This is a genomic window from Roseovarius salincola (assembly GCF_026891095.1).
In the GTDB taxonomy this organism is placed as follows: Bacteria; Pseudomonadota; Alphaproteobacteria; order Rhodobacterales; family Rhodobacteraceae; genus Roseovarius; species Roseovarius salincola.
Genome location: NZ_JAPTNL010000006.1, coordinates 1 through 55,672, shown reverse-complemented (window position 1 = coordinate 55,672; position 55,672 = coordinate 1). Strand labels below are relative to the sequence as shown.

At 64.1% G+C, this 55,672-nt stretch carries 54 protein-coding genes and 3 tRNA genes (1 of these 57 cut by a window edge); 19 read left to right on the top strand and 38 right to left on the bottom strand.

The annotated features are described in order from the left end of the window. A protein-coding gene (locus tag N5A93_RS08895) for a BCCT family transporter (RefSeq protein ID WP_268954732.1) crosses the window boundary here: on the bottom strand, positions 1-1,559 show its 5' portion. The gene continues 121 nt to the left of window position 1, outside the view; only the first 1,559 of its 1,680 coding nucleotides appear in the window; its start codon is at positions 1,557-1,559; its stop codon lies beyond the left edge, outside the window. Positions 1,560-1,929: 370 nt separating this feature from the next. Further along, on the bottom strand, positions 1,930-2,247 hold the full coding sequence (locus N5A93_RS08890) for an HPF/RaiA family ribosome-associated protein (protein WP_268954731.1): 318 nt from the start codon (positions 2,245-2,247) through the stop codon (positions 1,930-1,932). Between the two features lie 1,331 nt (positions 2,248-3,578). Between N5A93_RS08890 and N5A93_RS08885 the strand changes: the two genes are divergently transcribed. The 6 genes from N5A93_RS08885 (at position 3,579) to N5A93_RS08860 (ending at position 6,683) form a co-directional block, all read left to right on the top strand. Then, on the top strand, positions 3,579-3,818 hold the full coding sequence (locus tag N5A93_RS08885) for a helix-turn-helix transcriptional regulator (RefSeq protein ID WP_268954730.1): 240 nt from the start codon (positions 3,579-3,581) through the stop codon (positions 3,816-3,818). A 25-nt stretch (positions 3,819-3,843) separates the two neighbouring features. Then, a complete protein-coding gene (locus N5A93_RS08880) occupies positions 3,844-4,956 on the top strand; it encodes a tyrosine-type recombinase/integrase (protein ID WP_268954729.1) in 1,113 nt (370 codons plus the stop codon). Between the two features lie 58 nt (positions 4,957-5,014). Next, complete coding sequence (locus tag N5A93_RS08875) at positions 5,015-5,179, top strand: hypothetical protein (RefSeq protein ID WP_268954728.1); 165 nt, start codon at positions 5,015-5,017, stop codon at positions 5,177-5,179. A gap of 100 nt (positions 5,180-5,279) precedes the next feature. Continuing rightward, entirely contained in the window at positions 5,280-5,633 is a 354-nt protein-coding gene (locus N5A93_RS08870) for a type II toxin-antitoxin system RelE/ParE family toxin (protein ID WP_268954727.1), read from the top strand. Between the two features lie 5 nt (positions 5,634-5,638). Further along, positions 5,639-6,016: a helix-turn-helix domain-containing protein gene (locus N5A93_RS08865; RefSeq protein ID WP_268954726.1), complete on the top strand. Its 378-nt coding sequence runs from the start codon at positions 5,639-5,641 to the stop codon at positions 6,014-6,016. Between the two features lie 10 nt (positions 6,017-6,026). Continuing rightward, positions 6,027-6,683, top strand: coding sequence for a DUF6946 family protein (locus tag N5A93_RS08860; protein WP_268954725.1), 657 nt, complete (start codon positions 6,027-6,029; stop codon positions 6,681-6,683). A 172-nt stretch (positions 6,684-6,855) separates the two neighbouring features. Here the strand turns inward: N5A93_RS08860 and N5A93_RS08855 are convergent. The 9 genes from N5A93_RS08855 to N5A93_RS08815 all read right to left on the bottom strand — a co-directional run bounded on the left by N5A93_RS08855 (position 6,856) and on the right by N5A93_RS08815 (position 12,677). Further along, a tRNA-Phe gene (locus tag N5A93_RS08855) sits at positions 6,856-6,930 on the bottom strand. Between the two features lie 79 nt (positions 6,931-7,009). Further along, complete coding sequence (locus N5A93_RS08850; protein ID WP_268954724.1) at positions 7,010-7,192, bottom strand: DNA gyrase inhibitor YacG; 183 nt, start codon at positions 7,190-7,192, stop codon at positions 7,010-7,012. Continuing rightward, positions 7,189-8,214, bottom strand: coding sequence for a ribonuclease E/G (locus N5A93_RS08845; protein ID WP_268954723.1), 1,026 nt, complete (start codon positions 8,212-8,214; stop codon positions 7,189-7,191). Before N5A93_RS08845 ends, N5A93_RS08850 begins: the two co-directional genes overlap by 4 nt. Continuing rightward, the gene (locus N5A93_RS08840; RefSeq protein ID WP_268954722.1) at positions 8,211-8,798 is read right to left on the bottom strand and encodes a Maf family protein; all 588 of its coding nucleotides are present in this window, start codon (positions 8,796-8,798) and stop codon (positions 8,211-8,213) included. The genes N5A93_RS08845 and N5A93_RS08840 overlap by 4 nt, the downstream gene beginning before the upstream one ends. A 58-nt stretch (positions 8,799-8,856) precedes the next feature. Continuing rightward, positions 8,857-9,075 carry a translation initiation factor IF-1 gene (gene infA / locus N5A93_RS08835; protein WP_005978431.1) on the bottom strand — a complete coding sequence of 73 codons (219 nt, stop codon included), beginning with the start codon at positions 9,073-9,075 and terminating at the stop codon, positions 8,857-8,859. A gap of 82 nt (positions 9,076-9,157) precedes the next feature. After that, positions 9,158-10,042 carry a carbon-nitrogen hydrolase family protein gene (locus tag N5A93_RS08830; RefSeq protein ID WP_268954721.1) on the bottom strand — a complete coding sequence of 295 codons (885 nt, stop codon included), beginning with the start codon at positions 10,040-10,042 and terminating at the stop codon, positions 9,158-9,160. Positions 10,043-10,179: 137 nt separating this feature from the next. Continuing rightward, positions 10,180-10,608 carry a peptidoglycan-binding protein LysM gene (gene lysM, locus N5A93_RS08825; RefSeq protein ID WP_268954720.1) on the bottom strand — a complete coding sequence of 143 codons (429 nt, stop codon included), beginning with the start codon at positions 10,606-10,608 and terminating at the stop codon, positions 10,180-10,182. Between the two features lie 71 nt (positions 10,609-10,679). Next, a complete protein-coding gene (locus N5A93_RS08820) occupies positions 10,680-12,476 on the bottom strand; it encodes an ABC transporter transmembrane domain-containing protein (RefSeq protein ID WP_268954719.1) in 1,797 nt (598 codons plus the stop codon). A 127-nt stretch (positions 12,477-12,603) separates the two neighbouring features. Then, positions 12,604-12,677, bottom strand: a tRNA-Gly gene (locus N5A93_RS08815). Between the two features lie 155 nt (positions 12,678-12,832). On the opposite strand from N5A93_RS08815, the gene N5A93_RS08810 reads away from it, so the two are divergent. The 5 genes from N5A93_RS08810 to N5A93_RS08790 are packed head-to-tail and all read left to right on the top strand — an operon-like array spanning position 12,833 to position 17,165. Then, complete coding sequence (locus N5A93_RS08810; RefSeq protein WP_268954718.1) at positions 12,833-13,699, top strand: FAD binding domain-containing protein; 867 nt, start codon at positions 12,833-12,835, stop codon at positions 13,697-13,699. Beyond that, positions 13,696-14,175: a (2Fe-2S)-binding protein gene (locus tag N5A93_RS08805; protein WP_268954717.1), complete on the top strand. Its 480-nt coding sequence runs from the start codon at positions 13,696-13,698 to the stop codon at positions 14,173-14,175. Before N5A93_RS08810 ends, N5A93_RS08805 begins: the two co-directional genes overlap by 4 nt. Then, positions 14,175-16,421: a xanthine dehydrogenase family protein molybdopterin-binding subunit gene (locus tag N5A93_RS08800; protein ID WP_268954716.1), complete on the top strand. Its 2,247-nt coding sequence runs from the start codon at positions 14,175-14,177 to the stop codon at positions 16,419-16,421. Before N5A93_RS08805 ends, N5A93_RS08800 begins: the two co-directional genes overlap by 1 nt. A 20-nt stretch (positions 16,422-16,441) precedes the next feature. Beyond that, entirely contained in the window at positions 16,442-16,687 is a 246-nt protein-coding gene (locus tag N5A93_RS08795; RefSeq protein ID WP_268954715.1) for a MoaD/ThiS family protein, read from the top strand. 25 nt (positions 16,688-16,712) lie between these two features. After that, complete coding sequence (locus N5A93_RS08790) at positions 16,713-17,165, top strand: NUDIX hydrolase (RefSeq protein WP_268954714.1); 453 nt, start codon at positions 16,713-16,715, stop codon at positions 17,163-17,165. A 7-nt stretch (positions 17,166-17,172) separates the two neighbouring features. On the opposite strand, the gene N5A93_RS08785 is transcribed toward N5A93_RS08790, so the two are convergent. Next, the gene (locus tag N5A93_RS08785) at positions 17,173-17,973 is read right to left on the bottom strand and encodes a carbon-nitrogen hydrolase family protein (RefSeq protein WP_268954713.1); all 801 of its coding nucleotides are present in this window, start codon (positions 17,971-17,973) and stop codon (positions 17,173-17,175) included. A 4-nt stretch (positions 17,974-17,977) separates the two neighbouring features. After that, positions 17,978-19,150, bottom strand: coding sequence for a M24 family metallopeptidase (locus tag N5A93_RS08780; RefSeq protein ID WP_268954712.1), 1,173 nt, complete (start codon positions 19,148-19,150; stop codon positions 17,978-17,980). A 117-nt stretch (positions 19,151-19,267) separates the two neighbouring features. Between N5A93_RS08780 and N5A93_RS08775 the strand changes: the two genes are divergently transcribed. Beyond that, positions 19,268-20,026, top strand: coding sequence for a maleate cis-trans isomerase family protein (locus N5A93_RS08775; protein ID WP_268954711.1), 759 nt, complete (start codon positions 19,268-19,270; stop codon positions 20,024-20,026). Between the two features lie 19 nt (positions 20,027-20,045). Continuing rightward, entirely contained in the window at positions 20,046-20,702 is a 657-nt protein-coding gene (locus N5A93_RS08770) for a GntR family transcriptional regulator (RefSeq protein ID WP_268954710.1), read from the top strand. A 13-nt stretch (positions 20,703-20,715) separates the two neighbouring features. Here the strand turns inward: N5A93_RS08770 and N5A93_RS08765 are convergent, their stop codons facing one another. The 24 genes from N5A93_RS08765 to N5A93_RS08650 all read right to left on the bottom strand — a co-directional run bounded on the left by N5A93_RS08765 (position 20,716) and on the right by N5A93_RS08650 (position 46,981). Continuing rightward, a complete protein-coding gene (locus tag N5A93_RS08765; protein WP_268954709.1) occupies positions 20,716-22,116 on the bottom strand; it encodes a TRAP transporter large permease in 1,401 nt (466 codons plus the stop codon). Continuing rightward, positions 22,116-22,775 (bottom strand): TRAP transporter small permease subunit, encoded by a 660-nt coding sequence (locus N5A93_RS08760; RefSeq protein WP_268954708.1) that lies wholly within the window; start codon positions 22,773-22,775, stop codon positions 22,116-22,118. Before N5A93_RS08760 ends, N5A93_RS08765 begins: the two co-directional genes overlap by 1 nt. A 93-nt stretch (positions 22,776-22,868) precedes the next feature. Beyond that, entirely contained in the window at positions 22,869-23,885 is a 1,017-nt protein-coding gene (gene dctP, locus N5A93_RS08755) for a TRAP transporter substrate-binding protein DctP (RefSeq protein ID WP_268954707.1), read from the bottom strand. 117 nt (positions 23,886-24,002) lie between these two features. Further along, positions 24,003-25,343: a sigma-54-dependent transcriptional regulator gene (locus N5A93_RS08750; protein ID WP_268954706.1), complete on the bottom strand. Its 1,341-nt coding sequence runs from the start codon at positions 25,341-25,343 to the stop codon at positions 24,003-24,005. Next, positions 25,340-27,031 carry a sensor histidine kinase gene (locus N5A93_RS08745; protein ID WP_268954829.1) on the bottom strand — a complete coding sequence of 564 codons (1,692 nt, stop codon included), beginning with the start codon at positions 27,029-27,031 and terminating at the stop codon, positions 25,340-25,342. The genes N5A93_RS08750 and N5A93_RS08745 overlap by 4 nt, the downstream gene beginning before the upstream one ends. Before the next feature lie 172 nt (positions 27,032-27,203). After that, complete coding sequence (rpoC, locus tag N5A93_RS08740; RefSeq protein ID WP_268954705.1) at positions 27,204-31,448, bottom strand: DNA-directed RNA polymerase subunit beta'; 4,245 nt, start codon at positions 31,446-31,448, stop codon at positions 27,204-27,206. A gap of 54 nt (positions 31,449-31,502) precedes the next feature. Next, on the bottom strand, positions 31,503-35,642 hold the full coding sequence (gene rpoB, locus N5A93_RS08735) for a DNA-directed RNA polymerase subunit beta (protein WP_268954704.1): 4,140 nt from the start codon (positions 35,640-35,642) through the stop codon (positions 31,503-31,505). 241 nt (positions 35,643-35,883) lie between these two features. After that, on the bottom strand, positions 35,884-36,264 hold the full coding sequence (rplL, locus tag N5A93_RS08730; RefSeq protein WP_085815772.1) for a 50S ribosomal protein L7/L12: 381 nt from the start codon (positions 36,262-36,264) through the stop codon (positions 35,884-35,886). 75 nt (positions 36,265-36,339) lie between these two features. Then, complete coding sequence (rplJ, locus tag N5A93_RS08725; RefSeq protein ID WP_085815771.1) at positions 36,340-36,858, bottom strand: 50S ribosomal protein L10; 519 nt, start codon at positions 36,856-36,858, stop codon at positions 36,340-36,342. A gap of 250 nt (positions 36,859-37,108) precedes the next feature. Further along, a complete protein-coding gene (gene rplA, locus N5A93_RS08720) occupies positions 37,109-37,807 on the bottom strand; it encodes a 50S ribosomal protein L1 (protein ID WP_268954703.1) in 699 nt (232 codons plus the stop codon). A gap of 1 nt (position 37,808) precedes the next feature. Continuing rightward, a complete protein-coding gene (gene rplK, locus N5A93_RS08715) occupies positions 37,809-38,234 on the bottom strand; it encodes a 50S ribosomal protein L11 (RefSeq protein ID WP_268954702.1) in 426 nt (141 codons plus the stop codon). A 106-nt stretch (positions 38,235-38,340) separates the two neighbouring features. Continuing rightward, complete coding sequence (gene nusG, locus N5A93_RS08710) at positions 38,341-38,874, bottom strand: transcription termination/antitermination protein NusG (protein WP_268954701.1); 534 nt, start codon at positions 38,872-38,874, stop codon at positions 38,341-38,343. Positions 38,875-39,065: 191 nt separating this feature from the next. Continuing rightward, the gene (gene secE, locus N5A93_RS08705; protein ID WP_268954700.1) at positions 39,066-39,263 is read right to left on the bottom strand and encodes a preprotein translocase subunit SecE; all 198 of its coding nucleotides are present in this window, start codon (positions 39,261-39,263) and stop codon (positions 39,066-39,068) included. Between the two features lie 93 nt (positions 39,264-39,356). Continuing rightward, on the bottom strand, positions 39,357-39,686 hold the full coding sequence (locus N5A93_RS08700; protein WP_268954699.1) for a hypothetical protein: 330 nt from the start codon (positions 39,684-39,686) through the stop codon (positions 39,357-39,359). Positions 39,687-39,731: 45 nt separating this feature from the next. Next, positions 39,732-39,980, bottom strand: a complete 249-nt coding sequence (locus N5A93_RS08695) for a hypothetical protein (RefSeq protein WP_268954698.1) — start codon at positions 39,978-39,980, stop codon at positions 39,732-39,734. Positions 39,981-40,189: 209 nt separating this feature from the next. Next, positions 40,190-40,265: transfer RNA gene (locus tag N5A93_RS08690), tRNA-Trp, on the bottom strand. A 96-nt stretch (positions 40,266-40,361) separates the two neighbouring features. Then, a complete protein-coding gene (locus tag N5A93_RS08685; RefSeq protein WP_268954697.1) occupies positions 40,362-41,600 on the bottom strand; it encodes a CoA transferase in 1,239 nt (412 codons plus the stop codon). After that, the gene (locus N5A93_RS08680) at positions 41,597-42,457 is read right to left on the bottom strand and encodes an HTD2 family dehydratase (RefSeq protein ID WP_268954696.1); all 861 of its coding nucleotides are present in this window, start codon (positions 42,455-42,457) and stop codon (positions 41,597-41,599) included. The genes N5A93_RS08685 and N5A93_RS08680 overlap by 4 nt, the downstream gene beginning before the upstream one ends. A 347-nt stretch (positions 42,458-42,804) precedes the next feature. Further along, the gene (locus tag N5A93_RS08675; protein ID WP_268954695.1) at positions 42,805-43,731 is read right to left on the bottom strand and encodes an electron transfer flavoprotein subunit alpha/FixB family protein; all 927 of its coding nucleotides are present in this window, start codon (positions 43,729-43,731) and stop codon (positions 42,805-42,807) included. Continuing rightward, entirely contained in the window at positions 43,731-44,489 is a 759-nt protein-coding gene (locus N5A93_RS08670) for an electron transfer flavoprotein subunit beta/FixA family protein (RefSeq protein ID WP_085817063.1), read from the bottom strand. The genes N5A93_RS08675 and N5A93_RS08670 overlap by 1 nt, the downstream gene beginning before the upstream one ends. 200 nt (positions 44,490-44,689) lie before the next feature. Next, positions 44,690-45,262, bottom strand: coding sequence for a cob(I)yrinic acid a,c-diamide adenosyltransferase (locus N5A93_RS08665; RefSeq protein WP_268954694.1), 573 nt, complete (start codon positions 45,260-45,262; stop codon positions 44,690-44,692). Between the two features lies 1 nt (position 45,263). After that, positions 45,264-45,473, bottom strand: coding sequence for a twin transmembrane helix small protein (locus N5A93_RS08660; protein WP_268954693.1), 210 nt, complete (start codon positions 45,471-45,473; stop codon positions 45,264-45,266). Positions 45,474-45,564: 91 nt separating this feature from the next. Then, complete coding sequence (locus tag N5A93_RS08655; RefSeq protein WP_268954692.1) at positions 45,565-46,398, bottom strand: SDR family NAD(P)-dependent oxidoreductase; 834 nt, start codon at positions 46,396-46,398, stop codon at positions 45,565-45,567. Between the two features lie 37 nt (positions 46,399-46,435). After that, positions 46,436-46,981, bottom strand: a complete 546-nt coding sequence (locus N5A93_RS08650) for an SH3 domain-containing protein (protein ID WP_268954691.1) — start codon at positions 46,979-46,981, stop codon at positions 46,436-46,438. A 287-nt stretch (positions 46,982-47,268) separates the two neighbouring features. Between N5A93_RS08650 and N5A93_RS08645 the strand changes: the two genes are divergently transcribed. The 4 genes from N5A93_RS08645 (at position 47,269) to N5A93_RS08630 (ending at position 53,240) form a co-directional block, all read left to right on the top strand. Further along, a complete protein-coding gene (locus tag N5A93_RS08645) occupies positions 47,269-49,719 on the top strand; it encodes a DNA topoisomerase IV subunit A (protein WP_268954690.1) in 2,451 nt (816 codons plus the stop codon). Between the two features lie 102 nt (positions 49,720-49,821). Then, positions 49,822-51,015, top strand: coding sequence for a DUF898 family protein (locus N5A93_RS08640; RefSeq protein ID WP_268954689.1), 1,194 nt, complete (start codon positions 49,822-49,824; stop codon positions 51,013-51,015). Then, positions 51,015-52,142 (top strand): M48 family metallopeptidase, encoded by a 1,128-nt coding sequence (locus N5A93_RS08635; protein WP_268954688.1) that lies wholly within the window; start codon positions 51,015-51,017, stop codon positions 52,140-52,142. Before N5A93_RS08640 ends, N5A93_RS08635 begins: the two co-directional genes overlap by 1 nt. Before the next feature lie 27 nt (positions 52,143-52,169). Then, positions 52,170-53,240 (top strand): acyltransferase family protein, encoded by a 1,071-nt coding sequence (locus N5A93_RS08630; protein ID WP_268954687.1) that lies wholly within the window; start codon positions 52,170-52,172, stop codon positions 53,238-53,240. 71 nt (positions 53,241-53,311) lie between these two features. Here N5A93_RS08630 and N5A93_RS08625 read toward each other — a convergent pair whose 3' ends face one another. Further along, complete coding sequence (locus N5A93_RS08625; RefSeq protein WP_268954686.1) at positions 53,312-54,667, bottom strand: cytochrome P450; 1,356 nt, start codon at positions 54,665-54,667, stop codon at positions 53,312-53,314. Positions 54,668-54,801: 134 nt separating this feature from the next. Between N5A93_RS08625 and N5A93_RS08620 the strand changes: the two genes are divergently transcribed. Further along, positions 54,802-55,464, top strand: a complete 663-nt coding sequence (locus N5A93_RS08620; protein WP_268954685.1) for a hypothetical protein — start codon at positions 54,802-54,804, stop codon at positions 55,462-55,464. A gap of 110 nt (positions 55,465-55,574) precedes the next feature. After that, on the top strand, positions 55,575-55,672 hold a 98-nt coding region (locus N5A93_RS08615), incomplete at its 3' end, for a GTP-binding protein (RefSeq protein ID WP_268954828.1).

Genomic DNA, 55,672 nt, shown 5'->3' with positions numbered 1-55,672 from the left:
AGCAGGCGTTCGATCCGCTGCTCTAGAAGGCGCGCTTTTTCATCGCGGGCCGCGATCTCCTGCGACAGGTCACGGTAAAGCGAGACCGCGAGCAGGATCATTAAAAGCATGAACGGGAACGCTGCGATGATTGAAACCGTCCGCAAGCTCTCCAGCCCCCCCGCCAGAAGCAGCACCACGACCAACACCATTTGCAAGGCACCCCAAAGCACCCGCACCGCGCGTGTCGGGTTGAGCACCCCTTTTGACGTGAACATACCAAGCACGAACGTGGCCGAGTCCGCCGAGGTCACAAGGAACATGCCGACAAGCGCGATGGATGCGACGGTCAGCACCCCGCTGGCCGGCAATTGATCGAGCAGGGCATAGAGCCCGGCCGGAACCTCGGTCGCAACGGCGTCGGCGATACCGGCATTCGCGAAGATCTCGAACTGAATAGCCGCCCCGCCGAAGGTTGAAAACCACAGCATACTCAGTGCCACCGGAACGATCATCACGCCCAAAACAAATTCGCGGATGGTTCGTCCACGCGAAATCCGCGCGATGAAACTCCCGACAAACGGCGCCCAGCTCAGCCCCCAGGCCCAGTAGAACATGGTCCATTGCTCAACCCACGCACCATCCGAATAAGGCGAGGTGACGAGGCTCATCTGGATGACGTTGCCCAGGTACTCGCCCAAGGTTTGGGTAAAGACCCCGAAGATGAAGGAAGTCGGCCCAAACAGCAGGACCGCGCAAAGAAGCGCAGCCGCAAGCAACATGTTGGCATTGCTCAATAGCCGTACGCCACGGTCCAGAGGCGTCATCGCCGAGAGCGTGAAGAGGATGCCGATAACAGCGAGGATCACCAGTTGCGCCGGGAAGCCGTAGGGGATTCCGGTCAGCTGTGAGACACCGCTGTTGATCTGCAATGCGCCAAGCCCCAGCGTCGTGGCTACGCCGAAAACTGTCGACACGACCGTAAGCACGTCAATCGCCTTGCCCCAGCCACCATCCACGCGAGGTCCTAAAAGCGGGCGGAAGGTTTCGCTTATCAAGCCATGGCTTTCGTGGCGAAACCGGACATAGGCGAGGGCAAGCCCCACCAGCGCAAAAGTCGCCCACTGGTGCAACCCCCAGTGAAAGAAGGCATAAAGCATGCCGCTCTGTGCTGCCTCGGCCGTGCGCGGCAGCCCAGAGCCGACCGGAGGGGCGTTGAAATGCATCATTGGCTCAGCCACGCCCCAAAACACGAGGCCAACGCCCATGCCGCCCGAAAAGATCATCGCAAGCCAGCTTTGAAATGAGAACTCGGGTCGCTCGTCCGGGGCCCCCAATCTTATGGTTCCGATCCGCGACAGGCCAAGGAACAACACGAAAAAGACAAATCCCGTCATGACCAGAAGGTACATCCAGCCGACGTTCTCCGCTGTCGCATGCAGCACGGCCTGTGCCACACGCTCAACCGCCGCGGGCGCCATCGCCGCAGCCAGTACAAAGAGCGCGACGATCGCAACCGACACGTGAAAAACGGCACCGACATCACCAAGTATCTTCGTCGAACTGACAGGCCGGCGCATTCGGGTCTCCTATTCTGATTGACATCCCAACCAGTGTGCCGAGGCACTGCGAACGCCTAGCAGCCAAGCGACGCTCCGCTCCGTCGCAGATCGGGTGGCTTGCGGTTTGATATGGCTACTTGTCGTCAATGATTTGCCCGTTCTCGGGAAATCCAACGCAAGGTTGTGATGATCGACCACGCCACTGCCGCCTCGATTGAACCTGCGGCAAATTGAAGGGGTGACGCCGCTTGATGTGGCGGGGAAAGTTGCGACGGTTGAGAAACGATTTTCCGGCTCGCTCCTCTCGAAAAAAAGATCAGCCCAGACGGGAACCTGTATTGCTCAAATTCAGGCGGCCCTGCACAGGTAAGGCCGGGCGTCGTGCGGATCAGCGCCGCTTGTCGAGCTTGCCGAACTCGTTGTCCAGCAGCGCGCGCAGTTTCTTCCCAGCCCCGCGCATAGCCGTTTCGACGTCAGCGTCGCTATGGGTGACGGTCTGCGGCTGCATCCCTTCGGGTCGCGCCTCGATCGTGCACTTAATATCATCCGCACCGCCCTTGGCCCCGTTCACATCGACCAGATGCACCTCGATACGTGACAGGCGATCAGTCAGATGACCCAATGCACTGGTAACGGCTGACTCGGCTATTTGGGCCAGACGCTCATCACCCAGAATGTGGCTGTCGGTGTTGAGCTGGAATTGCACGTCAGATCTCCTTTTGGTTCAGTTCGACGGATATGCGATTAAGGGCCTTTTTACAAGGTTATGATAGCGGATCCCGCCGAACACCAAGCGGTGAACACTTTGCGCTTGGACTCGCAACGGTCCCGTGGCGGGGCAGAACATAACCTGACTTTCTGCCAACTGAACGTCTGCTCCCATCAAAACCGAATGAAAACATCTTACCGGCAGCGAAGGTCCGGTGTCCGCCCAACGAGTCGAGAGAACGGTGAGGATAGCTGACGTCACCACGAAATTAGAGACTTTACCTCATTGGTCGAAGTTGTGTCCGGGCTCTGCCGTGGAGGCGCCCGGCAAAGCGTGAACGGATGTAGTGAGTTGTCCGCTGCGTTTGCAGGAGCACCTCGACGGCGATTACATTAATAAAGCCATCTTCTTTGCTTAGACTTCGGGCTCTGAGCGCGAATATGCGACCACCTCGGGGCTGCAGGTTGAGGGTCACCGGAGCCAGGCTCAGTCCCTAGCTTTGGGGCCCATTCTTGACGAAGCTTGGCTTTCAATCCGTGGCTGCAAGCCAGCCGAACGGCTCGAGGCTAGGCCCTCAATCGTTACTTCGGCTGCAAAATACAAGCAGCCGAGCGGTAGTCCTTTGGCAAAGACGCTGCACCCAGCGGCACCTTCTTTGGAACACTTCCGGTGCCTTGAACGCTCCATTCTGGCCGTCAGCCAAACCAACAGGCCGCTTCGCACAACATCCAAGCCCAGGATGCAATGGCGAGCAAACGGCAAAGTAGAAGCCCTCGGACTGCAGCGCTACGGGAAAAGGGCAAGATAAAAGCGCCTGCCACGACTGCCACAAGTCACTGACGTGACTGGCGTTTTCGCGTGCATGCAAATCGGTCGTGTGCAGGCTTCCTGCAATTTCTCAGTGTTTTCAGGCCACTGGCATGCGCACTACGGAACCGTGCCCTTGGCGGTTGCTCTGTTGAAGTGGCGGGAACTCCGAGCATCGGCAGGTGGCATCTCGCGCTCAACAATGGGAGCGCGAGATAAAAGAGGTGCCGCACGGCCACCTCAAATTGCTGTTGTTTGAAGAGATTATCCGCCGCGATCACGCAGGCATTGCAGCATCAAGTTTACCAAGAAACTATTTTTCAATCGATTTTCGCGCCGCACCATACCGAATCCACGAGAACACGCGACTACGCCAGCACACCCGGCATATTGCCCCACTTCGCCACACCCGACAGCCACCTGTCATTCCCCGCCACAGGCCTACCCCGCCCGTTCTCGGCTTCGTTCCTTCTTCGCTTTCCGGCATCCTTGGAGCACCCGAAACCCCAACCGATCGCCCCATGCCCAAGCGCCCCGTCACCCTTCCGCCCACGCTCGCGCCCCGAGGCCTCTCGCGGACCGAGGCGGCGGCCTATATCGGGGTCTCGCCCACGCTCTTCGATCACCTGGTCCGCGACCAGCGCATGCCGCCGCCCAAGCGGATCAATGCCCGCACCGTCTGGGACAGGAAAAAACTTGACCGGGCGTTCGAGCTGATCCCTGATGGGGATCACTCCGACCACAATCCCTGGGACGACTGACGGCTGACGAAAGGCAGCGCGTGACATGCCCACATTCAGAATGAGAGACGGCTCGGGCAGCATCCGCCTGAAACACGTCATCGAAGACACCGACCGGCACGGTAACGTCCGCGTCTACCTGCGGCGGCCCGGGCACCTGAAGGTGCGTCTGCGGAGCCAGCCCGGGACGGAGGACTTCCTCGCCGAGTACCGCGCCGCGATGATGGGCGCGACGCCGCGCGCGCCGACCGGACCGCTCGAGCGGCGCGGATCGAAGGGCAGCTTCAAATGGCTCTGCGAGCAATACTATGTCTCGGCCGAATACCAGCGGCTGAGCGACCGCACCAAGTATGTTCGGCGCGGCATCCTCGACCGGGTCTGCGAGAAGCACGGATCGAAACCCTACGCGCTGATGGAGCCCCGCCACGTCCGCCGCATGCGGGACGAGATGGCCGACCGGCCCGAGGCGGCAAACGGCTTCGTCAAGGCGCTGCGGCAGGTCTATGCCTTCGCGGTCGAGTACGAACTGGCGCAGCGCAATCCGGCACGCGACGTGCCCTACCTCAAGGCCAAGGGCGAAGGGTTCCATTCCTGGACGATGGAGGAGGTCCGGCAGTTCGAGGACCATCACCCGATAGGCGGCAAGCCAAGGCTGGCGCTCGCGCTCATGCTCTACACCGGGCAGCGGCGGTCGGACATTGTCCGGCTCGGGTCGCAGCACATCAAGGAGGGCTGGATCACCCTGACTCAGGCCAAGAACCGCGACCGCAAGCCCGTCACCCTCTCCATCCCGGTCCTGCCCGAGTTGAAGGCCGTGCTCGACGCCACGCCCACCGGCAACCTCGCCTTCCTCGTCACGGCCTTCGGCAAGCCCTTTACCTCGAACGGTTTCGGCAACTGGTTCCGCAAGCAATGCGACGAGGCCGGGTTGAAGCACTGCTCCGCCCACGGGCTCCGCAAGGCGGGCGCGGCACTGGCGGCCGAGAACGGCGCGACCGAGCGGCAATTGATGGCAATCTTCGGCTGGACGACCATGAAGGAAGCATCGCGCTACACCCGCGCCGCGCGCCAGAGGGTGCTGGCGGCGTCCGGGATGAAGCTGTTGTCGCGGGATGGGGGCGGGCCGGAAAGAGGGGAAGCGCGGGGTGGCAAAACGTGATACACTAAGTACCCCCGCCAAGACAGAAACGATCAAGACGAACAAAAAGGAGGCAGGCATGACCAAGACCGAGAAACCGAAGCTGGACGAAGGCGAATCCTCAACGCTCTCGCCCGAAGCGTTTGCCAAGTTCCAGCGAGCAACGGATGCCCCCGGCACACGGTTTCGCGGCTTCGCTCTCGCAGCGGAAAAGGCACAGGGACTGCTCAAAGAGGCAGACTGATCCTCGCCCCGTTCCTGCGGACGCAACGCTACCGTCCCGCAGCCCGTGCTTGCAAAATTAGTTCTTCAAGGCTATATAGCTTCAAGGTAGTATTTTCCCGATGTCGTGGACCGTATCCTTTGCCGAGGAATTCGAACCGGAATTCGATGTCCTGCCACAAGAGGTGCAGGACGCGATCCTCGCCCGGGCGCTGTTGCTCGAGAGGGAAGGACCCATGCTCGGGCGACCCCATGCGGACACCCTGACCGGGTCGAAGCATGCCAACATGAAGGAACTGCGCTGCAACGCCGCCGATGGCGTCTGGCGCATCGCCTTCGCATTCGACCCCGATCGGCAGGCGATCCTGCTTGTCGGCGGGGACAAGTCGGGTGGCAGCGAGAAGCGGTTCTACAAGTCGCTGATCGCCCGGGCGGACGACAGGTTCGACCGCCACCTTGAGAAACGAAAAGGATGAAGCCGATGACCCGAAGCCTGAAGGAGAAGCTGGCGACCCTAGACCCCGCCCGCCGCGCGGCGATCGAGGCCGAGGCGGATCGGCTGCATGCCGAGTACCTGACGCTGCAGGAGCTGCGGAAGGCCAAGAATCTGACCCAGGTTCAGCTGGCTGAAACCCTCGGCGTGCAGCAGGCCACTGTTGCGAAATACGAACGCCAGAGCGACCTACTGCTCTCGACGCTGACGAGCTACGTCCGCGCGATGGGCGGGGAGCTCAAGCTGATGGTCGAATTCCCGGGTACTGCACCGGTTGCGCTCGAAGGGTTGGGAGAGACGGAGGAACCGCGGCAAGGGCGTCGCGCAGGTCGGCAAGACCAAAGCCGAGCAACGGTGATCCCGTAGACCGTTCTTAATGAGCAAGATCCTCACACCCAGCAGCGGCCCCGACGATTGGCAGCAGTTCCTCGCCGATCCGCAGAAGCAGTGGAAACGCGGTTATTCCGCCATGGCCGCGGCCCTGTCGTGGGAAGCCGCCGAAGGCCTTCCACCAGAGATCGCCGCACTACTTGGTCACGGGGCGGAGCTTCTCTTCGCCATCCCCGAGCACAAGGTCGCCCTTCCCGGCGGACGACGGGAAAGCCAGTGCGATGTTTTTGCCCTCGCCCGGGCCGGAGATGAGACAATCGCCCTCGCGGTCGAGGCCAAGGTCAACGAGCCTTTCGGGCCGACGGTCGGGGAATGGATGGTCGGCGCCAGCGCGGGCAAGACCGAGCGGATGACCTTCATCCGTCACCTGCTCGGCTTGCCGGAAGGATCGATCGACCACGTTCGCTACCAGTTGCTCCACCGCACCGCCGCCGCCGCGCTCGAGGCCGCACGTTTCAAGACGGACCGCGCCACGATGATCGTGCAGTCCTTTTCCCAAGAGCACCGGTGGTTCGAGGATTTCGCAGCCTTCACCAGCCTGCTCGGGCTCGAAGCCACGCGCGGAACTCCGCTGCGGCACATCCTGCCTTCCGGCAAACCGCTCGACCTGGGTTGGGCCGTCGGGTCAGCCGAGTTTCTCTAGGCCTGCACACCTCAGAAATCCACGACTCCCCAACTGCCGCCGGGGGCGCGATTTCACGCGCCGGAACGCGAACGTCTCACGAACAAAAAAGTCCCACTTTTGCCCAGGCGCGAAAACGGTGGGACGATTTCTCCCCGTAACCAATTGATATCATTAACACTTGGAGGTGCTTTGGTGCCCGGGGGCGGAATCGAACCACCGACACGAGGATTTTCAATCCACTGCTCTACCCCTGAGCTACCCGGGCACGGGGAACGCGGTTGCGTTCGGGTGCGGGTGTCTTAGGCGAGCGCACGCAGGCTGTCCAGAGGGATCGCGCAAATTTTTCAATGGGGTTTGGCGCGTTCCCGCTCGGCTTCTTCCAGCGCAGTTTCGATATCCTCCGGATCGTTCGAGGGCAGCGCGTAATCTCCGTCGAGCCATTTGCCGAGATCCACATCGGCGCAGCGCTTGGAACAGAACGGACGAAAGCGTTGGTCGGTGGATTTGCCGCAGATCGGGCAGCTCATGGCAGCATCTCTTTCAATGCGATCCGGTCGCGTTTGCGTTGCAGTTCGAAATGGCCGAGCGGCGTCCAGCCGACCAGCGCGGTTTCGACGATATCAGTCTTGAAGGCGGCGCGCAGCGTCGTCTCGAACTGGGGGCGATCCTTCTTGCTCATCGGGGCGAGATCGATCACGATCTGCCCGCCAAGCCCGCGCAGGCGCAGCTGGCGCGGCAGGTCCCTCGCGGCGGCGATATTCGCCTTGAGCCCCGCTGCGGGCGAGGTATCGCCCCCGGTGTTCACATCCACCGCCATCAGCGCGCGGGTCGGCTCGACCGCCATGGAGGCGCCGCCCGGCAGCGCCACATCGGGACTGCGCAACGCGTCGATCTGGTCAAGAACGCCGTGATCGCCAAAGCAGCCCGGTGCCGTTTCCAGCGCCGCTTCCCCGACCCATTCGCGCCAGGCCAGCACATGCGGGCCGTCGCCTTCGGTCAGCTTCTCGGCATCCTTGCCCGGCGCGTCGCCCGTCACCGCCACGGCCATGTCGTGCATGGCGCGGATGTCCTCGGCTATCTCGGCATCATCGCCCGCGGCGCAGGAGGAGCGCAGGATCAGCCCCATGTCGCTGCCGCCCATCTCGGCATGGGCGATGGTCAGCAGCGCGTCGCGGCGCTCATCGTCGCGGATACTGCGCGAGACATTGAGTCCGCGCGCTCCCGGAGTGACGATGGCATAGCGGCTCTTGAACAGGATCTTGGCCGTCACCGGCAACGCCTTGCCCGGCTCGGGATGGCCAGTCACCTGCACGAGGATCGGCTGACCCGGGCTGAGCCACTTGACCTGGCGCAGAAAGGCCGGGCCGTCAGGCGTGCGCAGGAACATGCCGCCCTGCCCCTTGACCGGGCGCTCGGCGATGGCGCGGTAGATGGCACCGGGGCGCGGTGCGTCGCTGTCGATGAACAGATCCTCCAGCCGCCCGTCAACCATCAGCGCGGCCGCTTCGGCCCCCTCAAAGTGGTCAAGCGCTATCAGCCGACCCTTCATGCCCACCCCCGGTAAACCGGATAGCCAGCCGCCTGCAAGAGCCCCGCTGCCTCACAGAGGGGCAGGCCCACGACGGCGGTGAACGACCCTTGGATCCACGGGATCAAGGTGCCGGCAGGCCCCTGGATGCCATAGCCGCCCGCCTTTCCCTGCCAGTCGCCGGTGGCGAGATAGGCGTTCAGCTCTTCGTCGGAGAGGCGTTTCATCTTGACTGTGGTGACCACGTCACGCTCCCATATCCGAGTCCCCCGGCGCACGGCAACGGCGGTGATCACCTTGTGACGGCGTCCTGACATCGCCAGCAGGAACTGCGCGGCCTCGCCCGCATCTGCCGGTTTGCCAAGGATGCGGCGCCCCATCGACACGGTCGTATCCGCCGACAGAACCACATCATCCGCCCCGGCCTGCACCGCCAGAGCCTTTTCGCGTGCCATGCGGGCGCAGTAGGGGCGCGGCAATTCGGTCTTGCGGGGTGTTTCATCGATCTCGGGCGGGCGGATATCGTCCGCCGCAACGCCGATCTGCGCCAGAAGTTCGCGCCGGCGCGGGCTGCCCGAACCGAGGATCAGGCGCGGCCCGCTCATATGCGCCCGCATCCGGCCGCGGAACCGGCCGTTCTGACGAGGCATCCGGACATGGCGCTTACTTGAAGCGGTAGTTGATCCGACCCTTGGTCAGATCATAGGGGGTCATTTCGACCTGCACCTTGTCGCCTGCAAGAACACGGATGCGGTTCTTGCGCATCTTGCCTGCCGTGTGCGCGATGATTTCATGGCCGTTTTCAAGCTCGACCCGAAACGTCGCGTTAGGCAGGAGTTCCTTCACGACACCGGGAAATTCGAGCGTATCTTCCTTGGCCATGGTTTCTCCTTCATTGCGCGATCCACCTGCATGTGGAACGCGCTTTAAATGGGCCTATTCCGCGTGTTTTTCAAGCGGATAATCAACGCAGGCGCTGCTTTGTGGCTTTCGCGATGCGCGCGGGCTGCTCGTCCCAATGGGTGCGGTTGAGCACCACACCATCCGTGCGCACCTGCGCCACGGCGCGCAGATCGGCCTCGCCATAGGTCCAGCCCGCGTGGTCGAGCCGCCCTTCGGCGATGATGCCACTGGACGGGAAGCCGGTGTCAGGCGGTGCGAAAATACCGCCCATTCCGGTGTTTTCATCGACCGGCGGGCACCAGTGGGCCGCCCCCACCGTCGAGGCCATCGCCGTCACGCATTGATTTTCCAGCGCCCTCGCCATAGCTCCGATGCGCACGCGTGAGTACCCGGCATGGGCCTCGGTGCAGGACGGCGCCAGGATCAGCTCGGCGTCAGACATGGCACGCGCCAGCAATGGAAATTCGCAATCATAGCAGATCAGGATGGCGACGCGCCCCAAAGCGGTATCGAAAACGGTCAGCGGCCCGCCGGGCACCACATCCCAGTCCTCGCGCTCGAATCGGGTCATGATCTGCTTGTCCTGCACGCCACAGCCGCCTTGGGGCGTGAAAATCCGCGCGCGATTGACCGGGCGTTGCCCCAGACTGTCGTCAAAGACCGGCGCCGAAGCGGCGCAGATATGCACGCCATGTTTCGCGGCAAGATCGCTGTGAAGCTCATCCACCTGCGGCAGCCAGCGCGATACCGCTTGGATCGACCGCTCAAGATCGGCGGCGGCATCGGGTCCGTCCAGCATGGCAAGTTCCATCGCGCCATATTCTGGAAAAAGCAGCAATTCCGCGCCCTGCCCCGCGGCCTCGTCGACCCAGGCGCGCAGCTTTTCGGCAAAGGCGGCCCAGTCCTCGAGCGGATCAAGCGGATAGGCGGCGGTGGCAATCTTCATCGGTCAATCCCCCTGGTCTCGAGACCTGAAATACCGTGCCTCTGCTAACGCCATGCGCAGCGCCTGTAAACGCCCACATGAAACGGCCCCGCCCGATCGGGGCGAGGCCGCTTGGCGCAGGCGATCTGCCGATGGGATCAGGCCATCGTGCCCTCTTGCGGGATGCGCAGCATCTGGCCCGGATAGATCTTGTCGGGATGGCTCAGCATCGGGCGGTTCGCCTCGAAAATTTTCTCATAGGCCGCGCCATTGCCCAGCGTCTTCTCGGCGATCTTCCAGAGCGTATCGCCGCTCTGGACCTCGTGAAACAGCGGGTCATCACCACCGGCGTTGTCCTCGACCCCGGCGATACCAGAAAGGTTGCCCGCCGCCATGATGATCTTTTCCTTGGCCTCCTGCGTGGCCGCCTGACCCGAGACCTTGACCACATCGCCTTCGACGCTGATGTCGAGACCTTCGGCATCGAGTCCAAGATCGGCGATTTCCTTCTGCACCTTTTCGGCGCTCGGCTCATCGCTGCCAAAAAGCGACTTGCCGGTATCCTTCATGAAGCTCCAAAGACCCATTCTTACTCTCCCATTACAGAAACGATGCCGCATCATTGCCGCATCGCCCCTCAAAGCAAGGGGAAAGTGGCTCAGGCAGCTTCACCATCGGTGAATTGCAGCCGCGCGAGGCGCGCATAAAGCCCACCTTCGGCCACCAGCGCGTCATGGGTGCCCTGCGCGACGATGCGGCCCTGATCCATCACGATGATACGGTCGGCCTTTTTCACCGTCGCAAGGCGATGCGCGACGATGATCGTCGTCCGGCTGCGCGCCATGGTCTCGACGGCGGTTTGCACCGCGCGTTCGCTTTCGGCATCAAGCGCCGATGTCGCCTCGTCCAGCAACAGGACCGGCGCATCGCGCAGAATCGCGCGGGCGATGGCGATCCGCTGTTTCTGCCCACCCGAAAGCATCACGCCGCGCTCGCCGACATAGGTCTCATAGCCCTCGGGCAGTGCGGTGATGAAATCATGCGCGGCGGCGGCGCGGGCGGCCTTCTCGACCTCGGCATCGGTGGCATCAAGACGACCAAAGCGGATATTCTCTCGCGCCGAGGCAGCAAAGATCGCCGGGTCCTGCGGCACCAGCGCCAGTTCCTTGCGGAAATCCTGCCGCGCCATCTGATCAAGGGCGATACCGTCCAGCGTGATCTGCCCCGATTTCGGATCATAGAAGCGCAGGATCATCTGGATCACGCTGGTCTTGCCCGCGCCCGAGGGGCCGACAAGGGCGATGGTTTCGCCCGGCGCGACCGTCAGGTCGAACCCATCCAGCGCCGGTGTGTCGGGGCGCGAGGGATAGGCGAAATTCACCTGACGAAACCCGATCTCTCCGCGCACCGGGCGCGGCAGCGCCACCGGGTTTTCGGGATCGCGCACATGATCGGTGGTGCGCAGCAACTCGACCAGCCTTTCGGTAGCGCCCGCGGCGCGTTGCAACTCGCCATAGATTTCCGAAAGCGCCGCGACCGCCCCGGCGACCATGACCGAATAGATCACGAACTGCACCAGCATCCCGGCGGTCATGTCGCCGCCGCGCACATCATTGGCACCGATCCACAGCACCCCGACAACGCCGGTGAAGACGAGGAAGATCACAATCACGGTCATCGCCGCGCGTGTCCTGATCCGGCTTCGGGCGGCCTCGTAGCTTTCTTCGGTCACATCGGCGAACCGCGCGCGGCTGGCGGTTTCGTGGGTGAAGGCCTGAACCGTCTGCACCGATTGCAGCGCCTCGGAGGCATTGCCCGAGCTGTTCGCGATCCAATCCTGGTTGACGCGGCTCAGCTTGCGCAGCTTGCGCCCCATCGTCAGGATCGGCACGATCACCAGCGGCACGATCAACAGCACAAGCCCGGTCAGTTTCGCCGAGGTGATCAGCATCAGCACCAACCCGCCCATGAAGATCAGGATGTTGCGCAGAGCGATCGACACTGACGAGCCGATCACCGACAGGATCAAAGTGGTATCAGTGGTGATCCGGCTCAGCACCTCGCCGGTCATGATCTGCTCGAAAAAGGCGGGGCTCATGCCGATGACACGGTCAAAGATCGCCTTGCGAATATCGGCGACGACCCGCTCGCCCAGGCGCGTGACCAGCGCATAGCGCAGCCCCGTGCCGATCGCCAGCAGGCCGGCAATGGCCAGCGCCGCCATGAAATAGCGGTTGAGCAATGCGCCATCTTCCGCGCCGAAATTGTCCACCACCCGACGCACCGCCATCGGCAGCACCAGCGACACTGCCGCAGTAAGCATCAGCGCCAGCACCGCGGCACCCGCCAGCATCTTGTAAGGTTTCATGAAGGGCCACAGCTCGGCCAGCGCGCCGACATCCTTCGACTTGTCGCGCTCGATCATGTTTGCGCCATTCTCGGCCTTGCGCACCATATTCCGCTTTCCTTCGTCCCGTTCGGTCACGGTTCTTGGCCGTGCATGGCGGCAGGGTCAAGGGACAGTTGTGCCGCAGCCCGGATTAGCAGGAGAAACCGGCAAGGGGAAACGGCAGGGAAATCGTTGGAGCGGGCGGCGGGAATCGAACCCGCATCTCTTGCTTGGAAGGCAAGGGTCTTACCATTACACAACGCCCGCTCGGCGACTCCGACGGATATTTCAAGGCGCGTTGAGGGTCAAGCACAACGTCGCCCTGCCCGCGCAGCCGGGATTTCGCGGTGGATTTCGGTTGAATCCGCGCTCGTTTGCCTTTGAGATGGACAGAGCCACCCAAGCCCCATTGGATTCGCCAAATGCAATATCATGCCCCCACAAGTATCGACGACGCCCTGCGCCTTCTGGCCGCAAAGGATGGAAACTGCCAGATTCTTGCCGGGGGCACCGATCTTCTGGTGCGGCTGCACTCTGAAACGGGGGACGACCCCGAGAGCATTCTCGACATCAAGCGCATCGACGAGCTGCGCGCGATCACGCCCGAGGCGGGCGGCTGGCGTATCGGGGCTGCCGTGTCGGGCGCGGAAATGGGCGAACATGCCGGGCTGGTCGCCGATTGGCCGGGTGTGGTCGAGGCGATGAACCTGATCGGGTCGACGCAGATCCAGGGTCGCGCCACGCTGGCGGGAAACCTGTGCAATGCCTCGCCCGCCGCCGACAGCGTGCCCGCGATGGTCGCCGCCGGGGCGATGGCGCGGATCGCGGGGCCGGAGGGCGCACGCGACATCCCCGTCGCCGAGGTGCCCACCGCGCCGGGCCGCACATCGCTTGGCAAGGCCGAGTTCATCACCTCGATCCACCTTCCGGCGCGCCCCGAAGGCGGCGGCGATGCCTATCTGCGCTTTATTCCGCGCAGCGAAATGGACATCGCGGTTGTCGGCTGCGGCGTCGCGCTGACGCTGGACGAGGCGGGCATCTGCAACGCGGCACGGGTGTCGCTGGGGGCGGTGGGACCAGTGGTCATGCTGGTCGAGGCCGGCGCCGAGGCGCTGATCGGCACGGCGGTGGACGATGCGGCGCTTGATGCGCTGGCATCGGTCTGCTCGGATGCGGCCAGCCCGATCGACGACAAGCGCGGCACCGTCGCATTCCGTACCCATGTGGCCGGCGTGCTTGCGCGCCGCGCCGCCAGTATCGCGAGAACCCGCGCAGGAGGCGCGTCATGAGCAAGATACACGTCACCACCACGATCAACGGCGATCCGGTCGATTACCTGTGCGACGCGGGCGAAAGCCTGCTTGATGTGCTGCGCGACAGGCTTGGGATGACCGGCTCGAAAGAGGGTTGCGGCACGGGCGATTGCGGCGCCTGTTCCGTCACCGTGGATGGGCGGCTGGTCTGCTCCTGCCTGATGCTGGGGGCCGAGGCCGAGGGCCGCGAGATCGCCACCATCGAAGGCATGGCCGATGGCGAGACCCTGCACCCGCTGCAGCGCAAGTTCATCGAACATGCCGCCCTGCAATGCGGCATCTGCACGCCGGGAATCCTCGTGGCGGCGCAATCGCTGCTCGAGCGCAACCCCGACCCGACCGAAGAGGAAACCCGCTACTGGCTGGCGGGGAACCTGTGCCGCTGCACCGGCTATGACAAGATCATCCGCGCCGTTCTGGACGCGGCCAAGGAAATGCGGGAGGCACCCTGATGGCACTGGACAGCAAGACCGGCACCGCGCCGCGCGACTTCAAGATCATCGGCACGCGCCCGGCCCGCCCCGACGGGATCGACAAGGTGACCGGGCGGGCACGCTTTGGCGCCGATATGTCGGCACCGGGAATGCTGGTGGGGCGGGTGCTGCGCAGCCCCCATGCCCATGCCCGCATCAAGTCGATCGACAGTTCCGCCGCTGAGGCGCTCAGCGGTGTTCACGCCGTGGTCACACGCGCCGATTTCCCCACGCCCGAGGCGGACGTTGCCGATATCCTCGACAATTGCATGGCGGGCGAAAAGGCGCTCTATGACGGCCATGCCGTTGCCGCTGTCGCGGCGGCGTCGGCTGCGGTGGCGCGTCAGGCGCTGAAGCTGATCAAGGTCGAATACGAGCCCCTGCCCCATGTCATCGACGTTGACGCCGCGATGGCATCGGGCGCACCCGCGCTGCATGAGGGGCGCGCCAACGAGACCGTGCCCAAGGGGCATTCGCCCAATGTCATGGCGCGCCATGCCTTTGGCCATGGCGACATCGACGCCGGACTGGCGCAGGCCGACCGGGTGCTCGAGCGCAGCTATCGCACCGAGGCCACGCATCAGGGTTATATCGAACCCCACGCATGCCTCGCCTCGATGGGGGCGGACGGGCAGGCGGATCTGTGGTGCTGCACGCAGGGCCATTACATGGTGCGCAACACCTGTGCCGCGATCCTCGGGATCACCCAGGGCCAGCTGCGCGTCACCGCCTCCGAGATCGGCGGCGGCTTTGGCGGCAAGACCACCGTCTTCCTTGAACCCGTCGCGCTGATGCTGGCGAAAAAGACCGGTCGCCCGGTGAAGATGGTGATGAGCCGCGCAGAGGTGCTGCGCGCCACCGGCCCGACCGCATCAAGCTCGGTCGATATCCGGCTCGGGATGACCAGCGAGGGGCGCATCACCGCCGGTTTCGCCGAATTGCGCTATCAGGGCGGGGCCTATCCGGGCGCGCCAGTCGATATGGGCGCGATGTCGGCCTTTGCACCCTATGACCTTGAAAACGTGCGCACTATCGGATGGGACGTGGTCACCAACCGGCCCAAGGCGGCCGCCTATCGCGCCCCCGGCGCGCCGATGGCCGCTTTTGCCGTCGAAAGCGCGATTGACGAACTGGCGCGCGATCTGGGCCTCGACCCGCTCGAGGTGCGCCTGAAGAATGCCGCGCGCGAGGGCACGCGGGCCTCCTATGGGCCGACCTATCCCGCCATCGGGCTGGAAGCGACGCTGCGCACCGCCCGGGACCACCCGCATTGGTCCGCACCGCTTGGCCCCAATCAGGGGCGCGGCGTGGCCTGCGGCTTCTGGTTCAATTTCGGCGGTGACACCTGCGTGAGCCTCAACATCACGCCGGACGGCACCGTGAACCTGTCCGAGGGCAACCCCGATATCGGTGGCTCGCGTGCCTCGATGTCGATGATGGCCGCCGAGGAACTTGGCATCCCCTATGACAAGGTGCGCACCGTGATCGCCGATACCGGTTCGCTCGGGCAGAACGAGGTGACCGACGGCAGCCGCGTGACCTTTGCCGTGGGCCTTGCCACCATCGAGGCCGCCCGCGCCGCCAAGCGCGAGATGTGCAAACGCGCGGCTCAGGTCTGGGGTATCGACGAAGAGGCGGTCATCTGGGAAGACGGCGCCGCGCGGCCCTCTGGGCCCAACGCGGGCGAACACCCCCCCATGACCCTCGCCGAGATCGCGGCCATCGCCTCCAATACGGGCGGGCCGATTGCCGGACATCACGAAGTGAACGCCGAAGGCGCGGGCGTCAGCTTTGCCACCCATATGGTCGATACCGAGGTCGACCCCGACACGGGCGCGGTCACGATCCTGCGCTACACAGTGTTCCAGGACGCGGGCAAGGCGGTGCATCCCTCCTACGTCGAGGGCCAGTTTCAGGGCGGCAGTGTGCAGGGCATCGGCTGGGCGCTGAACGAGGAATATATCTATGACGATGACGGCATCCTGCAGAACGCAGGCTTCCTTGATTACCGCATCCCGGTGGCCTCGGATTTGCCGATGATCGACACGGTGATCCTCGAGATCCCCAACCCCGGCCATCCCTATGGCGTGCGCGGGGTGGGCGAAACCTCGATCGTGCCACCACTGGCGGCCATCGCCAACGCGGTCTCGGCCTCGATCGGCACGCGCATGAACGATCTTCCCATGTCGCCGCCCAAGGTTCTGGCGGCGATCCAGGCGCGCTAGGCCGGCGGGGGCAGGCGGCCATGGTTCAGGTCACGATCTGGGGCTCGCTTGCGGCCGCAACCGGCGATCAGACCGAGGTCGAGATCGACGCTACCACCCTGCGCGAGCTTCTCGACGGGTTGGCAGCGCGCTACCCCGCGCTCAAACCCCAGCTCGACCGTGGCGTCTCGGTCGCCATCGACGGGCGCATCTACAACGATAGCTGGTTCACACCGATCCAGGAGGATAGCGAAGTGGTCCTGCTGGCGCGCCTGAAAGGCGGATAGGCATGACAATCAGCAGGGCAGTAGCATGACCCCCAGATTTGGAGAGAGCCCGCGCCACGGCATCGCCTATCGCCCGCGGCCCGGCGTCTATGCGATCCTTCCGGGCGACTCAGGCTTGCTGCTGACCCACCAGGACGCACCAAGTCCAGAGATACAGCTTCCCGGCGGCGGTATCGACCCCGGCGAGTCGCCGATTCAGGCGCTCCACCGCGAGGTGCGCGAGGAAACCGGCTGGCGGATCGCTGACGTGCGGCGACTGGGGGTCTATCGCCGCTTCGCCTACATGCCGGAATACGATCTCTGGGCCGAGAAGATCTGCACAATCTTCGTGGCGACCCCGGTCCGCGCGCTCTCCGAGCCCACCGAAGCGGGGCACAGCGTGATCTGGGCCAGTGCGCAGCAGGCCGTCGGCCTGCTGGCCAGCCCCGGCGACAGCGCCTTTGTGGCGCGCTACGCCGCCGCCCGGCGCCTGCCCTGACGAAGTTTCAGCCCCCGGTCATGACCCAAGGCAGCGCCGCGCGGTCCCGATGGTAGGGCAGCCGCGCCCTTGCCCGGGCGACAGCGGCATGATCCAGCACCGCGCTCAGGCTTTGCGGCCCGGCGCCCGCGCGAGCCAGATCGGCGCCATCGGGCGCAACGATGCAACTGCCGCCGTGATAGGTCAGGTCGTTTTCGGTGCCGGAGTGATTGCAATAGGCGAGGAAAACGCCGTTCTCGAAGGCGCGGACCGGAACCAGTTTGTCGGCGACCAGCGGCCATTGATCCGAAAGCGCCGTCGGCACGACCACAAGATCGGCGCCCGCCATCGCCACATGACGCACCGTCTCGGGGAATTCGACATCATAGCAGACCAGCAACGCCACCTTGAACGCGCCAATCGCGAACAAAGCGGACCCCTCACCAGGCGCGAAATGCTCGCCCTCGAAACCGGGCGGCAAAAGCAGCTTGCGATGATGGCCCAGCATCCGCCCGTCACGGCCAAAGGCCAGCGCCGCGTTGTAAAGCGCATCGCCATCACGCTCGGCACAGCCATAAACGATACCGGTGTCCTGCGCGCGCGCCAGCGCCGCGACCGCCTGCGCAAAGGTGCCGTCGCGCGGTTCGCCCGCCGTAGCCAGCCGCGCTGCGACGTTGTAGCCGCATTGAAAAAGCTCGGGCAGCACCACAAGGTCAGGCGCCCCCGGTGCCAGTTCCTCAAGCCGGGCTTCCAGCCATGCCAGCCGTGCCGCCTGCCCGTCCAGATCCGCGGGCGGCTGCAACAACGCAAGGTTCAAGGGGGCGCTCATCGCGTCATCCTTTGCTCAGCAGGATCGTACGCGGATAATCGGTGATGTATTCCGCGCCCTGCGGAGTCACCACGATGGAATCCCCGATACGGCCTGCCGTCTCTCCGTCGACCGAAATACCACCATCCACCGCAAAGGTCATGCCGGGTTGCAGAACCGTCTTGTCGCCGGCCTTGAGTTCGGGCGCCTCCAGATAGGCGACCCCGATCGAGCGCCCGGTGCGGTAGCCCGTCTTGAAACCGCGTTCGCGGTAGACCTCGTTCGCGGCCTCGGCGACGTCTTCGGCCAGAACACCGGGACGGATCGCAGCGATGGCGGCCTGCTGGGCGTCGATGGCAGCTTCCTGGACCTCGCGGTCACGCGCATCGACCTCGCCTATATGGAACATCCGGTCGAAACCCAGCTTGTATTGTTTGAACTGGGCCATGTTGCAAAAACAGAAATAGACCGGGTCGCGCCGCCGGTAGGCCCGCAGACTTGCGCGGCGATGCACCATCGCGGTATCGCGCCCGCTTTGAACGATCTGAAGGTTGTGGATCATGGGCGAAACGAACCTGTCCCAACCCTTGTCGGTCAGGAAACCGGCCGCCTTGCGCGACCCCGCCTCGATCACGGCCAGCGCGGATTCATATTCCGTCGCCCCTTCGCCAAGCGAGTCATGCGCCGCCTGCATCATCGCCCCGGCGATCTGACCGGCCTGTTTCATCACACCGATCTCGAAGGGGCTCTTGATCATTCGCATCCCGCCCAGTACCGGCGAGATATCCCTGAGCGCCACCCCCGGATAGGTATCGTCCAGAAAGTTGCGCACCAGCGCCGGGACGGTATTGCGCTCGATCCAGATCGCACCGGGCGACGCGCCCAGCACCTCCGACAGCACCCGCCCCCAACCGCGCGGGCCGAAATCTTCCCACACACGCAGATCCTCGATCCATGTCATCGCCCCGACCATTTCCGATTCCATCAGCGGCGTGACGATCACCGGAGCATCCTGCGCGCCGACGATCAGCATGGTGGGGCGGCCGAACTCGATCCCGAGATAGCCCCAGAACCCGGCCAGATAGGCGATCGAGCTTTCATCGGTAAAGATCGCCCGATCGATCCCGCGCGCGGCCATCATGGCCTGCAACGCGACGCAGCGCGCTTTTGCCTCGTTCAGCATATCGTAGCCCTTCATGCCGGCCAGCCGCGCAATCCGTACTGGCGATTCCCGTCTCAACCAACTAAGCTGCATACAGCTATGCCGTCAAGCGGCGGCAAAATCGTCAATTACCGGGACTTTTCGCATATGTGTATGCACCAAAGTCAGAATGTCGATCTCACCGGGGCTTTTGATCGAGGGCGGCATTATCGCGCCAAGATCGGCTTTGTGCTGCTTGCCACCGAACAGACGATCGAGGACGACATGATGCGCCTCTGCCCCGAGGGGGTGGGCATGCATTTCACCCGCGCTTTCATTCCGGACACGATCACCCTTGACGCGCTTGACGCCCATGCCGGGGATCTTGCGCGCGCCGCCGCCACGCTGCTGCCCGATGGCAGCCTTGACGTGATCTGCTATGCCTGCACGTCGGGCAGTCTGGTGATCGGAGAGTCCCGCGTGATGCGAGAACTGGCCATCGGCGCACCCGGCGCGAATGCCACCAGCCTGATCAGCGCGGTGATGCGCGCGCTACGTGCCCTCGGGGCGCAAAAGATCGCCGTGGCCACCCCCTACCTGGACGAGATCAATCAGGCGGAGGCCCGGTACATGCAGGCGGCGGGGTTCGAGATTCTCGATATCCGGGGGCTGAACCTTGAACGCGACAGCGACATGATCCGCCTGCGACCCGGCTTCATCGCCGAATTCGCCGCCAGCGTGGATCAACCCGACGCCGACGCGCTGTTCATCAGTTGCGGCGCGTTGCGCAGCCTCGAGATCGTCGATGCGCTTGAACAGCGGCTCGGCAAACCGGTGATCTGTTCGAACCAGGCGATGATCTGGAACGTCCTGCGCCTTGCGGGCATTGACGAGCGGATCGCCGGTCATGGCCGCCTGCTGCGCGAATACTGAACCGGCGGAAAGAGTGATCATGCCAGACGACCAGAGCATCGTTGAAATCATCCAAAACGAAATCCTGCGCCGCATCTGCTTTCTGGAGACGCCGCCCGGCACGCAACTCAAGGAGGCCGAGCTTGCCGGGGAATTCAACGTCAGCCGTACGCCCGTGCGGGATGCGATCAGCCGGATCAGTCATCTTGGGCTGGTCGAAACCCGCAACGGCGTGGGTAGCGTGGTCATGGCACTGAGCCCGGAAGCGATCAGGCAGGTCTATGCCATGCGGCTGGAACTGGCGCCGCTGATCGGGACGATGTCGCCCCGCCCCATTACCGACGACCACCGGCGCCTGTGCGACGACCTTCTCGATGCGGCGCTGGTTCTGCGTGTGGGTTTCGATCCGGGCCGTTACATCCAGATCAATCATCGCCTGCACGGGCTTATCGCCGATCTGATCGGCAACCAGTCTCTGCGCGCCTTCTGGTGGCAGACCTATTACCAAGCGGCCAGCACCTGGCACCGTCTCGGGCATGCCCTGGGTGCCGAGGTGGCCGAGGCGCTGGTCAGCGAGCTGCGCGAGGTGGGCCGCGCGCTCAATTCCGGTGACGTGGCCGCCATCGGCCATATCCAGCGGGTCCATATCGGCTATGGCTTTGCGCGTATCGAGCGCCATATCCTGACCGGGCCGTGACGGCCCGGTCATGTCAGGCCAGACTTGGCAGCCAGAGCACAATGGCCGGGAAGGACACCAGAAGCGCGATGGTGATCCCGTCCGCGATGAAGAACGGCATCACGCCCTTGAACACGTCCTGCACGCTCAGATCCGGGCGCACCCCGGCGACAACGAAACAGTTCAGTCCGATAGGTGGCGTGATCAGGCAAAACTCGGCCATCTTGACCACCAGGATCCCGAACCAGATCGCGCACATCGGCCCCGACATGCCAAACGCGGCATCCTCGGCGCTGACCATCGGCCCGCCATTCAGCGCCATGACAGCCGGATAGACCACCGGCAGCGTCAGCAACAGCATCCCTATGGCATCCATGAACATGCCCAGCACCGCATAGGCCAGCAGGATGCAGACCAGGATCACCATCGGCGACATGGTCAACGAAGTAATCCAGTCGGCGAAGGCCCCCGGCAGGTCGGCAAATCCAAGGAAGCGAACATAGATCAGAACGCCCCAGATGATCGTGAAGATCATCACGCTCAGCTTGGCGGTTTCCAGCAGCGCATCCTTCAGTTCGGTCAGGCGCATGCCGCGCCACACCGCCATCAGGAAGACGATGAAGGCGCCGATTGCACCGCCCTCGGTCGGGGTGCCCCAGGCATCCCCGCCAAAAGGGTTGTAGACGAAGAAGATGATCGTCACCACGACCAGCAGGATCGGCAGCGCAGGCGGCAGCGCCACCAGCCTTTCGCGCCAGGTGAAGCCACTGACCGGCGGGCCGAAACCCTTGATGGTCAGGGCCATGCAGATGATCAGCGCGGCATAGACAAGCGCCGAGAACGCACCCGGAATGAACCCGGCCAACAGCAGCATCCCGACATCCTGCTCAACGATGATCGCGTAAATCACGAGGATCGTCGAGGGCGGGATCAGGCTGGCCAGCGTGCCGCCCGCGGCCACCACGCCGGCGGCGAATTTCTTGTTGTAACCGATCGCCAGCATCTCGGGGATGGCGATGCGCGCGAAGACCGCCGAGGTCGCGACGCTCGCGCCCGACACCGCCGCGAAACCCGCCGTCGCAAAGACCGTCGACACCGCCAGCCCGCCGGAAACCCAGGCAATCCACCGCTTGGCCGCCTCGAACAGGGCGCGCGTCAGCCCGGCGTAATAGGCCAGGTAGCCGATCAGGATGAAGGTCGGAATGAGGCTCAGCGCCTGCGAACTGACCTTGGAATGGGGCACCTGCCCGGCGGTCTTGGCGGCCACGGTCAGCGCCCAGCCGAATTCCTCGGGCGCATAGCCTTTCTTCGACCAGAAAATCCAGACCAGCCCGACCAGCCCGGCCAGACCCGCGGCAAAGGCCACGCGCATCCCAAGCACGACAAAGACAAGCAGGCCCGCGGTGACGGCAAGACCGATATCGATGGGTTCCATCACGCGCCCCTCTCGTCGCTGTCCTTGGTCTCGCCAATACCGCCCACATGCGCGGCCTCATGGGCCGCCACCGTCGCCGCGTCCAGAACCAGAGGCACGCCGATGGGCTGCGAAAGCCCATAGACAAAGGCGCGCATATAGCCCCAGAGCTGCAGCGCGAGACGCAGGCACATCACCGAGAAGGCCACCGGCACCAGCAGTTTCGCAGGCCAGAGCGGCAGGGCGATATCCATCGAACTGTCCCGGCTCCACAGCGGCGCGCCCCAGTCGAAGCTGCGCTCGAAATGCGCCCAGCTTCCCCAGACCAGCAGCGCCATCAGCACAAGGACCGCAAGCGTGGTCAGGAACTCGACCGCGTAAAGCGTGCGTCCCTTGAGCGCGCCGACGACGATATCCATGCGGATATGCCCGCCATCGCGCTGCACATATGAAATCCCCATGACCGCGATCAGCGGCATGGCCTGTTCGATCCAGTCGACATAGCCGGGCAGCGGCTGACTGAAGAAATTGCGCCCGCCCACCGAAAAGACCGCCAGGAACATCAGGGCGAAAACCGCAATGCCGCTCATCAGCGCCAGGACGCGTTCGATACGGTAAAGCCCGCGGTCGATCTGGCTGAGACGGCTGGAATCGGACAGAACAGATGCGGCGCCTGCCATGTCTGCCCCCCTTGATTGATGTCAGAGTTGAAAGCTCCGCCGCACCGGGCGCCTGAGCCGGGTGCGGCGGGTCATGTTGTCAGCTTGCGGGGTTCAGTTGCCCTTGAGCTCGGCCAGCTTGCCGGTAGCGAAGTCGTAAAGCTCCTGTGCGGGCAGACCGCGCGCGCTCATGTCCTCGATCCAGGCTTCGGCCGCCGGACCGGCAACCGCCTCTTCGAAAGCGGCCAGCGACTCGGCGTCATAGCTGATGCGCTCGATGCCGCGCTCGTCCAGCGCCGGACCCCAGGCTTCCATCGTGTTGTTGGTGTAGAAATCCACGTAGTAATCCAGCGCCTCGTCGATCGAGCTCATCAGCGCGTCGCGATGTGCGTCGGACAGATCGTTGAGCGCGTCGGTATTGGCGACCACCGGGCAGTTCACAGTGCCGGGATTGAGGTTGGTCGTCCACCACTTGGCATTCTCGATGGTGCCGAATGCCATATGCGCATGTGGTGCGAATGCGGCAGCGGAGATCACGCCGCTATCCAGGGCCTGTCGCACTTCGGTCGCCGACATCGAAGTCGGCACCGCGTCCACGGCCTCCATCGCGGCCCCGATGCCGCCGGTGGCGCGCACGCTCAGCCCCGCGAAATCATCAAGTGTGCGCGGCGCGTCGCCAAGGCCGACAAGGTTGTATTGCGGCATCGGCGAAGGCATCAACAGCGTGGCGTTCCAGCGCGCAAGGTCTTCCTTGACCGCAGGCTGCTCATAAAGCGCCATCGACAGCTCGCGCTCCTGCTCCAGCGTCTCGACACCCAGGAACGGCAGTTCCAGCACGGTGATCGACGGGTTCTTGTCGCGGTGATAGCCGGCACAGAACTGCGCCATCTCGAAGGCGCCGATGCTGATCCCGTCCAGGTTCTCGCGGTTGTTGGACAGGCCGCCATAGCTGATGTTGAGGGTGAATTCACCGTTGGTCTTTTCGGGCACCAGTTCGGCCAGCTTCTCGGTGTTCTCGGTAAAGGCGCGCCGCTTGCCCCACAGCGAAACGTTCCATTCCGTCGCCACCGCCTCGGTGGCGAAGGCAAGGCTGATCGCGGCCACGGCCACACGGCCAAGAATCTTCTGCATGGTCTCTCCTCCCAAAATACATGCGGATATGATGAGGAAAGTATCGGAAAAACCGCGCCATTCGCCAAGGAAGAAAACCGCGCGCCCGCGCGCGCCCGGCCTGCGGATTTCCGCAGACTAAAGCAACGCCTCCTTGTCGAGCCCCAATTTCACGATCTTTTCGTTGAGCGTGCGCCGCCCGATGCCCAACGCCTCGGCTACCGCGTCCATGCGCCCCTCATGGGCCTTGATCGCCTTGCCGATCAATTCGCGCTCAAAGGCCGCGACCGCCTCGCGCAGGGTGTCGGGCACGTCCTCGTGCAAGGGGTCGGTGCGCATCGCCTGCGCGACAGATCCTCCGCCACGGCGGGCCGCCAGCACCCGGCGCTCGGCGACATTGCGCAGCTCGCGCACATTGCCCGGCCAGTCATGCGCCATCAACGCGGCAATGTCTTCCTGGCCGAGCGGCGGCGGGGCGGCTTCGTGGACGCGGCCAAGCTCCTCGGTGAAATGGGTCAGCAGCAGGACCAGATCGTCGCGGCGCTGGCGCAGGGTGGGCAGGTTCAGTAGCATGGTGTTGATGCGAAACAGCAGATCCTGGCGCAGCCGCCCTTCGGCTACCGCCTGTTCGGGGTCCTCGTTGGTGGCCGATACCACCCGGAACGCCAACGGGATCGGCGCGCTGCCATCGCCCGGCAGGATCTGCTTGTCCTCGATCACGCGCAACAGCTTGGCCTGCACCTCCAGCGGGCAGGAACATATCTCGTCCAGGAAAAGCGTGCCGCCATCCACCGACACGAGGCGCCCGCCCTGACCATCGACGCCGCCGAACATCTCGGCGGCGAAACTCTCGGGCGAAAGCGCCGCGCAATTGAGCGCCAGGAACGGCCCGTCACTGTGGTTGGAAAGATCATGAAGCGCGCGCGCCACCAGTTCCTTGCCAGTGCCGGTTTCGTCTGCGATCAGGACCGGCGCGTCGCTCTCGGCAAGGTCCAGAATATCCTCGCGCAGCGCGCGGATCTCTGCAGCCTCGCCCAGCAGCACCCGGTCAAGCCCCGACAGCCGCAGCAGCCGCGCCTTCAGGCGCTCGTTGCTCTGCTTCATGTGGTGTTGATCGGCTGCGTGGCGCAGGATCGTCAGCAACCGGCGCGGCTCATAGGGTTTCTCGACAAAGCTGTAGGCGCCGTCCTGCATGGCCTTTACCGCCATCGGAATGTCGCCATGCGCCGAGATCAGCACCAGGGGCGGCGACATGCCCGGCACAAGACTTTCCAGCAGATCAAGCCCAGACATGCCCGGCATCCGCACATCCGACAGAATCACGTCGGGCTGGAATGCGCTCAGCCGGTCGGCCACCCGTTCGGCACGCGCCACCGCCTCGACCCGCCAGCCATCGGCCTCTAGAAGCTCGACGAGGGACTCACGCATCGACCTGTCGTCATCGACCAGAAGAATGCTGCGCTTTTGCGAGCGGTTCATTCGGCGGCCTCCTCTTCCTCGGTGTGGGCCAGCGGAATTTCCACCCGGAACACCGCACCGCCCGCATCTGCATTACGCGCGGTGATCCGGCCATGATGTTCCTTGACGATATTGCCCGAGATCGCAAGGCCCAGCCCCATGCCACGCCCGCTTTCGCGCGTCGTGAAAAACGGTTCCTGCAGGTCCGACAGCGCCGCATTGCCAAGCCCATGGCCGCTGTCACGCACCTCGAACCAGCCGGTTTGCTCGGCCATGCCGATCCGCACCAGAATCCGGCGTTCGGAACTGTCATCCAACGCGTCCATCGCGTTGCGCAAAAGGTTCGTCATCACCTGCTCCAGCCGAAGCTGATCGCCGCGCACCACGACAGGATAATCCGGCGCCTCCAGCGTCACCTCGGCCTCGACCTGCCGGATGTTGGGCTCGACCAGCTCCAGTGCGGCCTGCATCGCCTGGCGCAGATCGACCTCCCGAAATCCCTCGTTGTCGGTGCGGGCAAAGAACTTGAGCTGCCGCGTGATGCCTTCCATCCGGTCGACCAGCGCCGAAATGCGCGGTGCCACCTTCTGCGAGATGCCATTGTTCATTTCCGCCGCCGCCAGATGGTTGCGGATCGCCGCCAAGGGCTGCCCCAGCTCATGCGTCACCGAGGCCGCAAGCTGCCCGAGCGCCGCCAGGCGACTGGCGCGTTCCAGCTCGCCCTGGGTGCGCTTGAGCTGGCGTTCCGTCAGCTTGCGTTCCTCGATCTCGATGGCCAGCCGCTCGTTGGCCTGACGCAGCTGCGCCTCTTCCGCGACCGAGCGTTGCAGCGCCGCGCCGATCCGGTTGGTACGGCGCAATTGCGAAAAGATGAACACCAGCGCGGCCAGAATCGGCACGACCGCCGATACAAGAAGGCTGCGCGTCACGGCCCGGTCATCGCTGGCGAAATAGTGCAGCTCCCAGCCATGCGGCAGGTCATTGGCGGTCAGGTGAATGCGCGGCACCCCGCCGATCTGCGCCCACGCCCCTTCAAGCGGGGTCCAGTCCAGCGGATCCAGCGGCTGGCCGGGAAACTGGCGCGACTTGCGGATCGCCTGCTCCTGTTCGGGCGAAAGCGCGCGCAACGCCCGATAGCGCCATTGGGGGGTCGATGACAACAGCACCACCCCGGCGCGGTTGGCCAGAAAAACCTGCTCGCCCGCTTCGCTCCAGCTGGCTTCCAGCTTGGAAAGATCAAGCTTGATCGCCACCACCCCGATCACCTCGCCCGCGCTGTCGCGCACCGAGTCGGCGATGAAATACCCCGGCAGGCCCGTGGTGGCCCCGATCCCGTAAAAGCGCCCCTGCCGCCCGGCAATGGCATCCAGGAAATAGGGACGGAAGGAATAATCCTGCCCGACAAAACTACCCGGCTGGCCGCTGTTGGAGGCCGCGATCGTGACGCCGTCGCGCCGCATCAGATAGATCGCATCCAGCCCAGATTGGCGCGCGAAGGCGGCGAAACGGCGGTTCAGCCGGGCAGTGCCCGCGCCTTGCGCGGTCTCGATCACGAAAGGGTCGCGCGCCAGCACATAGGTCAGATGCGAGAACCGCTCCAGTTCCGACAGCACGGTGCTGCGAAACAGCGACAGACGGCCTTGCGCCTTGGTCCGCTCTTCCGACTGGAAATAACTGAGCGACATCCAGAAAAGGGATGTCGTCACCATGGCCACAGCCAGAAGGGCAAGAAGGGCATGCAAGCGGCGCATACCCATCGATTGTCGGTCCTGCCCATGATTGCAAGGGTTTTCATGCGCGCCCTTGCGCAGCCCCTTCAATGGCGAAAGGCCCCGCGGATCAACCGCGGGGCCTTTGCCTTGGATGCGCAATGCGCGTGGTTCAGTCGTCGCGGCTCTCGGGGGTGTCGACAAAGGTGTCGAACTCATCGCCCCCGATCACGTCGTCCTCGGCGGGCGCTGCCAGTGCGGCGGCGGCCTCGGCCTCCTCGCGGCGAGCCTCGATCACAACATTGTCGCGGCTCTGGGCGATGTGGCGCACCTTCTGGGTCGCGCCACCTGTGCCCGCCGGGATCAGACGGCCCACGATGACGTTCTCCTTGAGGCCCACCAGCTTGTCGACCTTGCCCTGAACCGAGGCTTCGGTCAGCACGCGGGTCGTCTCCTGGAAGGAGGCGGCCGAGATGAACGAGCGCGTCTGCAGCGAAGCCTTGGTGATGCCCAGCAGGATCGGCTCGCCGCTGGCGGCGCGACCGCCCTTGGCGATCGCCTTCTCGTTGGCCGCGGCCAGCTCCGCCTTGTCGACATGCTCGCCATTGAGAAGGGTGGTATCCCCGCTGTCGAGGATCTCCCACTTCTGCAGCATCTGGCGCACGATCACTTCGATGTGCTTGTCGTTGATCTTCACGCCCTGCAAGCGGTAGACCTCCTGCACCTCGTTGATCATGTAATCGGCCAGCGCCTCGACACCCATGATCGACAGGATGTCATGCGGGGCGGGGTTGCCGTCCATGATGTAGTCACCCTTCTGGACATAGTCGCCTTCCTGGACGGGGATATGCTTGCCCTTGGGCACCATGTATTCCACCGGCTCCATCGACTCGTCCGCGGGTTCGATCGTGATGCGGCGCTTGTTCTTGTAGTCGCGCCCGTAACGGACATAGCCGTCGATCTCGGCGATGATGGCGTGGTCCTTGGGACGGCGTGCCTCGAACAGTTCGGCCACACGCGGCAGACCGCCGGTGATGTCCTTGGTCTTGGCGCCTTCGCGCGGGATCCGCGCGACCACGTCACCGGCCTGGATCGGCTCGCCTTCCTCGATCGAGAGGATCGCGTCGACCGACATCGGATAGGTCACCGGGTTGCCCGCATCGTTGCGGACCGGCTCGCCATCCTCGCCCACGATCAGAATCTCGGGCTTGAGCTCGTTGCCCTTGGGGGCTGCGCGCCAATCCGAAACGATCTTCTGGGTCATGCCCGTCGCGTCGTCGGTCACGTCACGCAGCGACACGCCGGTCGTCAGGTCTACGAATTTCGTCGTGCCCGCCTTCTCGGCCAGAATCGGCAGCGTGTAGGGGTCCCACTCGAACAGCTTGTCGCCACGGCTGATCTTGTCGCCGTCCTTGACGAACAGCTTGGTGCCATAGCCGATCTTGTGGCTTGCCAGTTCGACATCGTTGTCGCCCATGATCCGCAGCTTCATGTTGCGGCCCATGACCAGCATCTCGCCCGAGGAATTCTCCAGGGTCTGGGCATTGTCGAAAACGATCGTGCCCGACTGGCTGGCTTCGAGGAAGGATTGCTGGCCACCCTGCGCCACGCCGCCGATGTGGAAGGTCCGCATCGTCAGCTGGGTGCCGGGTTCGCCGATCGACTGCGCCGCGATGATGCCCACGGCCTCGCCGGTGTTGACCATCGTGCCGCGTGCCAGGTCGCGACCATAGCACATGGCGCAGACGCCATCCTCGGCCTCGCAGGTCAGCGGGCTGCGGATACGCGCGGTCTGCACGGCGGCCACCTCGATCGCGTCGGCGGTGCGCTCGTCGATCAGCTGGCCTTCCTTGACGATCACCTCGTCGGTGGCCGGGTTCAGGATATCCTCGGCCGCGACACGGCCCAGCACGCGTTCGCCCAGCGATGCCACCACCTCGCCGTCATTGACGGCGGCTTCGGCGGTGATCGCGCGGTCGGTGCCGCAATCATGCTCGCGCACGATGCAGTCCTGCGCCACGTCCACCAGGCGGCGGGTCAGGTAACCCGAGTTGGCGGTCTTCAGGGCGGTGTCCGACAGACCCTTGCGGGCGCCGTGAGTGGAGTTGAAGTACTCCAGCACGGTCAGACCTTCCTTGAAGTTCGAGATGATCGGCGTTTCGATGATGTCGCCGTTCGGCTTGGCCATCAGGCCGCGCATCCCGCCCAGCTGCTTCATCTGCGTGACCGAGCCCCGCGCGCCCGAGTGGGCCATCATGTAAACGCTGTTGGGCTCCTTCACCGCGCCGGTCTCGTCGCGGATCTCGGCCGAGATGGTGTTCATCATCGCCTCGGTCACCTGATCGTTGCATTTCGACCAGGCGTCGACCACCTTGTTGTATTTCTCGCCCTGGGTGATCAGGCCGTCCATGTATTGCTGTTCGAACCCTTTCACCTGGTCGCGGGTCTCTTCGACAATGGTCCACTTGTCCTGCGGAATGACCATGTCGTCCTTGCCAAAGCTGATGCCGGCGCGGAACGCCTCCTTGAAGCCCATCGACATGATCTGGTCGCAGAAAATGACCGATTCCTTCTGGCCGCAATAGCGATAGACGGTGTCGATCGTCTGCTGCACTTCCTTCTTTCGCAAGAGCTTGTTGACCAGGCTGAAGGGCGCCTTGGCATTGAGCGGCAGCAGCGACCCGATCCGCACCCGGCCGGGCGTCGTCTCGACGCGCTGCATCACCTCGTTGCCTTCCTCGTCGATCTGCAGGACGCGCGCGGTGATCTTGGCGTGCATATGCACCTCACCGGCATCCAGTGCGTGTTGCACCTCGTCGATCGAGGCAAAAGACATGCCCTCGCCCTTCATGCCTTCGCGCATGATCGAGGTGTAATAGAGGCCCAGAACCATATCCTGCGAAGGCACGATGATCGGCGCACCGTTGGCGGGCGAAAGCACGTTGTTCGTGGACATCATCAGAACCCGCGCTTCCAGCTGCGCCTCAAGGCTCAGCGGGACGTGCACGGCCATCTGGTCGCCGTCGAAATCGGCGTTGAAGGCCGAACAGACCAGCGGGTGAAGCTGAATGGCCTTGCCCTCGATCAGCATCGGCTCGAACGCCTGGATGCCCAGACGGTGCAGGGTCGGCGCGCGGTTCAGCAGCACGGGATGTTCGCGAATCACCTCGTCCAGGATGTCCCAGACTTCGGGGCGTTCCTTTTCCACCAGCTTCTTGGCCTGCTTCACGGTCGAGGACATGCCCTTGGCTTCAAGGCGCGAATAGATGAACGGCTTGAACAGCTCCAGCGCCATCTTCTTGGGCAGGCCGCATTGATGCAGCTTCAGTTCGGGGCCGGTCACGATGACCGAACGGCCCGAGAAATCGACCCGCTTGCCCAGAAGGTTCTGGCGGAAGCGGCCCTGCTTGCCTTTCAGCATGTCCGAAAGCGACTTCAGCGGGCGCTTGTTGGCGCCGGTGATGACGCGGCCGCGGCGGCCGTTATCGAACAGCGCATCGACCGATTCCTGCAACATCCGCTTTTCGTTGCGCACGATGATATCGGGCGCGCGCAGTTCGATCAGGCGCTTGAGGCGGTTGTTGCGGTTGATCACGCGGCGGTAAAGGTCGTTCAGGTCCGACGTGGCGAAGCGGCCACCATCCAGCGGCACCAGCGGGCGCAGCTCGGGCGGGATGACCGGGATCACCGTCATCACCATCCATTCCGGACGGTTGCCGGATTCGACGAAGCTTTCGACGACCTTCAGGCGCTTGATGATCTTCTTGGGCTTCAGTTCGCCCGTGGCCTCGGCCAGGTCGGCGCGCAGCTGCTCGGCCTCGGCTTCAAGGTCGATGTTCTGAAGCATCTCGCGGATCGCCTCGGCGCCGATATTGGCGGTAAAGGCATCCATGCCATAGGCGTCCTGCGCGTCCATGAACTCTTCTTCAGTCAGCATCTGACCATAGCTCAGGTCCGTGAGGCCCGGCTCGATCACCACGTAGTTCTCGAAATAGAGAACCCGCTCGAGATCGCGAAGGGTCATGTCCAGCATCAGGCCGATGCGCGAAGGCAGCGACTTGAGGAACCAGATATGCGCACAGGGCGCGGCCAGTTCGATATGGCCCATGCGCTCGCGGCGCACCTTCTGGAGCGTGACCTCGACGCCGCATTTCTCGCACACGACACCACGGTATTTCATCCGCTTGTATTTGCCGCACAGGCATTCGTAATCCTTGATCGGACCGAAGATGCGCGCGCAGAACAAGCCGTCACGTTCGGGCTTGAACGTGCGGTAGTTGATCGTCTCGGGCTTCTTGATCTCGCCATAGGACCAGCTCAGGATACGCTCCGGGCTGGCCAGGCTGACCTTGATTTCGTCGAACACCTTTGCGGGGGCGTTCGGGTTGAACGGGTTGTTCATAAGTTCCTGGTTCATGTTCAAATCCTTGAAGGCTGGCAGAGGGGATGGGGACGGCGGGGAACCCCGCCGTTATTCCTCGTCCTCCTCTGCATCCAGGAGTTCCATGTTGAGGCCGAGGCCGCGGACTTCCTTCACCAGAACGTTGAAGCTTTCGGGCACGCCGGCCTCGAAATTGTCCTCGCCCTTGACGATCGACTCATAGACCTTGGTCCGGCCCGCCACATCGTCCGACTTCACGGTCAGCATTTCCTGCAGCGTGTAGGCCGCGCCATAGGCTTCGAGCGCCCAGACTTCCATCTCGCCGAAACGCTGGCCGCCGAACTGCGCCTTGCCGCCCAGGGGCTGCTGCGTCACCAGGCTGTAAGGCCCGGTCGAACGCGCGTGGATCTTGTCGTCCACAAGGTGGTGCAGCTTCATCAGGTATTTGACGCCCACGGTGACCGGGCGGCTGAACTGCTCGCCCGTGCGCCCGTCGAACAGGACCGACTGGCCCGACTCGTCGAACCCGGCGCGGCGAAGCGCGTCGTTGACGTCGGCTTCCTTGGCGCCGTCGAAGACCGGCGTCGCGATCGGCACACCGCCGGTCACGTTGCCTGCGGCTTCGACCAGCTGGCCTTCGTTCATGTCGGCGATACCCTCTTCATAGACATCGTCGCCATAAGCCACCTTCATCGCCTCGCGCACCGGCGTCAGGTCGCCCGAGCGGCGGTATTCCTGAAGCGCATCGTCTATCTGGATACCCAGACCGCGCGCGGCCCAGCCCATATGCGTCTCGAGGATCTGACCGACGTTCATGCGTGACGGCACGCCCAGCGGGTTGAGACAGAAATCGACCGGCGTGCCGTCCTGAAGGAACGGCATGTCCTCGATCGGGACCACCTTGGAAATCACGCCCTTGTTGCCGTGACGGCCGGCCATCTTGTCGCCCGGCTGAAGCTTGCGCTTCACCGCGATGAAGACCTTGACCATCTTCATCACGCCCGGCGGCAGGTCGTCGCCGCGGCGGACCTTCTCGACCTTGTCCTCGAAACGGGCTTCCAGGGTGCGTTTCTGCGCTTCGTATTGCTCGTTCAGCGCTTCGACGATCTGGGCGTCCTTTTCGTCCTTGAGGGCAAGCTGCCACCACTGGCCCTTGGTCAGCGTGTCCAGCAGCTCTTCGGTGATGTCCGAATTTGCCTTGACGCCCTTGGGGCCTTTCACGGCGACCTTGCCCAGGATCAGGGTCTTGAGACGCGCATAGATGTTGCGATCTAGGATCGCCAGCTCGTCATCCCGGTCACGGGCCAGACGCTCGACTTCCTCGCGTTCGATCTGCAAGGCGCGCTCGTCCTTCTCGACACCGTGGCGGTTGAAGACGCGCACCTCCACGACCGTGCCGTAATCGCCCGGCTTGACGCGCAGCGAGGTATCGCGCACGTCGCTGGCCTTTTCGCCGAAGATGGCGCGCAGCAGCTTTTCTTCCGGGGTCATCGGGCTTTCGCCCTTGGGCGTGATCTTGCCCACCAGGATATCGCCCGGCTCCACATCGGCGCCGATATAGACGATGCCCGCCTCGTCGAGGTTGCGCAACGCTTCCTCGCCGACATTGGGGATGTCGCGGGTGATCTCTTCCGGCCCCAGCTTGGTGTCGCGCGCGGCCACTTCGAATTCCTCGATATGCACGCTGGTGAACACGTCATCCTGCGCGATCCGCTCCGAGATCAGGATCGAGTCCTCGAAGTTGTAGCCGTTCCAGGGCATGAAGGCCGTGATGACGTTCTTGCCCAGCGCCAGTTCGCCCATATCCGTGGACGGCCCATCGGCGATCACCTCGCCCTTCTGGACGGTGTCGCCCACCTTCACCAGGGGACGCTGGTTGATACAGGTGTTCTGGTTCGAGCGCTGGAACTTGCGCATCCGGTAGATATCCACACCCGGATCGCCGATCTCCAGGTCCTCGGTGGCGCGCACGACGATACGTGCGGCGTCGACCTGGTCGATCACACCGGCGCGGCGCGCCATGATCGACGCGCCCGAGTCGCGGGCAACGACGCCTTCGATCCCGGTGCCGACCAGCGGCGCCTCCGAGCGCAGCGTCGGCACGGCCTGACGCTGCATGTTCGACCCCATCAGCGCGCGGTTGGCGTCGTCGTTTTCCAGGAACGGAATGAGCGAAGCCGCGACCGAGACCAGCTGCTTGGGGCTCACGTCGATCAGATCGACGCTTTCGTTGGGCGCCAGCATGTATTCGCCCGACTGCCGGGTCGACACGAGGTCGTTCACGAAGCGGGCATCATCGTCCAGCTTGGCATTGGCCTGGGCCACGGTGTGGCGCATTTCCTCGGTGGCGGACATATAGACCACCTCGTCGGTGACCTGGCCGTTATCAACCTTACGGTAAGGCGTTTCGATGAAGCCGTATTTGTTGACCCGTGCAAAGGTGGCAAGACTGTTGATCAGACCGATATTCGGGCCTTCCGGCGTTTCGATCGGACACATCCGGCCATAGTGGGTCGGATGCACGTCGCGCACTTCGAAGCCCGCGCGTTCCCGCGTGAGGCCGCCCGGCCCGAGCGCCGACAGGCGCCGCTTGTGGGTGACTTCCGACAGCGGGTTGGTCTGGTCCATGAACTGGCTCAGCTGCGACGAGCCGAAGAACTCGCGCACCGCGGCTGCGGCAGGCTTGGCGTTGATCAGATCCTGCGGCATCACCGTGTCGATCTCGACACTGCTCATACGCTCCTTGATGGCGCGCTCCATGCGCAGAAGGCCGACGCGATACTGGTTTTCCATCAGCTCGCCGACCGAGCGTACCCGGCGGTTGCCGAGGTGGTCGATATCGTCAATATCGCCCTTGCCGTCGCGCAGTTCGACCAATGCCTTGATGCAGGCGACGATGTCCTCGCGGTCCAGCGTGCGTTGCGTGTCGGGCTTCTCGAGTGCGAGGCGCATGTTCATCTTGACCCGGCCCACGGCGCTCAGGTCGTAGCGCTCGGAATCGAAGAACAGCGTCTGGAACAGGGCCGAGGCGGCCTCTTCCGTGGGCGGCTCGCCCGGACGCATGACGCGATAGATGTCCATCAGCGCGGTTTCGCGGTTGCGGTTCTTGTCCATCGCCATGGTGTTGCGGATGTAGGGACCGACATTGATGTTGTCGATATCCAGAACCGGGATGTCGGTAATGCCCGCATCGATCAGCTCCTTGACGGTGCCGCCGATGATATCGCCGTCCTTGTCGCGCTCCAGCGTCAGCTCGTCACCGGCCTCGACATAGATCGCGCCCGTTTCCTCGTTGATGATGTCGCGGGCGACGAACTTGCCGACGATCTGCTCGAAGGGCAGCAACAGGTCGCTGACCTTGCCCTCGTCGATCAGTTGCTTGACCGCGCGCGGCGTGACCTTTTTGCCGGCCTCGCCGATTACCTCGCCCGATTTGGCGTCGACCAGATCATAGGTCGGGCGCGTGCCGCGCACGCGCTCGGGGAAGAACTTGGTGACCCAGCCCTTGTTCTTCTTCAGCTTGTAATCGACCGTGTCGTAATAGGCATCCATGATGCCTTCCTGGTCCAGACCCAGCGCATAAAGCAGCGTCGTCACCGGCAGTTTGCGGCGGCGGTCGATACGGGCGAACACGATGTCCTTGGCGTCGAATTCGAAATCCAGCCACGACCCGCGATAGGGAATGATGCGGCAGGCGAACAGCAGCTTGCCCGAGCTGTGGGTCTTGCCCTTGTCATGGTCGAAGAACACGCCGGGGCTGCGGTGCATCTGGCTGACGATCACCCGCTCGGTGCCGTTCACCACGAAGGTGCCGTTCGGGGTCATGAGCGGCATGTCCCCCATGAACACGTCCTGCTCCTTGATGTCCTTCACCGATTTGGCGCCGGTATCCTCGTCCACATCGAACACGATGAGGCGCAGCGTGACCTTCAGCGGGGCGCTGTAGGTCATGTCGCGCTGCATGCACTCCTCGACATCGTATTTCGGGCGTTCCAGATCGTAGTTGACGAATTCCAGCACGCTGGTTTCGTTGAAATCCTTGATCGGAAAAACCGACTGGAAAACACCCTTAATGCCTTCGCCGTCCTGCGGATCGGGCTGCTCGCCGGATTTCAGGAACAGGTCATACGAGGATTTCTGAACCTCGATAAGGTTCGGCATTTCAAGAACTTCGCGGATTTTGCCGAAGTATTTGCGCAAACGTTTCTGGCCAAGGAAGGTCTGAGCCATGTGTCTGGTCACCTTTCGTTTCTCACCGGCCGCACCTGCTGTCGGGCTCCAGCAGCACGGCCTTTCGAGATGGCGGGTGCGATCCATTCCCGGCCCCTGTCCCACCAGGGGCCTCCCGATCGCGAGAACCTCGCCTTAGAAAAACCCTGAACATCCAGGGTCTTGCTAAGATAGGTTCGGCTGGGCCCGGTAGTCCGGACCCAGCCTCATGTTTTCAACCGGGCTCACCCCGGAACGCCGATTACTTGAGTTCGATCTCGGCGCCAGCTTCTTCGAGCTTCGTCTTCAGCTCTTCGGCTTCGTCCTTCGAGACGCCTTCCTTGACGGCCTTGCCACCGGCTTCGACCAGATCCTTGGCTTCTTTCAGGCCCAGACCGGTGATCGCGCGGACTTCCTTGATCACGTTGATCTTGGAGGCACCGGCCGATTTCAGGATGACGTCGAATTCGGTCTGCTCTTCGGCTTCTGCACCGCCAGCGTCGCCAGCAGGGCCAGCCATCATGACCGCGCCGCCAGCGGCGGGCTCGATGCCGTATTCGTCTTTCAGGATGGTTTTCAGTTCTTGTGCTTCGAGAAGCGTCAGTCCAACGATCTCTTCAGCAAGTTTTTTCAGATCAGCCATTGTTCAGCTCTTTCCATTTAAGATGTGTTCCAACGTCGGGCCTGGACCCATACGCGGATATTCCAGTTGCCTTGCTTACGCGGCTTCGGCCTTCTCTTCGATGGTCGAAAGGATGCTCGCGATGTTCGAAGCAGGTGCGCCAATTGCACCGGCGATGTTCGAAGCGGGTGCGCCCAGCATACCGGCGATCTGAGCAAGAAGCTCTTCGCGCGAAGGCATGTCGGACACGGCTTTGACACCGGCACGGTCCAGAGCGTCCGTTCCCATTGCCCCGCCGAGGATCTCGAATTTCGAGTGGTCCTTGGCGAAACCCTCGGCCACCTTGGCGGCGGACACGGGGTCTTCGGAATAGGTCAGAACGGTCATACCCGAAAGGAAGCCAGCAATGCTTTCGCACGGCTTGCCCTCAAGGGCGATCTTGGCGAGCCTGTTCTTGGCGACGCGAACGGATGCCTCGGCGGCGCGGGCGCGCGCACGAAGATCCTGCATCTCGGCAACTGTCAGACCCGCGTAGTGGGCTACCACTACGACGCCAGAGCTTTCGAAGATCTGGCCGAGTTCCTCGACCACTTTCTCTTTCTGGGCTCTATCCACAGTTTCACTCCAGTTTGGGGGGTTTCCCCCCGGCTCAGTTTTGGCGGGTTACCCCGCCGTTCGGGTCCAAAGTCAGGGTCCCGAGCCAAAGATCACCCGAAGGCAACGGCCTTCGCTGAATCTCATCTCGTTCCCCATCTCAGGAAGGAATTATAGGGCGCTCGCCCAACCCTCCATCTCGGACAGGACGGTGCCGGAAAACGGCCCCGCCATTCGCCCCGGCCCCGAAGGGCCGGCGCAAATTCTCATCTCATTCCGCCGCGGCGTTGTTCACGTCGATGCTGACACCCGGCCCCATGGTCGAGGTCAGCGAGATCTTCTTCATGTAGGTGCCCTTTGCACCGGTCGGCTTGGCCTTGGACACGGCGGCCACGAAGGCGCGCACGTTCTCGACCAGCTTGCCCTCGTCAAAGGACGCCTTGCCGACACCGGCGTGAACCACACCGGCCTTCTCGGCCTTGAACTGCACTTCACCGCCCTTGGCGTTCTTGACCGCCTCGGCCACGTCCATGGTGACCGTGCCGACCTTGGGGTTCGGCATCAGGTTGCGCGGGCCAAGAACCTTGCCCAGACGACCGACGATCGGCATCATGTCCGGCGTGGCGATGCAGCGATCGAACTCGATCGTACCGCCCTGAACGGTTTCCATCAGATCCTCGGCGCCGACGATGTCGGCCCCCGCGGCCTGTGCCTCTTCGGCCTTGGCACCACGGGCGAACACGGCGACGCGCACGTCCTTGCCGGTGCCGTTGGGCAGGCCGACGACGCCGCGGACCATCTGGTCGGCGTGGCGCGGATCGACACCCAGGTTCATCGATATCTCGATCGTCTCGTCGAACTTGGCCTTCGCGTTGGCCTTGATCAGGGCCACGGCCTCTTCGACGCTCAATTCTTCCTTGCCGGCGAATGCTTCACGGGCGGCGCGGATACGTTTTCCAAGCTTTGCCATCTTATTTCACCTCGATGCCCATGGAGCGCGCGCTGCCGAGAATGATCTTCATCGCGGCTTCGACGTCGTTCGCGTTCAGGTCTTTCCACTTCGCTTCCGCGATCTCGCGCACCTGCTTGGTGCTGACGCTGCCCGCGGTATCGCGGCCGGGCGTCTTGGAGCCGGATTTCAGCTTGGCGGCCTTTTTCAGGTAATAGGACGCGGGGGGCGTCTTGATGTCCATTTCAAAGGACTTGTCCTGATAATAGGTGATCAGCGTCGGGCACGGGGCACCGGGTTCCATGTCCTGCGTCTTGGCGTTGAACGCCTTGCAGAATTCCATGATGTTGATGCCGCGCTGACCCAGCGCCGGACCCACGGGGGGGGACGGGTTCGCTTGACCTGCGGGCACTTGCAGCTTCATCTTGCCTGCGAGTTTCTTGGCCATCTGGCCTCTCCTTCTTTCCAACTCCCCTCGGGGCGCGCCCTTCGGGGTCTCAGTCGTGTGGTCCGGTCCGGATGCCGCGGCACCCTCGCCTCCCACGGTTCACACGTCAGACCTGCTTGGTGACCTGCGTGAATTCCAGTTCCACCGGGGTTTCCCGGCCAAAGATCGACACCGTCACCTTGAGGCGCTGGTTGTCTTCGTCCACTTCCTCGACCATCCCGTCGAAATCCTCGAACGGGCCGTCGTTGACCTTGACCTTCTCGCCCACCTCGAAATGGATCAGGGTGCGCGGCGAATCCTCGCCCTCCTGGACGCGATTCAGGATCGTGTTCACCTCGGCATCGCGCATCGGCATCGGGCGGCCCTGCGGACCAAGGAAGCCGGTCACGCGGTTGATCGAGTTGATCAGGTGATAGCCCTTGTCCGACATCTCCATATGCACCAGCACGTAACCCGGCATGAAGCGGCGCTCTGCCGTCACTTTCTTGCCGCGGCGCACCTCGATCACCTCTTCGGTGGGCACCAGAACCTCGTCGATATCCTCTTCGAGATTCTGCTCGGCTACGGATTGCCTGATCTGCTCGGCGATTTTCTTCTCGAAGTTCGAGAGAACACTGACCGAGTACCACCGCTTCGCCATATTCGAGATGCCCTTGTCGTTTGCCGGCCGAGACAGGCCGAAAGCCTTGAATTTCCTGGGCTTTCACCCAAAGTCCCCGAAACAAAAATCGGCGCGCAACCTGATTCGCCGCGCGCCATGTTCCGGAGTGTGCCGCCAATTACCCGTGATCGCCCTTGGATTCAAGGGCCAGCGCAGGATTTTCTTGGTCTTCAGCCGAACAGGGACAGGATACCCTGCAACCCGCTGCGGATACCCAGATCGACCAGCGCAAAGAACACGGCCGTCAGCGCCGCCATGATCAGGACCATGACCGTGGTCAGCAGCACCTCGCGGCGCGTCGGCCAGATCACCTTGGCCACCTCTGCGCGGACCTGCTGAATGAATTGAAGCGGATTGGTGCGTGCCATGGGCGCTGTTCTTCTCTCGTTTGATCGCTTGACCGGCGACATACGCGGCCATGCCCGCGAATTCAAGGGCTCTGACGCCCCCGCCCCCGGCGCTCAGCATTCGCGGTTGCGCGCGGCAAGCCTCTCGAACGGGTCTGGCGCATCCTCGGGCAGGCCCGGCGCATCTCCCGAAAGGTCCGGCAGCGCCAGCCGCGCGGCCCATTTCTCGGGCAGACGGTCCAGCACACCGTCCCACCAAAGGGCCAATGCATCACCCCGATGGCGCACCCGCGCGGCGCGTGCGGGCCAGCGCGCCGCGAACCTTGACCACATTCGCGCGCAGGCCGCCGCCACCCGCTCGTGACCCAGGGTCAGATAACAGACCAGCGCGATCCAGAAGGCGACCAGCACGATCAGCGGCAGCAAAAGCGGCTTCCAGACCATCACCAGCGCAATCGCCAGCAGCCAGACATGGCCCGCGCGCAGCCTTTAACGGCGGCGCGGCGCGGCATTGGCCGCCCTGTCCCTGCCCCGCCGCCGGGCGCGCGCGGGCGCGGGCTCAGGCGGCTCCAGTTTCGGCAGGCGCTTGTGGCGGGTCGGGCGGTCGTCTTCCTGCATCACCTTGCGGATCATGTCCCGCGCGCTGTCGGGCGCATCAAGGCCCGCGCCGCGCGCATGCGGCACGCCGTGCGCATCCCGTGGCAGTTCATCGCCGCGATATGTCGGATCTTCGCTCATGACAGCACGCATTCCATTCCACGCCCCCACGCAGAAAAGGACCCCCGGCTCCGGGCCGGCGGCATTCACGTCATCTCTAAGGCCGGACCGTGGCAGAAGAACGGCGCAACTGCGGCGGATTTGCGGCGCGCACTCATTGCCCGCACAGCCCGACACCCGCTCAGGCGGCGGCCCTGTTCCAGCGGATATTCATGATTGGAAAGGTTGGTTGGCAGGGGCAGCAGGGCTCGAACCCGCGACCTACGGTTTTGGAGACCGTCGCTCTACCAGCTGAGCTATACCCCTACGCCAAGCGCGGGATTACGCCATCGCTTGCCGGGAATCAAGCCGCATTGGCGCGTTTTTCTCACGCCGCGGCCAATCTTCGCGCCACGCCCCGGTTCAGGCGGCCGAACGCGCCGCATGGCGCGGGCTTTGCACGACCCCCTTGTCGAAAAGCTGCGCGATCTCGGTCTCGCTCAGGCGCGCCACATCACCCAGGATCTCCTCGGTGTGCTGGCCCAGCGCGGGGGCCGGTTCGGGCCTGATGCGTGGGCGCGCCGAGAAGGCGCCGGGATGACCCGGCACCGGAAAGCGCCCAAGGCCGGGCTGGTCCAGCATCGAGAACATCGGGTTCGCCTCGCTCAGGTCGGGATCCTCGCGCAGCGCCTCCCGCACGCTTCGAAAAACCGACCAGGTCAGACCGCGTTTCTCGAACTCCTCCGCAAAATCCTCGACCCGTCGCGCCGCGAACCAGGGGCGAAGCAGCGCCGTGATCTCGTGGCGCAATTCCCAGCGCGCACCCTCGTCGCGCAGATCGCGCCCGCTTTCCCGCGCCAGCGCCTCCATCGCCTCGCCGCTGTCGGTGGCCTTCACAAGACCGCCCCATTGCCGCCCCGTCAGCCCGATCACCATCACCCGGCGCCCGCAGGCACAGGTGAAATCCTGACCATAGGCACCATAAAGCGCATTGCCCGCCTTGCCACGATCCGCGCCGTTCACCACTGCATCGCCGATCATGCCCAGATGGCCGATCGTCGCCGCCGCCACGTCCTTGAGAGCGATCTCCACCTCCTGCCCCTCACCGTGGCGCAGGCGATGACGCTCGGCGGCCAGAAGCGACGACACAACCATGTTGCCCGCGATCAGATCCCAGGCCGGCAGCGCCCCGGCCACCGGCGCGTCATGGCCCTCGGGGCCGGTCATGTCCGGGATGCCCAGCGCCGGGTTGACGGTGTAATCCACCTGGGGGCGGCCCTGCCTGTCACCCATCAGCGTGACCATGATCAGGTCGCGCCGGTGCTGGCTCAGCGTTTCGTGATCCATCCAGCCGCGCACCCGCAGATTGGTCAGGAACATGCCCGCATCCTTGCCCGGCGCGGTGATGATCCGCGTCACCAACTCCTGCCCCTCGGGGCTGCGCATATTGACCGCGACGGATTTCTTGCCCTTGTTGAGCCCCGCCCAGAACAGGCTTTGCCCCGATGGCGCCAATGGCCAGCGCCCCGCATCAAGCCCGCCTTCGATCCGGTCGAAGCGGATCACCTCGGCGCCCATCTGCGCCAGCGTCATTCCCGCCAGCGGAACCGCCACGAAGGCCGATCCTTCGACCACGCGCATTCCGTTCAACATCCTGTTCATACCGTTTCCTCCCAGATGGCTGTGGCCTGCATGCCCTGATGACCCTGTTGGCCGCTGCACAGGTTCAGCGCGCCGGTCTCGTCCTCCTCGCCCATGATCTCAAGATCGCGGCTGTCGCCGGGGCTCAGGAAAACAGGATGCACCGCGCGGAAATCGAAATGGCGCGGCGGGCGGCCCTTGTGGGCGCTTGCCGCCCGGATCAGCCAGCTTGCCTGCAACGGGGCATGGACCACGAGGCCGGGGTAGTGCTCGACGTCGCGGGCATAGGGCAGGTCGTAATGAATGCGATGCGCGTTGAAGGTCAGCGCCGAGTAGCGAAACAGCAGCGCCTCGCTCAGCGTAATCTGCTCATGAAGCGCCGGTGTTTCGGGCAGAGGCCGCGTGGCGGGCGGGCGGAACCTGTCGGGGATGTCGAGATAGACGATGTGCTGGCGCTCCTCGATCGCCAGCCCGCGCTCGCCATGAATCCGGTGATCCACCGACACCAGCACCATCGGCCCGGTCTTGCCTTCTTTCTCGGCCACCCGACTGATGAAGGAATGCTTGGTCAGCCGCTCGCCCACACGCAGCGGCGCGCCGAAGGTCAGGTTGCCGCTGGCCCACATCCGCCGCTCAAGGCGCAGCGGCGGCAGAAAACCCCCCGGCGCGGGGTGCCCGTCGCGCGCCAACTCCTCCTGGGGCGCCGTCGGATTGAACGCGCACCAATGCCAGAGCGGCGCCATCGCCTCGCCCTCACGCGGCGGCGGGCTGCCCGGCGCGCCCAGCGTGGCGTGAATCTGCGCCGCCTGGGCCTCGCTGACGACGCCATGGCGACATTCGGCACGCCCTTCCCATGCGCTGACATTGAGCTGATCCATAGATGCCTCTCCCTTGATGAGGCCAAGGGTGCGGAAATTCCGAAAAAAGTCAATATATCAATAACTTACATGAATACCATCGTATGCAGAGCCGGATTTCGCAGGCGCAGAAAAATCCCGCTTGCCGTTGTTTTGCATCGGGAATCCGGCCCGCGCGCCATTCTGCTTCGTGGCTTTTGGTTGCCGGTTTCTGCATGTGAAAACGGTCCTCCGGGCGCCATGCCCCCTTGCGGCGGATTGACCCGGTCAGGGCGCGACAGCCGACTTTCCGCCCCGCTTCCCGACCCTCGCCACGAAAAAGGCCCGCCGGGATGGCGGGCCTCTCGTCTTGTCGGTTCGGGCGCAGCTCAGAGCTTCTCGGTCAGTTCCGGCACGGCGGCAAAGAGGTCGGCCACGAGGCCATAATCGGCGACCTGGAAGATCGGCGCTTCTTCGTCCTTGTTGATGGCGACGATGATCTTGGAATCCTTCATCCCCGCAAGGTGCTGGATCGCGCCCGATATGCCCACGGCGATGTAAAGCGCGGGAGCCACGACCTTGCCGGTCTGCCCGACCTGCCAGTCGTTGGGGGCAAAGCCCGAGTCGACCGCCGCGCGGGACGCGCCGACGGCGGCGCCCAGCTTGTCGGCCAGCTTCTCGATCATCGCGAAATCCTCTTCCGAGCCGACGCCACGGCCACCCGACACGACGATACCCGCCGAGGTGAGTTCCGGGCGGTCGGTTTCGGCGACCTTGTCCTCGACCCATTCCGACAGGCCCGGATCGGCGGCGGCGCCGATCTTTTCGACGGGCGCGGAATTGCCGGTGCCCGCCGCATCGAATGTCGAGGTGCGGAAGCTGACGACCTTCTTGGCATCCGAGGATTTCACCTTCTGGATCGCGTTCCCGGCATAGATCGGACGCTCGAACGTGTCGGCATCGACCACGCCCGAGGCGTCGGTGATGACCATCACATCCAGCAGCGCGGCGACGCGCGGCAGGATGTTCTTGGCATCCGTGGTGGCGGGCGCGACGACATGGTCGTAATCAGCGGCAAGATCGGCCACCAGCTGCGCCACGGGTTCCGCAAGGCGGTGCCCGTAAAGCGCATCCTCGGCGCAAAGCACCTTGGCGACGCCCTCTATCGTGGCGGCCTCGTCGGCGGCACCGGCGCAGGTGGCCCCGGCACACAGCACGGTCACGTCGCCCAGCTTGGCGGCGGCGGTCACGGCCTTGGCGGTGGCGTCCATCGCCAGGGTTCCGTCATTGACTTCGGCAAGAACAAGAACAGCCATCACACAGCCCCCTTCTCTTTGAGTTTCGCAACCAGCGTGTCCACGTCCGGCACGATCTCGCCGGCCTGGCGGGCTTCGGGCTCGGTGGTCTCGACGATTTGCAGGCGCGGGGTCACGTCGACGCCGTAATCCTCGGCCGTCTTTTCATCGAGCGGCTTCTTCTTGGCCTTCATGATGTTGGGCAAGGACGCATAGCGCGGCTCGTTGAGGCGCAGGTCGGCCGAAATGATGGTCGGCATCTTGACCTTGATCGTCTGCAAGCCGCCATCGACCTCGCGGGTGACGACCGCATGGTCGCCCTCGATGTCGATATTGTTGGCATACATCGCCTGGCTCCAGCCCAGCAGTGCCGAAAGCATCTGACCGGTGGCGTTCATGTCGTTGTCGATCGCCTGCTTGCCCGTCAGCACAAGACCGGGCTGTTCCTCTTCGACGACCTTGGCGAGGATCTTGGCCACGGCCAGCGGTTCGATATCGGTATGCACGTCATCGGCGGCCACGACCAGGATCGCCCGGTCAGCGCCCATTGCCAGCGCGGTGCGCAGCGTTTCCTGGGCCTGCTTGACGCCGATCGACACGGCGATCACCTCTTCGGCCTTTCCGGCCTCCTTGAGGCGGATGGCCTCTTCGACGGCGATCTCGTCAAAGGGGTTCATCGACATTTTGACATTCGCAAGATCGACACCCGATCCGTCCGCCTTCACACGGACCTTCACGTTGTAGTCGATCACGCGTTTCACAGGCACAAGCACCTTCATTGCGTGGTCTCCTCAGATTGGCGGAACAGTCTTAAAGCGACCGTTCCCGATACTCTCCCCGGCGTTCTTACTGGTTTGTAACGCCGGGAAACAGGGCAAAATCGTCATGTTTGCGTCCGGCGACGCCGCGTTTGCGGAAGGGATGCGAAAAAATCGGGCGCATCAGGGCAAGGCGGGCATGGGCGCGCGCCGAACGGGCGTCAGCGGTTCGCGCCGGGCTGCCACAGGACGTCGCGCGCGCCGCCGTCATTCGACACCCGCGCGGCGACGAAAAACCAGTCGCTGAGCCGGTTGAGATATCTGACCGCTGCGGGATTCACATGCTCCTCGGCGGCCAGTTCGACCGACAGGCGCTCGGCGCGGCGCGACACGGTGCGGCACAGGTGCAGATAGGCCGCCAGCGTGGTGCCACCCGGCAGAACGAAACTGCGCAGCGGTTCGAGCGCCTTGTTCATCGTGTCGATCTCGGTCTCGAGCCGCGTCACCTGATTGTCCGAAACGCGCAACGGCGCGTATTCGGCCTCGTCGTCCTTGTCCATGTCAGGGCGGCACAGATCGGCACCAAGATCGAACAGGTCGTTCTGGATGCGCGCCAGCGCGGCGTCTGTCTCGCCGGTGGCATGCAGGCGGGCAAGGCCCAGCGTCGCGTTCACCTCGTCGACGGTGCCATAGGCCGTGACCCGCATCGAATGCTTGGCCACGCGCGCGCCATTGCCAAGCGCGGTATCGCCCTTGTCGCCGGTGCGGGTGTAGATTTTGTTCAGGACCACCATGTCATTGTCCCCCCTGTCTGCGGATATAAACGAAAAGCAGGATCAGAATCACCGCCACGAACTGCGCCCCGATGCGCCAGCGCATCAGCTTGTTTGCGCGTTTGCCGTTCTCGGCGCCTTCCTTGCCGAAGGTGCTGATGCCCAGCACCAGGATGACCGCGACGCCAAGGCAGGCGGCGACAACGATGATGAAAAGCGGATCAGTGAGCATCGGGCGTCATCCTTCGAATCGCGTCTTGGCCCCATGTAGGGTGCCGTGGCGAAAAAGCGAAAGCGATTTTTGTCCCCGGGCGGCGCGGCATTCAGCCCCGCGACAGCACCCAGTCAAGCGCGCGCGTCGGCAGAAGGCGGCGCAGCGTGCCCATCAGGTGGGTCGGCACGGTGACATAATATCGCGGGCGCGGGCGCGGTGATTCCAGCGCATGCACGAGCTTGCGCGTCACCGCCGAGGGCGCGCGCTCGAACAGGTCGGGCTTGCCGGTGTCCTTGTACAGCCGCGGTCTGAGCCGGTCGCGATACTGCTCGGCACGCGGCGACGATTCCCAGTCGATCCAGCGTTCGAAATGGGGGATGGAATTGACGCGGATCCTGGACGTGATCGGCCCCGGCTCGATCAGGATGACATGGATGCCGGTGCCGCGCATTTCGATGCGCAGCGTGTCGCTCAGCCCCTCGATCGCGAATTTCGACGCATTATAAGCGCCGCGCCATGGCAGCGTGACAAGGCCCAGGACCGACGAGCATTGCACGATCCGCCCCGCGCCCTGCGCGCGCATCACCGGGATCACCTGCCGGGTCAGTTCGTGCCAGCCAAAGACATTCGCCTCGAACAGCGCGCGGATCGCGTCGGTGGGCAGGTCCTCGACCGCGCCGGGACAGGCGAAAGCGCCGTTGTTGAACAGCGCATCGAGCCTGCCGCCGGTGGCCTTGAGCACCTCGGCAAGCCCGCTCGCGATGCTGGCGCTGTCCTGATAGTCGATCAGCGGGCTTTCAAATCCCTGTTCTCGCAGCCGCGCGCAATCCTCGGCTGCGCGGCAGGCGGCAAAGACGCGCCAGCCGCGGGCGTGCAGCCCGTGCGCGGCGTCAAGGCCGATACCCGAGGAACAGCCGGTAATCAGGATCGAACGCTGATTCATGCGGGCAAGCTATGACCGGGGTGCAGGAGCGATGCAATCAGTTTGACACCGTGACCAGCCTTTCGGCCATCCATCCGACGCGACCGGATTCAACCACCCGCAGCTTCACCCAGCCATTGCCGGGTGCGCGCAGCACCGCCACCTGGTCGCCTCGTTCCAGCCGCGCGATCCGGTCATACCGCGTGCCGGGACCGGCACGCATGTTGACCCGGCTGGCCGCCACCTCGCGCAGGTCCCGCTGCGGCGCTTGAGCCACGCTGCGGGTGACGACGTTATGCGCCACGGCGGTGATGACCTCGCTTTCGCCCGAGGCACCGTCCGCCGCAAGCGCGACCTTCACACCGCCGGTTGGCGTGCTGGTGAGGTCGGAAAGGCCACGCGCGACGGCATCCGCCGCGCCGATGTCCGGCGCCTGCGCAACGCGGGGCTCCTGCGTGCGCACCGGGCGCGCTACGGGGCGCGGATCCCCCAGCTTGGCGCGGGCCTGAATGGAATTGGTGCGCGGCTCATAATCGGCACCGCCGCTGAGTTCGTAAAATGACCAGCCCAGAAAGGCGAAGCTCACCAGAATAAAGCGCCACATTGCGCATCCCCCCCTTAACCCACACGAAAAGTCGTTCAAAAAGCTGTCTTAACAGGCACCTGCGGCAGAAGCGGGTGCGACAGCCCGGACTGTATACCCGATTCGGTCCAGCTCTTGCGGGGAAAACCCTGGGAATGATCTCTTTTTGGCTGCATGTGACTTTACCTGACCCTTGCGCGCAGCGGCGGGCTTGACCTTCGCCCCCCTCCCGCTGTTTACGTGTCGCCAGCGACAGACACGCGGCGGGGGCTGGTCATGATCCCCGTCCAGAAGGTATCAAGAGCAGCATGAGCGACCTGACCGACGACGGGGCCGAGCCCGTTACCGAATTTGCCGAGCCGCTGCGCCGCGCCATCGGCGAGCGCTACCTGACCTATGCGCTGAGCACGATCATGCACCGCGCGCTGCCTGATGCGCGCGACGGGCTGAAACCCGTACATCGCCGCATCCTCTTCGCCATGCGCGAGCTGCGCCTGTCCAGCACCGGGGGTTTTCGCAAATCCGCCAAGATCAGCGGCGACGTGATGGGCAATTACCACCCGCATGGCGATGCCGCGATCTATGACGCCATGGCGCGCCTGGCGCAGGATTTCGCGGTGCGTTACCCGCTGGTCGACGGTCAGGGCAATTTCGGCAATATCGACGGCGACAACCCCGCCGCCAGCCGCTACACCGAGGCGCGCATGACCGCCGTGGCCGAAGCCATGCTGGAAGGCCTCAACGAGAACGCCGTCGATTTCCGCGACAATTACGACGGCACGCTGCGTGAACCCATCGTGCTGCCGGCCTCATTTCCCAACCTTCTGGCCAATGGCTCTTCGGGGATCGCCGTGGGCATGGCCACCAACATCCCGCCCCATAATATCGCCGAGCTGATCGACGCCTGCCTCCATCTGATCAAGGTGCCCGATGCGCGCGACGACACGCTGCTCAACTACATACCTGGCCCCGACTTCCCCACCGGCGGCGTGATCGTCGAGCCGCGCGAGAACATCGCCCAGGCCTATCGCACCGGGCGCGGCGCGTTCCGGCTGCGCTGCAAATGGGAGGTCGAGGATCTCGGCCGCGGTCAATGGCAGATCGTCGTCACCGAAATCCCCTACCAGGTGCAGAAATCCCGCCTCGTGGAAAAGCTGGCCGAGCTGATCCAGACCAAGAAGGTGCCGATCCTGGCCGATATCCGCGACGAAAGCGCCGATGACGTGCGCATGGTGCTGGAACCGCGCTCCAAGAACGTGGATCCGCAGGTGCTGATGAACATGCTGTTCCGCAATTCCGACCTGGAACTGCGCTTCAGCCTCAACATGAACGTGCTGGTCGACGGGGTCACGCCGCGCGTGTGCTCGTTGAAGGAAGTGCTGCGCGCCTTCCTCGATTTCCGCCGCGAGGTGCTGATCCGGCGCAGCCGCTTCCGCATGGCCAAGATCGACAACCGGCTCGAGGTGCTGCAGGGGCTTGTCACCGCCTTCCTGAACCTCGACCGCGTGATCGAGATCATCCGCTATGACGACGACCCCAAGGTCGCGCTGATGTATGAGGACTGGAGCAACCTGCACCAGTCGACCCTGACACGCGCCATGAACGAGGGTGAATACCGCTCGCCGCTGGCCGGGGTGGACCTGGCGTCGCTGGTGCTGGTCGCGGATGCCGAGGCCGAGGCGATGGGCATCCTGGCCGAAAGCGAAGGCAGCGCCGCCACCCCGCGCGAGATGCCCCACAGCTATGCCGGGCGCGAAAACGGCCTTTCGGATGTGCAGGCCGAGGCGATCCTCAACATGCGCCTGCGCAGCCTGCGCCGCCTTGAGGAAGACGCGCTCCTGCGTGAGCGCGACACCCTGATGGAAGAGCGCGCGGGGCTCGAGGACCTGCTGGAGGACGAGACCCTGCAATGGGACTCCATCGCCACGCAGCTCAAGGATGTGAAAAAGACCTTTGGCAGCGGCTATGTGCTGGATGGCAGGAACGTGGGCGCGCGCCGCACCCAGTTCGCCGAGGCCGGCGAGGTCGAGGAGGTGCCGCTCGAGGCGATGATCGACCGCGAGCCGATCACCGTGGTCTGCTCGAAAATGGGCTGGATCCGCGCCATGTCGGGCCATATCGACCTTGGCCGCGAGCTTAAGTTCAAGGATGGCGACGAGGGGCGCTTCGTGTTCCACGCCGAAACCACAGACCGCCTGCTGGTCTTTGGCAGCAACGGGCGGTTTTACACGCTCAGCGCCGCCAACCTGCCCGGCGGGCGCGGCATGGGCGAACCGCTGCGCCTGATGGTGGACCTGCCCAACGAGGCCGGGATCGTCGATCTGCTGATTCACAAGCCGGGGCGCAAGCTGCTGGTGGCGTCTTCGGCGGGGGACGGTTTCGTCGTCCCCGAGGAAGAGGTGATCGCCCAGACCCGCAGCGGCAAGCAGGTGCTCAACCTGCGCGGCGACGGGCGCGCACAGGTCTGCAAGCCGGTGACGGGCGATCATGTCGCCTGCGTGGGCGAGAACCGCAAGGTGCTGATCTTCGCGCTGGATGAACTCCCCGAGATGGGGCGCGGCAAGGGCGTCAGGTTGCAGAAATACAAGGACGGGGGCCTCAGCGACGCCACCACATTCACCCTCGCCGACGGGCTGAGCTGGCACGACCCGGCCGGGCGCACCCGCACCGAAACCGAGCTGACCGAATGGATCGGCAAACGTGCGGGCACCGGGCGCATGGCGCCAAGGGGCTTCCCTCGGGACAACAGGTTCACCTGACGCGGTTGCGCCGTCACAAAGTTTCCTCAATGATTGCGTAGCGTTTGCGCGCCGTGGCACGGGTGTCCGGTTCAGTTTCAAGGCAAATCGCGAGGGTCGCACATGAGCGAGGACAACCAGATCATCAACGCACGATACCAAGGCCAGCGCGGCCCGCTCTTCGGGCTGGCCTTCGTCACGGCGCTGCTGACCATGCTGTCGCTGGGGATCTATCGCTTCTGGGGCAAGACCCGGATCCGGCGCTATATCTGGTCTTCGGTCGATGGCGGTGGCGACGCCTTTGAATATACCGGCAGCGGGCTCGAGAAATTCCTGGGCTTCCTCGTCGCGATCGTGATCCTGGCGGTTTATCTCGGGGTCGTGCAGATGATCCTGTTCTATTTCGGGCTGACGCTGTTCGCAGAACCCACCAGCGCGGAGATGGCGCTGGCGCAGATGGCGGGGCTCTATGTGACCTTCCTTGCGATTGTGCCGCTGATCTTCTTTGCGCAATACCGCGCGCGGCGCTACAAGCTGGCGCGCACCCGCTGGCGCGGGGTGCGGTTCGGCGCCGAGAAGGGTGCCTGGGGCTATGCGCTGCGCGCGATGGGGCATTGGCTGCTGACGATCGTGACGCTGGGCATCCTGCTGCCGCGCCAGACCTTCTGGCTTGAGAAATACAAGACCGACCGCAGCTGGTATGGCGATGGCCGCTTCGTGCAGGAGGGGCGCTGGGGCGCGCTTTACCCGGCGATGACGCATCTGCTGATCGGTGTGGGACTCATTTTGGCGGGAGCCCTTGCGCTGGCGCTGCAATCGCCGTTCATCGGCGGGGCGCTGAGCGTGGTTGGCTATGTCTGGGCCATGGTTGGGTTCATATCCTACCGGGTGCGCGCCTTCATTTACCTCACCGAACACAAGCTGCTCGACGGCGATATCCGTTTCGAGGCGCGCCCCGAGACCCGCAAGATCATCGGATTGGTGATCGTGGGGTCGCTGGTGGTATCGCTGATCATGGGCCTCGCCTTTGCGGCGCTGGCGGCGCTTGCGTCGATGGTGGTCGGCCCGGCAATGATGGCGCCGGGACCGGGGCATATCGTCGGGCTGGTGCTGATGGCGGGGCTTTACCTCGGGGCGCTGCTGATGGGCGGCGCGCTCTCGCTGGCGTGGATCACCCAGCCGGTCATCGCCCATGTGATCAGCTCGATCCGCGTGCGGGGCGCCGACAGGCTGGCCGATATCCGCCAGCGCGCATATGACACCGGCGCCGATGCCGAAGGCTTTGCCGATGCGCTCGACGTGGGTGGCGCGATCTGATGCAGGGGAGCGTTGCGGGGACGTATTTCGACGGGCAGAGCGCCGGGCGACACCCGGTCGAAGTGACCATCGACGAGGCGGCGGGCGATCTGATCCTGTCGGGCGCGTCGCTTGATGCGCCACAACGCTGGCCGCTTGCGCGGCTGCGCGCGCAGGGCGATCACGCGCGCCGCGATGCGCTGACGCTTTCGCTCCATGCGCCCAGCGATGACGAGTCCCCCCGCGACCCCGCCCGCCTGACCCTTTCCGACCCTCGGATGATCACGCGTATCCGCGCACGCTGTCCCGATCTTGACCGCAGCGACCTCCATCGCGGCACCACCCGCAAGCTGCTGACGCGCGGTGTTGCGGCGCTGGCCGCTGTGGCGCTGATCCTGTTCGTGATCCTGCCGCGCATGGCCGACACGCTGGCCACGCTGATCCCGGTCGAACGCGAGGCGGCCTTCGGCAAGGCAGTGACCGCACAGATCGAACGTGCGCTGGGTGCTGCCAGGCTGGGCGATCTCACCTGCGAAGACCCTGCGGGGCGCGCCGCGCTGGACGCGATGATCGCGCGGCTGACCGGCGGTCAGGATCTGCAATACGAACTCAAGGTCAAGGTTCTCGATCACGACATGCTCAACGCCTTTGCCGCGCCCGGCGGTCAGGTGGTGGTGATGCGCGGCCTGCTTGAAAAATCCGGCGGCCCGGATGCGGTGGCCGCCGTGCTGGCGCATGAGATCGGCCATGTGGAGCGGCGCGACGCCACCCGCCACGCGCTGCGCGCCGCCGGGTCGGCGGGGCTGTTGTCGATGCTGCTGGGCGACGTGACCGGGGGCACGATCGCCGTGTTCCTGGGCGAGCGGCTGATGCAGGCCAGCTATACCCGCGAGGCCGAAGCCGAGGCGGATGCTTTCGCGCTGAAGATGCTGAACGAGGCCGGGATCGACAGCGCCGCGATGGCCGGGTTTTTCGATGAGCTCGCCAAGGACGAGGGCAAGGGGCCGCAACTGCCCGCCTATTTCGCGACCCACCCCGCCAGCGCCGACCGCGCCAGCGCCGCGCGCGACAACGCGCGCGCCCAGGGCACCACGCGCCCCGTGCTGAGCAAGGCACAATGGACGGCGCTCAAGGGCATCTGCGGCTGACTCGTTCAGCGATCAGTTCCCATTAAAATGTCAAGAAACAGCCACATTCTGGATCGGTGGCACGATTGCAATCTGAACGTGTATACGAATTGTAGAGAGTCCGGGTCGTTGCATACTCGAAAAGACCATTCCTGCCTGAACTACACCAGAGGCAGCTTCATACCCGAGATCGAAAGACTCCGGGGCGTTGCGATATGCCTCGTGATCCTGAGCCACGTCTTCGTTGTCACTTTCGAGACCAACGCCGGAAGCTTCATGCTTATGGCCGTGCGTGGTACGACCTGGATCTTCATATTTGTCGCGGGCTTCCTGTTTGCACATCTGGTGACCGGCAAAACGTTCATCAGTTATCTCGGTGCAAAGCTGAAATATGTGCTTCTGCCTTACATTGTCCTGACAACGGCGATCCTCCTCGCCGGGGTTGCGCGCGATCCATCCATAAAATCCGACATTGGCACGCTGCACCTCTATTATCTCCTCGGGTATCCGGTCGCGAGCCCGCTCTGGTTCGTTCCGATGGTCGTGCTGTTCTTTCTCGCATTCCCCATCTACCGCTATCTGCTGCAAACAAAAGCGCTGCTTCCGGTTCTGACCCTGTTGTTTCTTCTTCTTTCAGTGCTGATGGGGCGGCCGTCATTCGATTCCGGCGCCGTGACCCAGTTCATGTATTTTCAAAGCGCCTATCTGATGGGCATGCTCTGGAGGACGCACGGAGGCCAGGCAAACGAAATGGCGCAACGGTTTTTACCCATGGCCGTTGTCGTCTGTGTCGCGGGAATCGCCGCCGGCGGCATGTATAGTGGCCTGATCCGCGATGCCCAGGTTTTTGTCATGCTCGCGCTGACGGGTATTCTGATGGTGGTTCTGAAACAGGACAGCGCGATCACGCGTCTTGCCGAGTTCCTTGCGCCGCTGAGTTTCGGGATGTTCTTCATTCATGGAACGCTGACCGACCGGCTTGAAATCTGGCTGGGCCACGCGGTGCCACCTGCATACGCTCTTCTTCTGGGCGTTGGCGTGATCATCGGATCTGCGGGCGTGGTGCTCGCCGCGAAACATGCCTTCGGGACACGCGCCAGATACGTGATCGGGTCGTAAACGCGCCAGGACCGTGACTGCCCCGCGGGTATTGCGTCCGGGTTTTCGATGGGACGGGGTCACGCGCGCCCTCAGCCGACCGGCTCCGCCTCAAGCCAGACCCCGCCCTCGGGGCGCAGCGTCAGGATCATCACCGGGTCCGGCCCGCGCCCCGGCACCGGCGTGAAGCGGAAACGCGACAGCAGAGTCGCCAGCACGATCACCGCCTCCTGAATGGCGAAGCTGGCGCCGATGCAGATGCGCGGCCCGTCGCCGAAGGGCAGATAGGCATAACGGTCGATCGCCTTGCGATCGCTGAACCGCTCGGGGCGAAAGGCGTCCGGCTCCTCCCAGAGCAGCTGATTGCGATGCAGCGCATAGATCGGGATGATGACCGTATCGCCCTTCTTCACCTCGCGCCCGCACAGCGTGTCATCGGCCATGGCGGTGCGCGACACCATCGCGGCGGGCGGGTAAAGGCGCAGCGCCTCGTCGATGATCATGCGGATATAGGGCAGCTTGGCGACATCCTCGCCCGTGGCCGCGCGCCCCTGCAACAGCGCCTGCGCCTCGGCACGGGCGCGATCCTGCACCTCTTGATCGAAAGCGCAGAGATAGAGCGCCCAGCCCAGCGTCAGCGCGGTGGTCTCATGACCCGCCACGATGAAGGTCAGCAGGTTGTCGCGCAGCTCGGCGGTGTTCATGCGCCGCTTGGTTTCGGGGTCCTCGCCCTCCAGCAGCAGGTCGAGCAGGTCCGGCACGCCGACAGGCCCGCGCGCGCGGCGCGCCTCGACAGCGGCATCGGCGACGCCTTTCATCTGGCGCACCGCATTGCCCGAGATCATCCGCCCCGGTCGCGGCACCCAATCGGGAAAACCCAATATGTCGAAAAGCGAGACCTTTCCCGCCTCGGAAATATACGCGTCGATCCCCTGGTGGACCGCGTCGGCATCGAATGTCCCGTCGCCCGAGAAGGTCACGTCGGCGATCACGTCGAAGGTCGTGCGCACCATGTCCTCGGCCATGTCGATGGCGCGCGGCCCGGCGGCGGCGATGCGCGCACAGCTTCGCTCGGCGGCGGCGGTCATGATCGGGGCCAGGTTCATCACGTTGCGATGCGAGAACACCGGCGCGGCGACGCGGCGCTGCCAGCGCCAATGCGCGCCCTCGGCGATGAACAGCGACTCGCCGATGGCCGGGCGCAGAAGGTTCTTGGTGACCACGGATTTGGGGTAATCGTCCAGCCGGTCCAGCAGCATGTGGCGGATCGCGCCGGGGTCCATCACCATGTGCCAGCGCTTGCCGGTCCGCCCCGAGACCATCGGCTGCATCGTCGCGATACGCGGGATGATCGCCAGCACGTTGCGCCGTGCGGCCTGAAGGCTGGCCAGGATGCCCATCGGTTCGGTCACCAGGGGGACATGGACGGGAATCTGCGCGGATGTCATCGCGGCCTCGCTCGCTAGGGCTTCATGCAAGGATATAGGCGGTGCCCCCGCGCGGGGCAAATCGGGGCTAATCGTTGCGTGTGGGGCGTGGCTGCGGTATCGGGACGCAAAGGAACTCGTGAGAGGGATACCCAATGTTGCGCATTCTTGCCCTGCTGGCGGCGCTCGGCGGCCTGGCGGCCTGCACCAATTCCAACGACCTCGACAAAACCCCCGCTTATCTGGGGGATTTCAGCCTCGGGCATAACGTTGTGGTGGCCCCGAACCTGACCAAAGGCCCCGCATCGCGCGAGGCCAGCAAGGAGGAATGGATCGCCGCCATGACCACCGCCATCGACGAGCGTTTCGGACGCTACGAGGGCGAGCGGCTCTATCACCTCGGCGTCAGCATCGAGGGCTATGTTCTGGCGATCACAGGGGTTCCGCTGGTCGCATCGCCCAAGTCGGCCCTGATCCTCAAGGTCACGGTCTGGGATGACGCGATGCAGACGAAACTCAACGAGGAACCCCATCAGGTGACGGTGATGGAAAGCGTCTCGGGCAGCACGATACTGGGCTCGGGGCTGACGCAGACGAGGGAAAAGCAGCTCGAGAACCTGAGCCGCAACGCCGCCAAGCTGATCCAGAACTGGCTGGAACAGCAGAACCACGAGCATGGCTGGTTCGAGAGCGGCGCCACAGACGCCACGGCGGACGACACGACAGACGACACGGCGGATGGCGCGGCAGACAGATCGGCGGCGGGTGGCGACGCGCCCGCCCCGGATGACACCGCCGCCGCGCCACCCGCCGGGTGACGCCGCGCAGATCACGAACCGCTTGATTTTCACGCCGCAAGCCAATAAATGGCGCGCGGAACAACCAACGGGCCGGCAGGCCCCCCAACTGGACAAGGCGCCCGAGAGACATGGCAAAGGAAAAGTTTGACCGTTCGAAACCGCATGTGAACATTGGCACGATCGGCCATGTTGACCACGGCAAGACGACGCTGACGGCGGCGATCAC

What these genes read in the sequence shown, in the direction of transcription:
- N5A93_RS08630 (WP_268954687.1), top strand. Translation starts at nt 52,170, where the DNA reads ATGTCAAGAAACAGCCACATTCTGGATCGGTGGCACGATTGCAATCTG.
- N5A93_RS08875 (WP_268954728.1), top strand. Translation starts at nt 5,015, where the DNA reads ATGACCAAGACCGAGAAACCGAAGCTGGACGAAGGCGAATCCTCAACG.
- N5A93_RS08635 (WP_268954688.1), top strand. Translation starts at nt 51,015, where the DNA reads ATGCAGGGGAGCGTTGCGGGGACGTATTTCGACGGGCAGAGCGCCGGG.
- N5A93_RS08865 (WP_268954726.1), top strand. Translation starts at nt 5,639, where the DNA reads ATGACCCGAAGCCTGAAGGAGAAGCTGGCGACCCTAGACCCCGCCCGC.
- N5A93_RS08640 (WP_268954689.1), top strand. Translation starts at nt 49,822, where the DNA reads ATGAGCGAGGACAACCAGATCATCAACGCACGATACCAAGGCCAGCGC.
- N5A93_RS08845 (WP_268954723.1), bottom strand. Translation starts at nt 8,214, where the DNA reads ATGAAGGGTCGGCTGATAGCGCTTGACCACTTTGAGGGGGCCGAAGCG.
- rpoC (WP_268954705.1), bottom strand. Translation starts at nt 31,448, where the DNA reads ATGAACCAGGAACTTATGAACAACCCGTTCAACCCGAACGCCCCCGCA.
- N5A93_RS08860 (WP_268954725.1), top strand. Translation starts at nt 6,027, where the DNA reads ATGAGCAAGATCCTCACACCCAGCAGCGGCCCCGACGATTGGCAGCAG.
- N5A93_RS08645 (WP_268954690.1), top strand. Translation starts at nt 47,269, where the DNA reads ATGAGCGACCTGACCGACGACGGGGCCGAGCCCGTTACCGAATTTGCC.
- N5A93_RS08790 (WP_268954714.1), top strand. Translation starts at nt 16,713, where the DNA reads ATGACCCCCAGATTTGGAGAGAGCCCGCGCCACGGCATCGCCTATCGC.
- N5A93_RS08655 (WP_268954692.1), bottom strand. Translation starts at nt 46,398, where the DNA reads ATGAATCAGCGTTCGATCCTGATTACCGGCTGTTCCTCGGGTATCGGC.
- N5A93_RS08810 (WP_268954718.1), top strand. Translation starts at nt 12,833, where the DNA reads ATGCAATATCATGCCCCCACAAGTATCGACGACGCCCTGCGCCTTCTG.
- N5A93_RS08870 (WP_268954727.1), top strand. Translation starts at nt 5,280, where the DNA reads ATGTCGTGGACCGTATCCTTTGCCGAGGAATTCGAACCGGAATTCGAT.
- rplA (WP_268954703.1), bottom strand. Translation starts at nt 37,807, where the DNA reads ATGGCAAAGCTTGGAAAACGTATCCGCGCCGCCCGTGAAGCATTCGCC.
- N5A93_RS08780 (WP_268954712.1), bottom strand. Translation starts at nt 19,150, where the DNA reads ATGAAGGGCTACGATATGCTGAACGAGGCAAAAGCGCGCTGCGTCGCG.
- secE (WP_268954700.1), bottom strand. Translation starts at nt 39,263, where the DNA reads ATGGCACGCACCAATCCGCTTCAATTCATTCAGCAGGTCCGCGCAGAG.
- N5A93_RS08675 (WP_268954695.1), bottom strand. Translation starts at nt 43,731, where the DNA reads ATGGCTGTTCTTGTTCTTGCCGAAGTCAATGACGGAACCCTGGCGATG.
- infA (WP_005978431.1), bottom strand. Translation starts at nt 9,075, where the DNA reads ATGGCCAAGGAAGATACGCTCGAATTTCCCGGTGTCGTGAAGGAACTC.
- rplK (WP_268954702.1), bottom strand. Translation starts at nt 38,234, where the DNA reads ATGGCCAAGAAACTCGCAGGCAAGATGAAGCTGCAAGTGCCCGCAGGT.
- N5A93_RS08670 (WP_085817063.1), bottom strand. Translation starts at nt 44,489, where the DNA reads ATGAAGGTGCTTGTGCCTGTGAAACGCGTGATCGACTACAACGTGAAG.
- N5A93_RS08805 (WP_268954717.1), top strand. Translation starts at nt 13,696, where the DNA reads ATGAGCAAGATACACGTCACCACCACGATCAACGGCGATCCGGTCGAT.
- rplL (WP_085815772.1), bottom strand. Translation starts at nt 36,264, where the DNA reads ATGGCTGATCTGAAAAAACTTGCTGAAGAGATCGTTGGACTGACGCTT.
- N5A93_RS08800 (WP_268954716.1), top strand. Translation starts at nt 14,175, where the DNA reads ATGGCACTGGACAGCAAGACCGGCACCGCGCCGCGCGACTTCAAGATC.
- N5A93_RS08820 (WP_268954719.1), bottom strand. Translation starts at nt 12,476, where the DNA reads ATGGTGCGCAAGGCCGAGAATGGCGCAAACATGATCGAGCGCGACAAG.
- lysM (WP_268954720.1), bottom strand. Translation starts at nt 10,608, where the DNA reads ATGGGTCTTTGGAGCTTCATGAAGGATACCGGCAAGTCGCTTTTTGGC.
- N5A93_RS08665 (WP_268954694.1), bottom strand. Translation starts at nt 45,262, where the DNA reads ATGGTGGTCCTGAACAAAATCTACACCCGCACCGGCGACAAGGGCGAT.
- N5A93_RS08620 (WP_268954685.1), top strand. Translation starts at nt 54,802, where the DNA reads ATGTTGCGCATTCTTGCCCTGCTGGCGGCGCTCGGCGGCCTGGCGGCC.
- N5A93_RS08795 (WP_268954715.1), top strand. Translation starts at nt 16,442, where the DNA reads ATGGTTCAGGTCACGATCTGGGGCTCGCTTGCGGCCGCAACCGGCGAT.
- N5A93_RS08885 (WP_268954730.1), top strand. Translation starts at nt 3,579, where the DNA reads ATGCCCAAGCGCCCCGTCACCCTTCCGCCCACGCTCGCGCCCCGAGGC.
- N5A93_RS08840 (WP_268954722.1), bottom strand. Translation starts at nt 8,798, where the DNA reads ATGAGCGGGCCGCGCCTGATCCTCGGTTCGGGCAGCCCGCGCCGGCGC.
- N5A93_RS08760 (WP_268954708.1), bottom strand. Translation starts at nt 22,775, where the DNA reads ATGGCAGGCGCCGCATCTGTTCTGTCCGATTCCAGCCGTCTCAGCCAG.
- N5A93_RS08660 (WP_268954693.1), bottom strand. Translation starts at nt 45,473, where the DNA reads ATGCTCACTGATCCGCTTTTCATCATCGTTGTCGCCGCCTGCCTTGGC.
- dctP (WP_268954707.1), bottom strand. Translation starts at nt 23,885, where the DNA reads ATGCAGAAGATTCTTGGCCGTGTGGCCGTGGCCGCGATCAGCCTTGCC.
- N5A93_RS08785 (WP_268954713.1), bottom strand. Translation starts at nt 17,973, where the DNA reads ATGAGCGCCCCCTTGAACCTTGCGTTGTTGCAGCCGCCCGCGGATCTG.
- N5A93_RS08880 (WP_268954729.1), top strand. Translation starts at nt 3,844, where the DNA reads ATGCCCACATTCAGAATGAGAGACGGCTCGGGCAGCATCCGCCTGAAA.
- N5A93_RS08850 (WP_268954724.1), bottom strand. Translation starts at nt 7,192, where the DNA reads ATGAGCTGCCCGATCTGCGGCAAATCCACCGACCAACGCTTTCGTCCG.
- N5A93_RS08695 (WP_268954698.1), bottom strand. Translation starts at nt 39,980, where the DNA reads ATGAGCGAAGATCCGACATATCGCGGCGATGAACTGCCACGGGATGCG.
- N5A93_RS08775 (WP_268954711.1), top strand. Translation starts at nt 19,268, where the DNA reads ATGCACCAAAGTCAGAATGTCGATCTCACCGGGGCTTTTGATCGAGGG.
- N5A93_RS08680 (WP_268954696.1), bottom strand. Translation starts at nt 42,457, where the DNA reads ATGGATCAGCTCAATGTCAGCGCATGGGAAGGGCGTGCCGAATGTCGC.
- N5A93_RS08765 (WP_268954709.1), bottom strand. Translation starts at nt 22,116, where the DNA reads ATGGAACCCATCGATATCGGTCTTGCCGTCACCGCGGGCCTGCTTGTC.
- N5A93_RS08750 (WP_268954706.1), bottom strand. Translation starts at nt 25,343, where the DNA reads ATGAACCGCTCGCAAAAGCGCAGCATTCTTCTGGTCGATGACGACAGG.
- N5A93_RS08700 (WP_268954699.1), bottom strand. Translation starts at nt 39,686, where the DNA reads ATGGTCTGGAAGCCGCTTTTGCTGCCGCTGATCGTGCTGGTCGCCTTC.
- nusG (WP_268954701.1), bottom strand. Translation starts at nt 38,874, where the DNA reads ATGGCGAAGCGGTGGTACTCGGTCAGTGTTCTCTCGAACTTCGAGAAG.
- N5A93_RS08830 (WP_268954721.1), bottom strand. Translation starts at nt 10,042, where the DNA reads ATGAAGATTGCCACCGCCGCCTATCCGCTTGATCCGCTCGAGGACTGG.
- N5A93_RS08685 (WP_268954697.1), bottom strand. Translation starts at nt 41,600, where the DNA reads ATGAACAGGATGTTGAACGGAATGCGCGTGGTCGAAGGATCGGCCTTC.
- N5A93_RS08770 (WP_268954710.1), top strand. Translation starts at nt 20,046, where the DNA reads ATGCCAGACGACCAGAGCATCGTTGAAATCATCCAAAACGAAATCCTG.
- N5A93_RS08745 (WP_268954829.1), bottom strand. Translation starts at nt 27,031, where the DNA reads ATGGTGACGACATCCCTTTTCTGGATGTCGCTCAGTTATTTCCAGTCG.
- rpoB (WP_268954704.1), bottom strand. Translation starts at nt 35,642, where the DNA reads ATGGCTCAGACCTTCCTTGGCCAGAAACGTTTGCGCAAATACTTCGGC.
- N5A93_RS08625 (WP_268954686.1), bottom strand. Translation starts at nt 54,667, where the DNA reads ATGACATCCGCGCAGATTCCCGTCCATGTCCCCCTGGTGACCGAACCG.
- N5A93_RS08650 (WP_268954691.1), bottom strand. Translation starts at nt 46,981, where the DNA reads ATGTGGCGCTTTATTCTGGTGAGCTTCGCCTTTCTGGGCTGGTCATTT.